Genomic DNA, 56,486 nt, shown 5'->3' on the forward strand with positions numbered 1-56,486 from the left:
GGCTACGCAGAAGGCCGTGATGCTGAGATTGAGTTCGACGGCACCGGGGATGGGGTTTGGTAATGGAGTGGTCAAGTTCTTAAGCAGTAATCTATTTGCGCGTTTAGCGGGATATCCTGCAATTATTTTTAGCCTAATCTCAGATGGCTCAAAGGCATTTCGCCAGTACAATAACGGTAATTTTACTACCGCTGTTTATACAGCTAGTGGCGGACTCACCATGGCCGCTGGTTCTGTGGTCGCACTTGAGGGAGGGCTCGCAGTAGCGGGAGCTACGTCAGTCGTGCCCTTTGCCGGGTGGGCCGCAGCTGGACTAGTGCTTTTAGGAATAGCGATTATCGGCGGAGGTTTATACCTCCACGCTCAGGCACATGCGCACCTGCACTCCCCTATTGAGTTGTGGGCAGCGCGGAGCATTTTCGGCAATCGTAAAAACGATGGAGAGGCGCGCTCCGAGATCACTCTAGATCATGAAAAAAAACTTCCTCCATTTCTCTCGTTGCAAGACGAACTTAAAGCCTGGCACGATGAGCATTACGGGCCAAGCTTGATATCCGCAGAAGAGGCGCAATCCTTTGGTATAACCGGGATAGGCAGTGGCTGGCAGGAAAATAATTATTGGGCACCAGCAAATTGGACCGCCATCACCCATAACGAAGTCACCACCACACCACCCACCGTGGAACTCACAGTATTCCTACCGGGTTTCATCGTAGGCACAAGCGAATGGTCAGGCAGCTTGAGCAGCCTTCGTGAAGACGGAGAAATGGTTGTTTTCCCACTTGCCGCTGCTTGTTACGTTGTAGGCGCCGGCTTAATTCTGAATTTCAAGAACACGATAGACAATCAAAATCATACCTCACTGCATTTAGCCTACAGCCCAAACCAAGGCTTAAATGAAAAAAATGAGATTAATTCAATTTTTCGTCTCGAGCACTAATCATGGCAGTTATATGGACATTTGACACAAGATCAAAAACCGGTTACAAACCTGCAGTCACTGGACAACTACTAAACTCGCAGGAAAATATTTTATCTTTAAGAAATCCCTGGGTGAAAGATTCCGCATTTATGGGGAAGCTGTATACCGCACTGATCATCGGGGCTATGATTGGTATTTATCCGGGCTTCTTTACTATTGAGATATCAAATTTTCACGCCCAAGACATGGCCTTCATTGCTATAATGTTGCTCATGCCATTCATTTTTCTCCCCTTCCTGATTTACCGAATCCATTTCATAAAAAATCTTTCCGGCTTTTATTTCAACCGCGCAACCCAAAAAATATATTATCAGCGCTGCAAAAAACTCATAATCTTTGATTGGAATAAGGTACATGGCGGCGTATTTAAGCGCACAGAATTTGGTGGCTCATCCTTCAGCACCAGCTATGCACTCGCCTTCGCCCCACCTAGAGAGGATGGCAGCCTGCACCAGAAAGATTGCTTATGGGTCGACAGCAACGAACCCACAGAATCCGACATCAAACACGTCGCCGAAGTCTGGGAATACCTTCGTCAGTTCATGAACCAAGGCTCAGCCAAACTCCCTCCTCCCGGCGAACCCAACTGGTGGCACCGACCACTTCATGCCATCTGCCTGACCCCGGCAGAAGCCTGGCGCCATTACGCCCCCTGGCGAACCGGCGAGCCCGGAGAAATGCAGGGCAAAAAAAACTGGCAACTGCCGTTCTGGGCCGTGTTGTTCCCCTACAACATCGGCCTCGCCCTCTGCTGGTATGGCGTATGTCGACTCTTCAATGTCCGGGCAGCACCGCCGCCGCCAGAGGCCTTCGAGCAAGCCCCTATTCAACCCAAAAAAGGAAAGCGCAAATGAAGCCCATCGTACTCGTAGGCCATCGTCATACTTGCCCTATCCATGGCGAAGGCACAGTAGAAACGGGCNAGTGCTGTTTCCCTACAACATCGGCCTCGCCCTCTGCTGGTATGGCGTATGTCGACTCTTCAATGTCCGGGCAGCACCGCCGCCGCCAGAGGCCTTCGAGCAAGCCCCTATTCAACCCAAAAAAGGAAAGCGCAAATGAAGCCCATCGTACTCGTAGGCCATCGTCATACTTGCCCTATCCATGGCGAAGGCACAGTAGAAACGGGCGCAAGCGCAGCATTCGTGGATGGCNNNTATTCAACCCAAAAAAGGAAAGCGCAAATGAAGCCCATCGTACTCGTAGGCCATCGTCATACTTGCCCTATCCATGGCGAAGGCACAGTAGAAACGGGCGCAAGCGCAGCATTCGTGGATGGCAGGGCAATAGCACGCGTCGGCGACCGGATCAGTTGTGGCGCTGTCATCGAAGCCGGTGCTGGCGGCACGATCATCGAGGGCCAACCGGCGGCAAGGGAGGGAGACACCACCAGCCATGGCGGAACCTTGGTCGAGGGCGACTCGGGTTGGCTGATTGATTGACAGCAAAACCGGCAAACGACTTTGACACGAGAACGAAAAAAGACGCCGAAGCGTCTTTTTTCGAGGGCTCAAAGAATTTCGTAGAAATCTGTGAGCCAATATTTGGAGCGGGAAACGAGACTCGAACTCGCGACCCCGACCTTGGCAAGGTCGTGCTCTACCAACTGAGCTATTCCCGCGTCGTGATGGGCGCCATTCTAAAGCATTGCGCAATGGCGTCAACCCCTTGATTCAAAAAACTTTTATTTCTGCTCCGAGCCTTCGCGCAGGTGCGGCCAGGCAGCCAGCAGGTAGTGCACCATTGACACCAGCGTCAGCCCCGCCGCCACCAGCAGCAGGCCATAGCCCAGCACCACCCAGAACGTCAGCACCGGCGGGTTGGCCAGTAGGATCACCAGCGCCAGCATCTGCGCCGCAGTCTTCCACTTGCCCAGGTTGGACACCGCCACGTGCGCACGCGCGCCGAGTTCGGCCATCCACTCGCGCAGCGCCGAAACCACGATCTCACGGCCAATGATCACCGCTGCGGGCAACGTGAGCCAGAAGTTGGCGTGCACTTGCACCAGCAACACCAAGGCCACGGCAACCATCAGCTTGTCCGCTACGGGATCGAGGAAGGCGCCGAACGGCGTGCTCTGCTGCAACCGACGGGCCAGGTAGCCGTCCAGCCAATCCGTGGCGGCGGCGATGGCGAACACCGTGCTGGCGGCCATGTAGCTCCAGTGATAGGGCACATAGAACAGCAGGATGAAGATCGGGATGAGCAGGACGCGTAGAACGGTGAGCAGGTTTGGAATATTCATCGGTACGACTGGCTGCGAGTTGAACAGGCATTCTACTCGCTATGCAGGCTCGCATAAATCGACTCGGCAAGCTTTTTACTGATGCCCGGCGCTTTGGCGATTTCGTCGATACTGGCGCGGTTGAGCTCTTGCAACCCGCCGAAGTGTTTCAGCAAGTCACGCCGACGCTTGGGTCCTATCCCAGCTACATCCTCCAGACTTGACGTACGGCGGGCCTTGCCACGCCGAGCGCGGTGGCCGGTGATAGCAAAGCGGTGAGCCTCGTCGCGGATCTGCTGGATCAGGTGCAGCGCGGGGTTGTCGCCCTTGAGAGTGAATTCATGGGCAACATCGTTCAGGTACAGCGTCTCGAAACCGGCCTTGCGCGTTACGCCCTTGGCCACGCCCAGCAATGTAAGGTCCGCGAAACCCAGCGCCTGCATGACCTCACGGGCCATGTTCAACTGGCCCTTGCCGCCGTCCACCAACAGCACATCTGGCAGCTTGCCCTCACCGTCCTTGATGCGTCCGTAACGGCGCTGCAAGGCCTGGTGCATGGCAGCGTAGTCGTCGCCAGCGGTAACACCTTCGATGTTGAAGCGCCGGTAGTCGGACTTGAGCGGCCCTTCCGGACCGAACACCACGCAGGAGGCCACGGTGGCCTCGCCGCTTGAGTGGCTGATGTCGTAGCACTCCAGGCGCTGGGGTACTTCATCCAGCTCCAGTACCTGGGCCAGGGCCTCGAAACGCGCGGCCATGTGCTGGCGGTTGGCAAGGCGCGCGTTGAGCGCCTGCTCGGCGTTGGTCACGGCCAGTTGCTGCCAGCGCGCACGGGTGCCGCGTACCCTGTGGCTGATGGCAAGTTCCCAGCCGCGCAGGGCGTGCACCGCCTCGATGATGGCCTCGAAGTCTTCATGTACCACGTTGACGATCAGTTCGCCCGGCAGCTCGCGCTCGCCATTGCCCAGGTAATACTGGGACAGGAATGCCGCCATAACCTCGGCCACCTCTTCCTCGATACCCACCTGCGGAAAGAAGTTCTTGCTCCCCAGCACCCGACCGCCGCGTACGCTGATCAGGTGCACACAGGCGCCACCGGGGTTGACGAACGCTGCCACCACATCGACATCGCCCGAGCCGCCTTCCATGTACTGCTGGTCCTGCACCCGACGCAGCAGGGCGACCTGATCACGCAGCTCCGCGGCCTTCTCGAAATTCAAGGCCATGGCAGCTGTTTCCATCTCAGCGTTGAGTTCGTTGCCCAGCTGCTGGCTACGGCCTTCGAGGAACATCACCGAATGGCGCACATCCTCGGCATACTCGCCGGACTCCACCAAGCCCACGCACGGCGCCTTGCAGCGCTTGATCTGGTATTGCAGGCACGGGCGGGTGCGGTTGGCGTAGTAGCTGTCCTCGCACTGGCGTACCGAAAAGGCTTTTTGCAGCAGGCTCAAGCTCTCGCGAATGGCGCCCGCACTCGGGTAAGGGCCAAAGTAACGACCCTTGGCCTTCTTGGGGCCACGATGGATGCCAAGGCGTGGGTAGTCTCCGTCAGAAAGAAACACGTACGGGTAGGACTTATCGTCACGCAGCAGGATGTTGTAGGGCGGACGCCACTCCTTGATCAGCGTCTGCTCAAGCAGTAGCGCTTCGGTCTCGTTGGCGGTGATCGTGGTTTCGACCTGGGCAATGCGCCCCACCAGCGCAGCGGTCTTGGGCGCAAGGCCAGTCTTGCGAAAGTAGCTGGCCAGGCGCTTTTTGAGGTTCTTGGCCTTGCCCACGTAAAGCAGGCGAGCGTCGGCATCGAACATCCGGTACACGCCCGGGCGGCCGCTGCAGGTGGCCAGGAACGCGCTGGCATCGAAAGTGTGTGACATGGGGGTTTGCTTAAAGACTTGCGTCGACCATACCGTGGCGGACAGCCAGCAAGGTCAGTTCGACGTCGCTGGTGACCGAGAGTTTTTCGAAAATCCGATAACGGTAAGTATTGACGGTCTTGGGCGACAGACACAACTTGTCAGAGATGATCTGCACTTTCTGACAGCCGACGATCATCAGCGCGATCTGGATTTCCCGTTCCGACAAGGCATCGAATGGCGAGCCCTGCGGCTGGAACGGCTTGAGCGCCAACTGCTGGGCGATCTGCGGGCTGATGTAACGTTGCCCGGCGAAGGCCAGACGGATGGCCTGGACCATCTCGTCAAGCCCTGCGCCCTTGGTCAGGTAACCGGCAGCACCGGCTTGCAGCAAGCGCGTGGGGAACGGATCTTCCTCGCACACTGTCACTGCCACCACCTTGATATCCGGGTGGCTGCGCAACAATTTGCGGGTTGCTTCCAGACCACCAATCCCTGGCATCTTCACGTCCATCAAGACCACATCTGGCTTCAGCTCGCGGGCAAGCTTGAGGGCCGACTCGCCCGAGTCCGCCTCCCCCACTACCTGCAGGCCATCAATGTCGGCCAGCATGCGCGTGATGCCTGTACGCACCAGATCGTGATCGTCGACCACCAGGACCCTTATCAAGCAGACACCTCGTCAGTGGGGGCGATTGGATCCCGCCACCTTAACAAAAAATTTCACCGGCAACCTAGTGGCCAGCGCGGTTAATTCCGCCGCTCAAGCACCGGCCCTCATAGACCAGCCGGCGAAATCCGACGGGGGTAGACCTCACTGAAATGCCGCCGCACGCTCGAAGCGCCGAATACGCGGGGGTTGATCGGCATCCGCCTCGCCGGCCAGGCGGCTGAGCAAGTGCCAGACGGCAGCCTGATCGGCATCCGGCAACCGGCGGAATGCACCGAGCAGGTGATCCTCTTCGGCGCTCAGGCTGTCCAGTGGCGCGGGCGTGTGAAAACCGGTCAGCACGTACAAGGCATCGACACCGCGGGCCGCGACAGCCGCCAGGTAATCCATACGCGGCGTACGTTCGCCACTTTCGTACTTGCCTTGGGCATTGGGCTCGACACCACCGATGTCGCCGAACACGCGCTGGGTCAAGCCAAGGCGCTCACGCTCTTCCCGCAAACGTGGACCAAATCCGCTCATCTACTCGCCTCCTCTGCTTGGATGAATCCCGGGTGCATCCAGCACCCGAGTGAATGACTGATCAGTCGTCTGCACTATGCCAATTGGATCCAATCCTTGCAAGCCGTCATTGCGCCATGCTGCCGGCGCCGATCAAAGGACATTGCGCTGCATCCTTACGAAACACTCATCCTCGCCCTGTGCGACAAAACCATGTCGCAGGTACAACTGCCGCGCGGGGTTGGTGCGAAACACCATCAAACGCACGCCCGGCAAGCGGCGCTGGACTGCCCAAGCGGCGAGCGTCTCGAGCACCCAGCCGCCGACACCCCGCCCGCGGTGCTCCGGCAGCAGGTGCAACTCGCGAATGAACAGTGCCTGGCGGTCTTGGCTCAGGCTGCAAAAGCCCAGCTTGACGCCATCCTCGGCCACCAGCCACTGCTCACGCCAGCGCCAGGCCTCGTCGAACGCCTCCTCGATCCACAGCAAATCGAACGCATGGTAGTAAGGCAACATCGCGCGCCGCGTGAGGTCGCGGGCGAAGCGCAGGTCATCATCGCTGGCAGGGATAAGTTCAAGGGGCATGGCACACCGACAGGTATCGTGGCGATCATTCACTGCCTTCTAGACTAGAAGTCCTTTGACCGAGGTCACGCCGTGGAAACGAATTGTTTCTAGGATGGGAAACCTCCCCCATCGCGTCGACGCCTTCGGAGCCCGCATGACAACCCCCTCGATGGTCAGCCCGGATAGCCTGACCCCATTCGACGCTCTCCCACAGCTGTCACAACGCCCCAGCCGCGCCACCCTTGTTCTGTTCTTCAGCCTGCTGCTGGCCGGCCTGACCTACACTTTCTACAGCCTGCAACAAGACGTCAGCGCCAGCGGCACCCTGGTCACCACGGTAACGCCGTTTCTACTACTGGGCCTGGCACTGCTGATCGCCTTGGGCTTCGAGTTCGTCAACGGCTTCCACGACACTGCCAACGCGGTGGCCACGGTGATCTACACCCATTCGCTGCCGGCCTCGGTGGCGGTGGTGTGGTCGGGGCTGTGCAACTTTCTTGGCGTGCTGCTCTCCAGTGGCGCGGTGGCCTTCGGCATCATTGCCTTGCTGCCAGTGGAGCTGATCCTGCAGGCCGGCTCCAGTGCAGGCTTCGCCATGATCTTCTCGCTGCTGCTGGCGGCGATCATCTGGAACCTGGGGACCTGGTGGCTGGGTCTGCCGGCGTCGTCCTCGCACACCTTGATCGGCTCGATTATTGGCGTGGGCGTGGCCAACGCGCTGATGCATGGGCGCGACGGCACCAGCGGGGTCGACTGGGGCCAGGCCAGCAAGGTCGGCTACGCCCTGCTGTTCTCGCCGCTGATCGGTTTCGTTTGCGCGGCCCTGCTGTTGCTGGCGCTGCGCGCACTGGTCAAGCGCCGCGAGCTGTACCGGGCGCCCGAAGGCCAGACTCCGCCGCCGTGGTGGATTCGCGGCCTGCTCATCCTGACCTGTACCGGCGTGTCGTTCGCCCACGGTTCCAACGACGGACAAAAAGGCATGGGCCTGATCATGCTGATCCTGGTCGGCACCCTGCCGATGGCCTATGCCCTGAACAAGACCATGCCCAACGAGCAGGCGCTGCAATTCTCGGCAGTCGCCGAAGTCACCCGCCAGGCCCTGGTGCGCAGCGCGCCGCAACCTGCGCCGGCCGACCCACGCCAGACCCTGACCGACTTCATCAGCGAACCCAAGGCCAGCCCGGCGTTGATACCGGCACTGGCGGCGCTGACCGGCATGGTCGGCGAGGAGGTCAAGGGCTATGGCTCGCTCAAGCGCGTGCCGGCCGAAGCCATGGCCAACGTGCGCAACGACATGTACCTGACCAGCGAAGTAATCCGCCTGCTCGACAAGCACCAGTTGGCAAGCTTCGACGCCGATACCGCCCGCCATGTGCAACTGTTCAAACGCCAGCTCGACGATGCCACCCGCTACATTCCGCTGTGGGTCAAGGTAGCGGTGGCCATTGCCTTGGGCCTGGGCACCATGGTCGGTTGGAAACGCATCGTGGTGACCGTCGGTGAGAAGATAGGCAAGACCCACCTGAGCTATGCCCAAGGCGCCTCGGCAGAGGTGGTGGCGATGTGCACGATTGGTGCGGCGGACATGTTCGGGCTGCCGGTATCGACCACCCACGTGCTCAGTTCGGGAGTGGCCGGGGCCATGGTCGCCAATGGCTCGGGGCTGCAACGCCGCACCCTGATCAATCTGCTGATGGCCTGGGTGCTGACGTTGCCTGCGGCGATGCTGCTGGCGGGGTGCCTGTACTGGCTGCTCAACCAGGTTTTCTGACCGGCACTAGTGGCCTGTTCAAGCGGGGATCTGCAAACCCCGCTGCACCGCCGGACGGGCCAGGAAGTTCGCCAATACCCGCTGCACTTCGACGAACTCATCGAAACCCACCAGATCCCCAGCGTCATAGCGCTCCACAAGGTTGCGCACCCAGGGGAAGATGGCGATATCGGCGATGCTGTAGTCATCGACCATCCATTGCCGGCCCTTCAGGTGGCGCTCCAACACGCCCAGCAAGCGCTTGGACTCGTTGACGTAGCGATCACGCGGGCGTTTGTCCTCGTAGGCCTTGCCGGCGAAGAAGTGGAAGAACCCGACCTGGCCGAACATCGGCCCGATGCCGCCCATCTGGAACATCAGCCACTGCAAGGTCTGGTAGCGCTGGGCCGGGTCGCTGCTGAGCAATTGGCCGGTCTTTTCCGCCAAGTACTGCAGGATCGCGCCCGATTCGAACAAGGGCAACGGCTGACCGCCCGGTCCGGCCGGGTCGAGAATCGCCGGGATCTTGTTGTTGATACTCAGCGAGATGAATTCGGGGCTGAGCTGGTCATTGCTGTCGAAGCTGACCTTGTGCGCCTCGTACGGCAGGCCGATCTCTTCGAGCATGATCGACACCTTGACTCCGTTGGGGGTCGGCAACGAATACAGTTGCAGGCGCTCTGGGTGCTGCGCCGGCCATTTGCCAGTAATCGGGAAAGCAGACAGATCAGTCATGTGCATGCCTTGGCAGTGGAAAGGGTTGCGGGATCAGGAGCAAGCGAGCTACGCACCATCACCCAGTCGCGGTGCCGTTCGTCACCGCAGGTAAAGACCGCCTCGCCGACCTTGGCAAAGCCGTTGCGCTGGTAAAAGCGAATGGCGCGGGCGTTCGCTTCATTGACGGTCAGTCGCACCGGCCCGTGGGCCTGGGCCAAGGTCGCCTCCAGCAACTGCTGCGCCGCACCCTGCCCATGGGCGCAGGGCAACACGTAGCAACGCGAGACCTCAACCAAACGGTCGGCGGCGGCGACCCCCAGCACACCAGGGGCCAGGTCGAGCATGCTGTAGCCAAGCACCTGGCCGCCCTGTTCGAGCACAAGCAAGCGCTTGTGCGGATGCCGCAGGTGCGCCTGGAAATGCTCGGGCTGCAAGTGATGAACAATGTAGTGATGCTGCGCCGCCGCCGCGCTGCCAGGTGGGCTGGCCATGGCAAAAGTGGCCTCACCGACCTGGCTGAGGGCTGCGCAGTCATCGAAGCGGGCCGGGCGGATCTGGTAAGGCATGGCAACGTCCTGTCGGGCATCCGGGGGTGTGCCCCGACAATGCCAGCCCCGTCCGATGCCTGCAAGGCTGCACTGCCTGCACGCAAAAAGCCCATGAGCAAGTCATGGGCTTTGGGTCTTGGGCCTGGGGCTCAGGCCGCTTGCACGACCGGCACCTTGCCACGCCGGGTCAATGCTACCAGCAGGATGAACAGGGTCACCCCCGCAGTCATCAGCGTCTCGTAGCGATAGGCATCGCTGAACAACATGTAGCCCAGGACCATGACGATGGTGCCAATCACCAGCCAGGTCAGCCATGGGAACAGCCACATCTTGAGTTCCGGCGTACGCCCTTCACGCTCGGCACGCGCCCGCATGCGCAACTGCGACACGGCGATCACCAGGTAGACCAGCAGGGCGATGGCGCCCGTAGTCGAGAGCAGGAAGCCGAATACCTTGCCAGGTAGAACGTAGTTGACCAGGCAACCGGCAAAACCTGCGAAAGTGGAGAGGATCACCGCCACGGTCGGCACGCCGGCACCGGAGATACGCTTGGTCATGCTCAGTGCCTGGCCACGTGCGCCCAGCGAATAGAGCATCCGCGAGGCCGTATAGAGCCCGGAGTTCATGCAGCTGGTCACGGCCACCAGCACCACGATGTCCACCAGCAACTTGGCGCCCGGCACGTTGAGCACCTCCAGCACTCGCTGGAACGAACCCACAGCCTTCAGTTGCGGGTCATTCCAAGCGACCAGCGAGACAACCAGGAAGATCGACGCCAAGTAGAAGATCGCGATGCGGTACACCACCAAGTTGGTGGCTCGGCGGATCTTCTCCTTGGGGTTGGCAGTTTCATCAGCGGCGATGGTGACGATCTCGGCACCGAAGAACGAGAAGATGGTGATCAACACGCCGCCCAGCACCGTGCCGAAACCGTTAGGCATGAACCCACCGCTCTCCCACAACCGGCTCACACCGGACACCTCGGCCAACGGCCAGAAGCCGAACACCGCCAGGCTGCAAACCACGATGAAAGCGATGATCGCGACCACCTTCACCAGCGCGAACCAATACTCGAAAGCACCGAAGTTCTTCACGCTCACCAGGTTGGTGCCCGACAGCACGACCATGATCAGGAAGGCGAACAGCCATGAAGGTACAGCAGGGAAGTAAGCATGCAGGATGTCGGCGCCAGCGATGGCCTCGACCGGGATGATCAACACCCAGAACCACCAGTACAGCCAACCGATGGTAAAGCCCGCCCAGGGGCCGATGGCCTCGCTGGCGTAGGTGGAGAACGAGCCGCTGTTGGGGTTGGCGATGGCCATTTCGCCGAGCATGCGCATCACCAGCAGCACCAGCAGGCCGGTCATGGCGTAGGAAATCAGAATCGCCGGGCCGGCGGTGGCGATGGCGTTGGAAGAGCCGATGAACAACCCTGCTCCGATGATGCCGGCGATGGAAATCATCGAGACCTGGCGGGAGGTCAGCCCGTGTTGCAGGGAACGCTGTTTCTTGTTGTGTGGCGATGCCATGGGGAACCCTCTAATGGGTCGGCCGTTTGCAGCAACGGCTGAAAAAGTTGAAGCAGAATGTTGTCAGTCAGAGTCGCTCTTTGTTGTTCTTGTAATACCCGGTTGCGCGGTTGCCCTCCTCTTCGCATGCCCGGTTGAAATCGTTGACGCAGGTCAGTATTAATCTATGAGGCCGGGTCGACAAAACGACCTTTTCGACACACATCATTCCAATAAAGAATGAACTCGTTCCTTTTTTTGCAGGGTTCACCGCCACCATGTCCAAACGCCTGATGCCCTCGACCACCGCCCTGCAATGCTTTGAGGCTGCCGCCCGCCACCTGAGCTTCACCCGTGCAGCGCAAGAGCTGCACCTGACCCAGAGCGCGGTGAGCAAACAGGTGGCGCAGCTCGAAGACATGCTCGCCCACCCGCTGTTCCAGCGCATTCGCAGGCGTTTGCACCTGACGCCGGCCGGCGCGCTGTACCTCACCGAAGTGAACAAGATCCTCACCCAGATCGACATTTCCAGCCGTTACATCCTCAGCTACGGCGACGAGACCGAAGTGCTGCGTATCGCCACCCAGCCGACCTTCGGCGCGCGCTGGCTGGTGCCCAAGCTAAAAGGCTTTGGCGAGCGTCATCCGCGCATCCACCTGGATATCCGTAACGAACTGGAGCCGTTCGACCTGGTGCAGGCCAAAGCCGACATCGCGTTCTTCTTCGGCCAGGGCACCTGGCCTGGGGCCACCTGCATCGAGCTGTTCAGCGAGGAAGTCGTCCCAGTGTGCGCCCCTGAACTGCTGGCCAATCGGCCCTTGCGCAGCGCGCAGATGCTCGGCGAGCACCGCCTACTGCAGTGCGCCTCGCGCCCGGAGGCCTGGCACGAGTGGTTCCTGGGGCTGGGGCTGCATAGCCAGAACAGCTACCACGGGCCACGCTTCGACACGTTCTACCTGTGTATCCGCGCTGCCATCGCCGGTTGCGGCATCGCCCTGATCCCGCGCTACCTGGTGGCCGAAGAGCTGAGCGAGGGCAAGCTAGTGGTGGCCTGGGACCATCCGGTACCGAGCAATGGCCGGCACTTCATGGCCTATGCCGAACATGCCGCCGAAGTCCCCAAGGTCAGGGCCTTCGTACGCTGGATCAGCGAACGGGTGGCTGAGGAAGATTGAGCGGCGTCAGTACGAGCAGGGCTTGCCTGCGCCCTTACATCACGAATCCTGGGAATGATCGTGATCCAATAATTCGTTTGCGGAACATACCCACTGCACGCTTGGATATGAGCCATATTCGAACAACAGGCCGCGTGTAGATGAATCAGGAAAGTATCAGCCAATCCATAGCCATCGTTCACCCGATTACACTTTCCCACGGCCGCAATGCCGAAGTATGGGACACCGATGGCAAACGCTACATCGACTTCGTCGGCGGTATCGGTGTGCTCAATCTGGGCCACTGCAACCCCGCCGTGGTCGAGGCGATCCAGCAACAGGCCGGCCGCCTGACCCACTATGCCTTCAACGCCGCCCCACATGGCCCGTACCTGGCACTGATGGAGCGACTGGCCGCGTTCGTGCCAGTCAACTACCCGCTGGCGGGCATGCTGACCAACAGCGGTGCGGAAGCGGCAGAAAATGCACTGAAGGTCGCACGTGGCGCCACCGGCAAACGCGCCATCATCGCCTTTGACGGCGGTTTCCACGGTCGTACCCTGGCCACCCTAAACCTCAATGGCAAGGTCGCGCCTTACAAGCAGCGCGTCGGTGAATTGCCAGGCCCGGTGTACCACTTGCCCTTCCCCAGCCCTGACACCGGCGTTACCTGCGAACAGGCTCTGAAGGCCATGGACCGGCTGTTCAGCGTCGAACTGGCGGTAGAGGACGTGGCAGCGTTCATCTTCGAGCCGGTGCAAGGCGAAGGCGGCTTCCTGGCCATGGACCCTGCGTTCGCCGAGGCGCTGCGGCGCTTTTGCGACCTGCACGGGATCCTGATCATCATCGACGAAATCCAGTCAGGTTTCGGCCGTACCGGCCAACGCTTCGGCTTCCCGCGACTGGGCATCGAGCCGGACTTGCTGTTGTTGGCCAAGAGCATCGCCGGGGGCATGCCGCTGGGTGCGCTGATGGGCCGCCGAGAGCTGCTGGCGGCCCTGCCCAAAGGTGGCCTGGGCGGCACCTATTCGGGCAACCCGATCGCCTGTGCGGCGGCACTGGCCAGCCTTGCACAGATGACCGACACCCACCTCGCCACCTGGGGCGAGCGCCAGGAACAGGCGATAGTCGCACGCCATGCACGCTGGAAAGTCTCGGGGGCCTGCAAGTACCTGGGACGCCTGACCGGCACCGGCGCGATGCGCGGCATCGAGCTGGTCAATCCAGACGGCAGCCCGGCACCGGCGCAACTGGCCAAAGTGCTAGAGGCCGCGCGGACCCGCGGCTTGCTGCTGATGCCCAGCGGCAAGGCGCGGCACATCATTCGCCTGCTGGCCCCGCTGACCATCGAGGCCGAGGTGCTAGAGGAAGGCCTGGATATCCTCGAGCGCTGCCTGGCGGAACTGGACTGAGGGGCTTACAGCCCCAGCTCTGCCGGGGTGAGCATGTCGCATTCGAAGGCGATCCAGCCGCCTTCGAGTTCGGCATGACCGTTGACGATCGGGCCGTAGTAGGTCAAGCCATTGTCCAGGGTGACGCAGATGTGCGTGGCCGACTTCTCGGGCGCTGCGAGGGTGCCCACGAAATGCACCTTTTTCAGGGTTTCGGTCACCGCCTCCAGGCCAACACGCATGTTCGGGTTTTCCGAGGCCTCGGTGTCACCCCCACGATCTTCGCAGCTGACGGTCACGGTGGCGATGTAGGGGTACTTGTTACTCAAGCGGGTTTACCTCAAGGCATGGGGGCGAAAATTGCCGCTAGGGTACGGCAGAGCGTGGTCGTTGTCTCTAGTGTCCTGCTCGCGAAGCAGGCGCACTCCGGCAAAGGCTTCGAAGACGCCGCGCGGCCAGACCAGCATGGCCTCCACCGCCTCGATCTGTTAGGGTGCCCGCCGATGCACGCCCCACCACGCGAGGACAACGAGTGAGCGCCGAACAACCCCTGATCGCCGACCTGTTCGAGGTCGACAAACGCCTGACCCTCAAGCCTGTCGTGGACTTCAACAGCTATCTGCGCAACGCCTTCGGCGAAGGCCCGTGCCGCTGCCATCGCTGTGTCGAGAACGCCGGCGACGAAAGCACCTACAGCTATCGCCACACCTTCGAACTCGAAGGCCGCACCCTCAACCGCCGCTTCGCCAACAGCGCCGGGAGCGACGTACTGCTGGTGCTGAAGAAAGCCTGGCTGTCGTACACCAAGCACGAGCTGATCACCGTCGGCAGCCTGGACATGACCACCCTCAAGGCCTTTACCGACGCCAGTCTGCACGAGCGCCTGCTGGCCCTGCTGCCCGCCAGCGGCCTGGCCCACGAGACCGACGGCCAGTGGCAATTGCAGGTCCTGGCCGACTGACGGCACGCTGTACGACGCAGCACCACGGCAGGTTTCTCCCGCTCTGCTACCTTGGGAGAACCTTCACCTGCAGGTGACTCGCCATGGCCCGCACCACCCCCATCGAGCTGTACCGCAATATCGGCATCGTCGCCCACGTAGATGCCGGCAAGACCACCACCACCGAGCGGATCCTGTTCTACACCGGGGTCAACCACAAGATGGGCGAAGTGCATGACGGCGCGGCGACCATGGACTGGATGGCCCAGGAGCAAGAGCGCGGCATCACCATCACCTCGGCGGCCACCACAGCGTTCTGGCAAGGTTCGACCAAGCAATTCGCCCACAAGTACCGCTTCAACATCATCGACACCCCAGGCCACGTCGACTTCACCATCGAGGTGGAGCGTTCGCTACGCGTGCTCGACGGCGCGGTGGTGGTGTTCAGTGGCGCCGATGGAGTCGAGCCGCAATCCGAAACGGTGTGGCGCCAGGCCAACAAGTACCACGTGCCACGCCTGGCCTACATCAACAAGATGGACCGCCAGGGCGCGGATTTCCTGCGTGTGGTCAAGCAGATCGACCAGCGCCTGGGCCACCACCCGGTACCTATCCAACTGGCCATCGGCAGCGAGGAACACTTCATCGGCCAGATCGACCTGGTCAAGATGAAGGCCATTTATTGGAACGACGCAGACCAAGGCACCAGTTACCGCGAAGAGGACATCCCTGCCGAGTTGCAGGCCCTGGCCGACGAGTGGCGCGCCCACATGATCGAAGCCGCTGCCGAGGCCAACGACGAACTCACCCTGAAGTTTCTCGACGGCGAAGAGCTGACCGTCGAAGAAATCAAGGCAGCCCTGCGCCAACGCACCATCGCCAACGAGATCGTGCCCACCATCCTCGGCTCGTCGTTCAAGAACAAAGGCGTACCGCTGATGCTCGACGCAGTGATCGACTACCTGCCCGCGCCCTCGGAAATCCCAGCGATCAAGGGCACCGACCCAGACCACGAAGACAAGCACCTGGAGCGCCACGCCGACGACCACGAGCCGTTCTCGGCGCTGGCCTTCAAGATCGCCACCGACCCATTCGTCGGCACCCTCACCTTCGCCCGGGTGTATTCCGGCGTGCTCAGCTCGGGCAATGCCGTGCTCAACTCGGTCAAGGGCAAGAAAGAGCGCATCGGCCGTATGGTGCAGATGCACGCCAACCAGCGCGCCGAGATCAAGGACGTATGTGCCGGCGACATCGCCGCGCTGATTGGCATGAAGGACGTCACCACCGGCGATACCCTGTGCGACATCGATAAGCCGATCATCCTCGAACGCATGGACTTCCCCGACCCGGTGATCTCGGTGGCAGTCGAGCCCAAGACAAAGGCCGACCAGGAAAAGATGGGCATTGCCCTGGGTAAGCTGGCCCAGGAAGACCCGTCGTTTCGCGTGCGCACCGACGAGGAAACCGGCCAGACCATCATCTCCGGCATGGGCGAGCTGCACCTGGACATCATCGTCGACCGCATGCGCCGCGAGTTCAACGTCGAGGCCAATATCGGCAAGCCACAGGTGGCCTACCGCGAGAAGATCCGCAATACCTGCGAAATCGAAGGGCGTTTCGTGCGCCAGTCCGGTGGGCGCGGCCAGTACGGCCACTGCTGGATCCGCTTCGCACCGGGCGACGACGGCAAGGAGGGCCTGGAGTTCGTCAACGAGATCGTCGGCGGCGTAGTGCCGCGCGAGTACATCCCGGCGATCCAGAAAGGCATCGAGGAGCAGATGAAGAACGGCGTGCTGGCCGGCTATCCGCTGATCAACCTGAAAGCTGCGGTGTACGACGGCTCATACCACGACGTCGACTCCAACGAAATGGCCTACAAGATCGCCGCCTCCATGGCCACCAAGCAACTCTCGCAAAAAGGCGGCGCGGTGCTGCTGGAGCCGGTGATGAAGGTCGAGGTAGTCACCCCGGAGGAGTATCAGGGCGATATCCTCGGCGACCTGAGTCGACGCCGCGGCATGATCCAGGATGGCGACGAGACCCCGGCCGGCAAGGTAATCCGCGCCGAGGTGCCGCTGGGTGAAATGTTCGGCTACGCCACCTCGATGCGTTCGATGACCCAAGGCCGAGCCAGCTTCTCGATGGAGTTCACCCGGTACGCCGAGGCACCGGCAAGTATTGCCGATGGCATTGTGAAGAAGAATCGCGGGGAATAGCCTTTCTACTGTACCGGCCCTTTCGCGGCTAAAGCTCCCACGGGTTATGCGATCGCTGTGGGAGCGGGTTTACCCGCGAAAGGGCCAGCACTGGCAGCACACCTCTTCAGTGCTGCTCGCCAGCGCGCTTCAACAGCTTCTTGCAGCGCTCCGACAGGTGCACCACGCGTAGGTGCTTGCCGGCCCTGGCATAGCGCTCGCGCAGGGTCTTGAGCGCCGCAACCGCCGAATAATCGACAAAGCTCAGGTGCTGGCAATCCAGCGTCACTTTGTCCGGGTCGCGTGCCGGGTCGAATTGATTGAGAAACGGCGTGGTCGAGGCGAAGAACAACGTGCCATGCACCTGGTAATGCTTGCTGCCCTCGGCATCGAGATGAGCATCGGCATACAGCTCGCGGGCGTGCTGCCAGGCGAAGTTGACCGCAGCGATGACGATGCCAAACAGCACCGCCGTAGCCAAGTCGGTGAACACTGTGACCACGGTCACCGCGATGATCGCCAGCACATCGCTGACTGGCACCTTGTTCAACACCCTTAACGAAGCCCAGGCGAAGGTCTGCTGGGCGACCACGAACATCACCCCGACCAACGCCGCCAACGGAATGCGTTCGATCAACGGTGAGAGGAACAGCACGAACAGCAGGATCATCACCCCCGCCACCACCCCAGACAGCCGGCCACGGCCATTCGAACTGAGGTTGATCACGGTCTGTCCGATCATCGCGCAGCCGCCCATGCCACCGCACAATCCCGACACCATGTTGGCCGCCCCCAACGCCACGCACTCACGATCCGGGAATCCCCGACTTTCGGTGATCTCGTCGGTGAGGTTGAGGGTCAGCAGGGTTTCCAGCAAACCAACCATGGCCATCAGCAGCGCATAGGGGGCGATGATCTTCAGGGTTTCGAGGCTCCAAGGCACCTCGGGCAACGCCAGGCCAGGCAAGCCACCGGCGATATGCGCCATATCACCCAGGGTGCGAGTCGGCAGGCCCAGCAGGTACACCAACAGACCGACACCGAGGATCGCCACCAGGGCCGGGGGCACGGCGCGGGTCAGTTTCGGCAGGCCATAGACCACCAGCATGGTCAGCGCCACTAACCCGATCATCAGGTACAGCGGCGTACCACTGAGCCAGTGCTCGCCTGTCTTGAAATGCTCCAACTGCGCCAAGGCGATGACGATCGCCAAGCCGTTGACGAAGCCGAGCATCACGGGGTACGGCACTAACCGCACCAGCTTGCCGAGGCGCAGCACGCCAAACAGAATCATCACCACCCCGCCCAGCAAAACCGTGGCCAGCAGGTACTGCGCCCCGTGCTGCACCACCAGAGCGACGATCACCACGGCCATCGAGCCGGCGGCGCCGGAGATCATGCCTGGCCGGCCACCGAACAGTGCGGTCAGGGTGCAGATGATGAAGGCGCCATACAGGCCCATCAGCGGATTGAGATGCGCCACCAGAGCGAACGCGATGCACTCTGGCACCAAGGCAAAAGAGGTGGTCAGGCCGGCGAGTAGATCGGCGCGTAAACGAGCGGGTTTCATGAAGGTCCTATACCGGTTGCACAGACAGGCCCGCTCCCACAGGAACCGGGCAGTCTTCGCAGGTGTGGCTGAAATCGAGGGCGCGATGTTACGGAATTTGTCTGACAGCAGCCATCACGCTGTTATCCCTACCCGGCAAGATGCTCGTAAATTTGCCATCATGCGTATTCCACTCGCGGAGATCATGGACATGCCGCTACGCCCCCTCCTCACCTCGCTGCTGCTGGCCGCCAGCCTGACCGCCCAGGCCGCCACCGAGGTCATCCCCCTGCAACACCGTGCCAGCAGCGAACTGCTACCCACCGCCCAATCGTTCATCGGCCAGGACGGCAGCGTCAGCGCCTTCGAGAACAAGCTGATCGTCAACGCAGCGCAACCGCGCATCGACGATCTGCGCGCCCTGTTGCAGCAGCTCGACACGGCCCCCAAACGGCTACTGATCAGCGTCGATAACAACGACAGCAACTTCCAGGACAACCGCGGTAACGCACGAGTGATCCACTACGGCACCTCCAACCGCGAAGGAGGCCTGCAACAAGTGCAGGCCAGCGAAGGGCAGCCGGCGTTGATCCAGGTAGGGCAGAGTATTCCCATCACCAGCACCTCAACCGATGCTTACGGGCGCCTTCAGAGCAACACCGAATACCGTAACGTCACCCAAGGCTTCTACGTAACGCCGCGCCTGAGCGGTGATACGGTTCGGCTGCAAATAAGCACCAATCATGATCGAATGAGCCAGCAACGTCAGGATGTAGTGAACGTGCAAAGCACCGACACGACCATCACCGGCCGCCTCGGCGAGTGGATCACCCTGGCCGGCTTCAATCAACAGAGCCAAGCCGAACGTAGCGCGTCAAGCCTGAGTTACAGCACACAACGGGGTGAAAACATGACATTGCGTGTCAAAGTCGACCTTCTCGACTGAAACCAGACAAATCAAGGCCTCGACCAAAGGCCTTTAAACTGACCAGTGAGTCGTATTAGACCAAAGATGTAGTAAGCACAAAAAGTCACTACAAAACATTTGACAGGGCCTTTTTTGCAAAGGCATAGTGGCCTCGCTCCCGCTAATCAGAGGCCCTGGCAAGGGTCTTCGGAGCGCCCTCCCAACACCCGCGGAGGCGCTTCGTGTCCATACGGCCCACAAGGCGGTCCGACGCGATTGCGACTGCAACGAAGAAGTTGTCCCGAGGGACGGAAGCGCATCACCGCAGCACAGGTCATCGCGTCGCAGCAGCAAGGCATCCACGAGCCGAACTGCCATGCCTCGCCGCGCCCTGACTGCCCCTTCCCCTTCGAGCCTTCCGCGTTAGCCGCCGCCATCTCCAGCCAGCCGTCAGGCCCTCTGAGCTGCGTATCCGAGCATCAGCACAATTATTCTCAAGATCGATGCGACGAGGTTTATTTCCATGGCACTGACACGCGAACAGCAAATTGCAGCCCTCGAGAAAGACTGGGCCGAAAACCCGCGCTGGAAAGGCGTGACCCGTACCTACACCGCCGCCGATGTCGTTCGCCTGCGTGGCTCGCTGCAGCCCGAGCACACCTTCGCTCGCCAAGGCGCAGAAAAACTGTGGAAGCTGGTCACCCAGGGCGCCCACCCGTCCTTCCGCCCAGAGAAAGATTTCGTCAACTGCATGGGCGCCCTGACCGGCGGCCAAGCCGTGCAGCAGGTCAAAGCCGGCATCCAGGCCATCTACCTGTCCGGCTGGCAAGTGGCCGCCGACAACAACTCGGCCGAGTCCATGTACCCCGACCAGTCGCTGTACCCGGTCGACTCCGTGCCGACCGTGGTCAAGCGCATCAACAACGCCTTCCGCCGCGCCGACCAGATCCAGTGGAAAGCCGGCAAGAACCCTGGCGACGATGGCTACATCGACTACTTCGCACCGATCGTGGCCGATGCAGAAGCCGGTTTCGGCGGCGTGCTGAACGCCTACGAACTGATGAAGAACATGATCGAAGCGGGCGCCGCAGGCGTGCATTTCGAAGACCAGCTGGCGTCGGTGAAAAAATGTGGCCACATGGGCGGCAAGGTCCTGGTACCGACCCAGGAAGCCGTGCAGAAACTCGTCGCAGCCCGCCTGGCCGCTGACGTCGCCGGTGTGCCAACCATCATCCTGGCGCGCACCGACGCCAACGCCGCCGACCTGCTGACCAGCGACTGCGACCCTTACGATCAACCGTTCGTGATCGGCGAGCGCACCCGCGAAGGCTTCTACAAAGTCCGCGCCGGCCTTGACCAGGCCATTGCACGTGGCCTTGCCTACGCGCCGTATGCCGACCTGATCTGGTGCGAAACCGCCAAGCCAGACCTGGACGAGGCGCGCCGCTTTGCTGAGGCGATCAAGAAGGAGTACCCGGACCAGATCCTGTCGTACAACTGCTCGCCATCGTTCAACTGGAAGAAGAACCTGGACGACGCCACCATCGCTAAGTTCCAGCGCGAGCTGTCGGCCATGGGCTACAAGCACCAGTTCATCACCCTGGCCGGTATCCACAACATGTGGCATGGCATGTTCAACCTGGCGCACGACTACGCCCGCAACGACATGACCGCCTACGTCAAGCTGCAAGAGCAGGAGTTTGCCGACGCCAGCAAAGGCTACACCTTCGTCGCGCACCAGCAGGAAGTCGGCACCGGCTACTTCGACGACATGACCACCGTGATCCAGGGTGGCGCTTCGTCGGTGACCGCACTGACGGGCTCGACCGAGGAAGAGCAATTCCACTGATTGCGGACGGCTCAGAAAAGGCCCGGGGCGTGTAGGCGCTCCGGGCCTTTTTATGCGTCAGCGGTAGCCCCCCCCGCATTGCCTTGACGCGCCTTCCACGAGGAGCACAGCGCAGGCAACATTTCATTTCAGGTCTATCATTGTGGCAGCCCAGCCAGCAAGGATTGCCCATGCCTCGTCCAGGCCACTCCAGCATGATCGCCCTCGACCGCTCTCGCCCGACGCAACGCTCACTGCCCACCAGGCATCGGCTCGACCAGCGACCGATCGCGACCTTCGAACCTGCACAAAATCGGCAAAGTGTTGACTCAGCGCGGTGCACGTACACCTCGAAGCTGCTAGAACGAGCGTTTTTCGCCTACGCAAGTGGGCAGTGCGCCACATGAACTTCGCAACTGCGGCGAAAAGGCAAAACAAGCAGGTCAGCGTTAAATGATATTAATTATCATTACACGAATAGACCGTCGTTACAGTGGATAAGAAACATAATTAACAAAAGCGCGCGCAATGCCCTAAAATCAAGGGTTTCAGCCAGTTACGAACGGTTTTTGTTCTTAAAACTACGAATAAATTTGCAACGGAAATTTTACTTGTAGTGGCTTTACCCATAAAATCAGCGAGATTGATTCAGCTGCGACATTTGGTCACTGCATCTGCGACACCGCGTCGCCGCTCTACTTATTTCAGACTGCAGAGCTGGGTCTCTGTATAAGGATTTCAAGCATGTCCGATTCGGTAGGTCTCATCGCCCACAATTGGGGCTTTGCCATCTTCCTCCTGGGTGTCGTCGGCCTGTGCGCCTTCATGCTCGGCCTGTCCAGCCTGCTCGGTAGCAAGGCATGGGGTCGCGCCAAGAACGAACCCTTCGAATCCGGCATGCTGCCCGTCGGCAGCGCGCGCCTGCGCCTGTCCGCCAAATTCTATCTGGTCGCGATGCTGTTCGTGATCTTCGATATCGAAGCCCTATTCTTGTATGCATGGTCTGTGTCCGTCCGCGAAAGCGGCTGGACCGGATTCGTCGAAGCTCTCGTTTTCATAGCAATTCTGTTGGCAGGTCTTGTCTACCTTTGGCGCGTCGGGGCGCTCGATTGGGCTCCCGAAGGTCGCCGCAAGCGGCAAGCGAAGCTGAAACAATGAGGCTTTGGCATGCAATACAATCTCACCAGAATCGATCCGGATGCGCCCAACGAGCAGTACCCGGTCGGTGAACGGGAAACCGTCACCGATCAACTGCTAGAGGACCAGGTCCACAAGAACATCTACATGGGGAAACTCGAAGATGTGCTGCGTGGCGCGGTCAACTGGGGTCGCAAGAACTCCCTCTGGCCGTACAACTTCGGCCTGTCCTGCTGCTACGTGGAAATGACCACGGCCTTCACGGCGCCCCACGACATCGCCCGCTTCGGCGCCGAAGTCATCCGGGCCTCGCCGCGCCAGGCCGACTTCATGGTCATCGCCGGGACCTGCTTCGTCAAAATGGCACCGATCATTCAGCGCCTGTACGAGCAGATGCTCGAACCCAAATGGGTCATCTCCATGGGTTCGTGCGCCAACTCCGGCGGCATGTACGACATTTACTCGGTCGTTCAGGGGGTCGACAAGTTCCTCCCCGTGGACGTTTACGTGCCTGGCTGCCCGCCGCGCCCCGAAGCGTTCCTGCAAGGCTTGATGCTGCTGCAGGAGTCGATCGGCCAAGAACGACGCCCGCTTTCCTGGGTGGTTGGTGATCAAGGCATCTACCGTGCCGAAATGCCAGCCCAGAAAGACCTGCGTCGCGAACAGCGCATTGCGGTAACCAACCTGCGCAGCCCCGACGAAGTCTGATCCAGCGACCTGCCGCCCGCTCCCCCAGGAGCCGGCGGCCTGGCTTCATTCTTAACGCTGACCCAAAGCGACCGAGACCATGACAGCGGACAACGCTATTTTCATTCCGCCCTACAAGGCTGACGACCAGGATGTGGTCGTCGAACTGCACAACCGTTTTGGCGCCGACGCATTCGTCGCCCAGGAAACCCGCACCGGCATGCCGGTTCTGTGGGTCAAACGTGCCCAACTCAAGGAAGTGCTGAGCTTCCTGCGTGGTGTCGCCAAACCGTACAGCATGCTGTACGACCTGCATGGCGTCGACGAGCGCTTGCGTACCCAACGCCGCGGCCTGCCCGCTGCCGACTTCAGCGTGTTCTACCACCTGCTGTCGATCGAGCGTAACAGCGACGTGATGATCAAGGTCTCGCTCAGCGAGGGCGACCTGAATCTGCCGAGCGTGACCGGCATCTGGCCCAACGCCAACTGGTACGAACGCGAAGTCTGGGACATGTTCGGCATCGATTTCGCCGGCCACCCGCACCTAAGCCGCATCATGATGCCGCCGACCTGGGAAGGTCACCCTCTGCGCAAGGACTACCCAGCCCGCGCCACCGAGTTCGACCCTTACAGCCTCACGCTGGCCAAGCAGCAGCTCGAAGAGGAATCGGCGCGCTTCAACCCCGAAGCCTGGGGCATGAAACGTCAGGGCGCCAACGAGGACTACATGTTCCTCAACCTCGGCCCCAACCACCCCTCCGCCCACGGTGCGTTCCGCATCGTGCTGCAACTGGACGGTGAAGAGATCGTCGACTGCGTCCCGGACATTGGCTACCACCACCGTGGCGCCGAGAAGATGGCCGAGCGTCAGTCCTGGCACAGCTTCATTCCCTACACCGACCGTATCGACTACCTCGGTGGGGTGATGAACAACCTGCCTTACGTACTGGCGGTCGAGAAGCTCGCCGGTATCAAGGTGCCACAGAAGGTCGACACCATCCGCGTGATGCTGGCCGAGTTCTTCCGAATCACCAGCCACCTGCTGTTCCTGGGTACCTATATCCAGGACGTCGGCGCGATGACCCCGGTGTTCTTTACCTTCACCGACCGCCAGCGCGCCTACACCGTTATCGAGGCGATCACCGGTTTCCGCCTGCACCCGGCCTGGTACCGCATCGGTGGTGTAGCCCACGACCTGCCGCGCGGCTGGGACAAGCTGGTCAAGGACTTCGTCGAATGGCTGCCCAAGCGCCTGGACGAGTACGAAAAGGCCGCCCTGCAGAACAGCATCCTCAAAGGCCGTACCATCGGCGTTGCCGCCTACAACACCAAGGAAGCCCTGGCCTGGGGTACCACCGGTGCAGGCCTGCGTGCCACCGGCTGCGACTTCGACCTGCGCAAGGCGCGCCCTTACTCCGGCTACGAGAACTTCGAGTTCGAAGTACCGCTGGCCCACAATGGCGATGCCTATGATCGCTGCATGGTCCGTGTCGAAGAGATGCGCCAGAGTATCCGCATCATCGACCAGTGCCTGCGCAACATGCCGGAAGGCCCGTACAAGGCGGATCACCCGCTGACCACGCCGCCGCCGAAAGAGCGCACCCTGCAGCACATCGAAACCCTGATCACTCACTTCCTGCAAGTCTCGTGGGGCCCGGTCATGCCGGCCAACGAGTCGTTCCAGATGATCGAGGCGACCAAGGGCATCAACAGTTACTACCTGACGAGCGACGGCGGCACCATGAGCTACCGCACCCGGATCCGTACGCCCAGCTACCCGCACCTGCAGCAGATCCCTTCGGTGATCAAAGGCAGCATGGTCGCGGACCTGATCGCGTACCTGGGCAGTATCGACTTCGTTATGGCTGACGTGGACCGCTAAGCATGAACAGCACGCTTATCCAAACCGACCGTTTCGCCCTCAGCGAAACCGAGCGCTCGGCCATCGAGCACGAGATGCACCACTACGAGGACCCGCGCGCGGCGTCCATCGAAGCCTTGAAGATCGTGCAGAAAGAGCGCGGTTGGGTGCCGGACGGCGCCATCTACGCCATCGGCGAGGTACTCGGCATCCCTGCCAGCGACGTCGAGGGTGTGGCCACTTTCTACAGCCAGATCTTCCGCCAGCCGGTCGGCCGCCACATCATCCGCGTATGCGACAGCATGGTCTGCTACATCGGCGGCCACGAGTCGGTGGTCAGCCAGATCCAGAGCGAGCTGGGCATCGGCCTGGGTCAGACCACCGCCGACGGACGCTTCACCCTGCTGCCAGTGTGCTGCCTGGGCAACTGCGACAAGGCCCCGGCGCTGATGATCGACGACGACACCTTTGGCGACGTGCAACCTGCCGGCGTCGCCAAGCTGCTGGAGGGTTACGTATGACCATCACTTCCTTCGGCCCGGCCAACCGCATCGCGCGTAGTGCCGAAACCCACCCGCTGACCTGGCGCCTGCGTGACGACGGCGAGCCAGTCTGGCTGGCCGAGTACGAATCCAAGAACGGCTACGCCGCGGCGCGCAAGGCGCTGGCCGAGATGTCCGCCGACGACATCGTGCAGAGTGTCAAGGACTCCGGCCTCAAGGGTCGCGGCGGTGCAGGCTTCCCCACTGGCGTGAAGTGGGGCCTGATGCCCAAAGACGAATCCATGAATATCCGCTACCTGCTGTGCAACGCGGACGAAATGGAGCCCAACACCTGGAAAGACCGTATGCTGATGGAGCAACAGCCCCATCTGCTGGTCGAAGGTATGCTGATCAGCGCCCGTGCGCTGAAGGCCTATCGCGGCTACATCTTCCTGCGTGGCGAATACACCACTGCGGCGAAGAACCTCAATCGCGCCATCGATGAAGCCAAGGCTGCCGGCCTCTTGGGCAAAAACATCCTGGGCAGCGGTTTCGATTTCGAGCTGTTCGTGCACACCGGCGCCGGGCGCTACATCTGCGGTGAAGAAACCGCGCTGATCAACTCGCTCGAAGGCCGTCGCGCCAACCCACGCTCCAAGCCGCCCTTCCCTGCCGCCGTCGGCGTGTGGGGCAAACCGACCTGCGTGAACAACGTCGAGACCCTGTGCAACGTGCCGGCGATCGTCGCCAACGGCAACGACTGGTACAAGTCGCTGGCCCGCGAAGGCAGTGAAGACCACGGCACCAAGCTGATGGGCTTCTCCGGCAAGGTGAAGAACCCAGGTCTGTGGGAGCTGCCGTTCGGCGTCACCGCCCGCGAACTATTCGAAGATTATGCCGGTGGCATGCGCGACGGCTTCAAGCTCAAGTGCTGGCAGCCAGGCGGCGCGGGTACCGGCTTCCTGCTGCCCGAACACCTCGATGCACAGATGTACGCCGGTGGCATCGCCAAGGTCGGCACCCGGATGGGTACGGGCCTGGCGATGGCGGTGGACGACAGCATCAACATGGTCTCGCTGCTGCGCAACATGGAAGAGTTCTTCGCCCGCGAATCCTGCGGCTGGTGCACCCCCTGCCGTGACGGCCTGCCGTGGAGCGTGAAGATGCTGCGCGCGCTGGAAAAAGGCCAAGGCCGCGCCGAAGACATCGAGACCCTGCTGGGTCTGGTCAACTTCCTCGGCCCAGGCCGCACCTTCTGTGCTCACGCACCGGGTGCCGTCGAGCCGTTGGGCAGTGCCATCAAGTACTTCCGCTCGGAGTTCGAGGCCGGGGTCGCGCCAGCAGCCGCGGGTGACGCCCTGCGTACGAACCTCGCCAAACCGATCGTGGTCGGCGCATAACAAGATGATGAGGCAGGTGGTCCGTGCCACTTGCCAGCTTGCCGACAGGCCCGAGTGATCGCGGCGTGTCGCAAGCCCACCGATTTCCATTAGCCACGCCTGCTCACGCGGGCCAACGAAGAACTTTGAACCATGGCCACTATCCACGTAGACGGCAAAGCGCTCGAAGTCAACGGTGCAGACAACCTGTTACAGGCCTGTCTGTCGCTCGGCCTCGACATCCCCTATTTCTGCTGGCACCCGGCGCTCGGTAGCGTCGGCGCCTGCCGGCAATGTGCGGTCAAGCAGTACACCGACGAGAACGACACCCGTGGTCGTATCGTCATGTCCTGCATGACCCCTGCCTCCGACGGCACCTGGATCTCCATCGACGATGAAGAGTCCAAGGCGTTTCGCGCCAGCGTCGTCGAGTGGCTGATGACCAACCACCCGCACGACTGCCCCGTGTGCGAGGAAGGCGGTCACTGCCATCTGCAGGACATGACGGTAATGACGGGCCACAACGAGCGCCGCTACCGTTTCACCAAGCGTACCCACCAGAACCAGGACCTCGGCCCGTTCATCGCCCATGAGATGAACCGCTGCATCGCCTGCTACCGCTGCGTGCGCTACTACAAGGACTACGCTGGCGGCACCGACCTGGGTGTGTATGGCGCGCATGACAACGTGTACTTCGGTCGCGTCGAAGACGGCGTTCTGGAAAGCGAGTTCTCCGGCAACCTCACCGAGGTCTGCCCGACCGGTGTGTTCACCGACAAGACCCACTCCGAGCGCTACAACCGCAAGTGGGACATGCAGTTCGCCCCGAGCATCTGCCATGGCTGCTCCAGCGGCTGCAACATCAGCCCCGGTGAGCGCTACGGTGAACTGCGCCGTATCGAGAACCGCTTCAACGGCTCGGTCAACCAGTACTTCCTGTGCGACCGTGGCCGCTTCGGCTATGGCTACGTCAACCGCAAGGACCGTCCACGCCAGCCGTTCCTCGCCGACGGCACCAAACTGAGCCTGGACGCCGCCCTGGACAAGGCCGCCGACCTGCTGCGTGGCCGCACCATCGTCGGCATCGGCTCGCCACGCGCCAGCCTCGAGAGCAACTACGGCCTGCGCGAGCTGGTCGGCGCCGAGTACTTCTACTCGGGTATCGAAGCCAGTGAACTGGCCCGCGTACGCCTGGTACTGGACGTGCTGAACAACAGCCCGCTACCGGTCCCGACGCTGCGTGACATCGAAGACCACGATGCCGTGTTCGTGCTCGGTGAAGACCTCACGCAAACCGCCGCCCGAGTAGCCCTGGCCGTGCGCCAGGCGACCAAGGGCAAGGCCGAGGCCATGGCCGACGCCATGCGCGTGCAGCCGTGGCTGGATGCTGCGGTGAAGAACATCGGCCAGCACGCGTTGTACCCGCTGTTCATCGCCTCGCTGGCTGAAACCAAGCTGGACGACGTCGCCGAGGAGTGCGTGCACGCCGCCCCGGCCGACCTGGCCCGCATTGGCTTCGCCGTGGCCCACGCCATCGACCCGAGCGCGCCTGCCGTCGAAGGCCTGGACGCCGACGCCAAGGCACTGGCCCAGCGCATCGCCGATGCCCTGGTCGCCGCCAACCGCCCGCTGGTGGTCGCCGGTACGTCGCTGGCAGAGCCTGCGCTGATCGAAGCCGCCGCCAACATCGCCAAGGCCCTGAAGCTGCGCGAGAAGAACGGTTCGCTGAGCTTGGTCGTGCCCGAGGCCAACAGCCTTGGCATGGCGATGATGGGCGGCGAGTCCGTTGACGCCGCGCTGGACGCGGTCATCAGCGGCAAGGCCGATGCCATCGTGGTGCTGGAAAACGATCTGTACACCCGTGTACCGGCCGCCAAGATCGATGCAGCCCTGGCGGCGGCCAAGGTAGTGATCGTCGCTGACCACACCAAGACAGCGACGGTGGACCGCGCCCACCTGGTACTGCCAGCGGCCTCGTTCGCCGAAGGCGACGGCACCCTGGTCAGCCAGGAAGGCCGCGCCCAGCGTTTCTTCCAGGTGTTCGACCCGCAATACCTGGACAGCAGCATCCAGATTCACGAAGGCTGGCGCTGGATGCACGCCCTGCGTGCGACCCTGCTCAACAAGCCGGTGGACTGGACCCAACTCGACCACGTCACCAGCGCCTGCGCCGAAGCTGCCCCGCAACTGGCGGGTATCGTCAACGCAGCGCCAAGCGCCGCGTTCCGCATCAAGGGCATGAAGCTGGCCCGCGAGCCGCTGCGCTACTCCGGGCGTACCGCCATGCGCGCCAACATCAGCGTCCACGAGCCGCGCACCCCGCAGGACAAGGACACCGCGTTCGCCTTCTCGATGGAAGGCTACTCGGGCTCGGCCGAACCGCGCCAGCAAGTGCCGTTCGCCTGGTCGCCGGGCTGGAACTCCCCGCAAGCCTGGAACAAGTTCCAGGACGAGGTCGGTGGTCACCTGCGTGCAGGCGACCCGGGCGTGCGCCTGATCGAATCGCAAGGTGATCGCCTGAACTGGTTCAATACCATTCCGGGCGCGTTCAACCCGGCCCGTGGGACCTGGACTGCCGTGCCGTTCTTCCACCTGTTCGGCAGTGAAGAGAACTCCTCGCGCGCCGCCCCGGTGCAATCGCGTATCCCGGCTGCCTACGTGGGCCTGGCCAAGTCCGAGGCCGAGCGCCTGGGCGTCAACGACGGCGCGCTGCTGAGCCTGAGCGTCGGCGGCGTTTCGCTGCGCCTGCCGCTGCGTATCCATGAAGAACTGGGCGCTGGCCTGGTTGCGCTGCCCAAAGGCCTGGCCGGCATTCCGCCCGCCATCTTCGGTGCACCCGTCGAAGGCCTGCAGGAGGCAGCACAATGAGCTGGTTCACCCCCGAAGTGATCGATGTGATTCTCACCGTCGTGCGGGCCATCGTGGTCCTGCTGGCTGTGGTGGTCTGCGGCGCGCTGCTCAGTTTCGTCGAGCGCCGCCTGCTGGGCTGGTGGCAGGACCGCTATGGTCCGAACCGTGTCGGCCCGTTCGGCATGTTCCAGATTGCCGCCGACATGCTGAAGATGTTCTTCAAGGAAGACTGGAACCCACCCTTCGTCGATCGCATGATCTTCACCCTGGCGCCCGTCGTGGCCATGAGTGCACTGCTGATCGCCTTCGTGGTGATTCCGATCACCCCGCTGTGGGGCGTCGCCGACCTGAACATCGGCCTGCTGTTCTTCTTCGCCATGGCCGGTCTGTCGGTCTACGCCGTGCTCTTCGCCGGCTGGTCGTCGAACAACAAGTACGCCCTGCTGGGCAGCCTGCGAGCCTCGGCACAGACCGTATCGTACGAAGTGTTCCTGGGCCTGGCGCTGATGGGTGTGGTGGTGCAGGTAGGCTCGTTCAACATGCGCGACATCGTTGAATACCAGGCCAACAACCTGTGGTTCATCATTCCGCAGTTCTTCGGCTTCTGCACCTTCTTCATCGCTGGCGTCGCCGTGACCCACCGTCACCCGTTCGACCAGCCGGAAGCGGAACAGGAACTGGCCGACGGCTACCACATCGAATATGCCGGCATGAAATGGGGCATGTTCTTCGTCGGTGAGTACATCGGCATCATCCTGATCTCGGCGCTGCTGGTAACCCTGTTCTTCGGTGGCTGGCACGGCCCGTTCGGCATCCTGCCGCAGGTGCCGTTCCTGTGGTTCGCCCTGAAGACTGCGTTCTTCATCATGCTGTTCATCCTGCTGCGCGCCTCGATCCCGCGCCCACGCTATGACCAGGTGATGGACTTCAGCTGGAAGTTCTGCCTGCCGCTGACCCTGATCAATTTGCTGGTGACCGCTGCGATCGTGCTCTACAACACGCCAGCCGTCGCGGCCCAGTGAGGATTTGACCCATGTTCAAATATATCGGCGACATCGTTAAGGGCACCGGCACTCAGCTGCGCAGCCTGGCCATGGTGTTCTCCCACGGGTTCCGCAAGCGCGACACCCTGCAATACCCCGAAGAACCGGTTTACCTGCCGCCGCGCTACCGCGGCCGCATCGTCCTCACCCGCGACCCCGACGGCGAAGAACGCTGCGTGGCGTGCAACCTCTGCGCGGTGGCCTGTCCGGTAGGCTGCATCTCGCTGCAGAAGGCCGAGACCGAGGACGGTCGTTGGTACCCTGAGTTCTTCCGCATCAACTTCTCGCGCTGCATTTTCTGCGGCCTGTGCGAAGAGGCGTGCCCGACCACCGCGATCCAGCTGACCCCGGATTTCGAAATGGCCGAGTTCAAGCGTCAGGACCTGGTGTACGAGAAAGAAGATCTGCTGATCTCCGGCCCCGGCAAGAACCCTGACTACAACTTCTACCGTGTTGCGGGTATGGCCATCGCTGGCAAGCCGAAAGGCGCTGCGCAGAACGAAGCCGAGCCGATCAACGTGAAGAGCTTGCTCCCATAAGGACAGAAAGATGGAATTCGCTTTCTACTTCGCATCCGGGATAGCCGTTGTCTCCACGCTTCGCGTGGTGACCGGCACCAACCCCGTGCACGCCCTGCTCTACCTGATCATTTCGCTGATCTCCGTAGCGATGATCTTCTTCTCCCTCGGTGCGCCGTTCGCTGGCGCCCTGGAAGTGATCGCCTACGCCGGCGCCATCATGGTGCTGTTCGTCTTCGTGGTGATGATGCTCAACCTCGGGCCGGCCTCGGTCGCCCAGGAACGCGGCTGGCTCAAGCCGGGAATCTGGGCGGGGCCTGTGATCCTTGCCGCCCTGCTGCTGCTTGAGCTGCTCTACGTGCTGTTCGCCAACCCCACCGGGGCGGCCATCAGCGGCACCACCGTGGACGCCAAGGCCGTGGGCATCAGCCTGTTCGGTCCTTACCTGCTGGTGGTCGAACTGGCCTCGATGCTGCTGCTCGCCGCAGCCGTCACCGCCTTCCACCTGGGCCGCAACGAGGCGAAGGAGTAAATCATGGGTGCTATCCCTCTCGAGCATGGTCTGGCGGTCGCCGGTATCCTGTTCTGCTTAGGTCTGGTTGGCCTGATGGTCCGCCGCAACATCCTCTTCGTGCTCATGAGCCTGGAAGTCATGATGAACGCCGCTGCCCTGGCGTTCATCGTCGCCGGTGCGCGTTGGGTCCAGCCCGACGGCCAGGTGATGTTCATTCTGGTGATCAGCCTGGCAGCCGCCGAGGCCAGCATTGGCTTGGCGATCCTGCTGCAGCTGTATCGCCGCTTCCACACTCTCGACATCGATGCTGCCAGTGAGATGCGCGGATGAACCTACTCTTTCTGACTTTCGTCTTCCCCCTGATCGGCTTCCTGCTGCTGTCGTTCTCGCGCGGGCGGTTCTCGGAGAACCTGTCCGCGCTGATCGGCGTCGGTTCGGTGGGCCTCTCGGCCGCCACCGCCGCCTACGTCATCTGGCAGTTCAACGTCGCCCCGCCTGAAGGCGGCGCGTACAGCCAACTGCTGTGGCAGTGGATGTCGGTGGATGGCTTCGCGCCGAACTTCACCCTGTACCTGGATGGCCTGTCGGTCACCATGCTCGGCGTAGTCACCGGCGTCGGTTTCCTGATCCACCTGTTCGCCTCCTGGTACATGCGTGGCGAGACCGGCTACTCGCGGTTCTTCTCGTACACCAACCTGTTCATCGCCAGCATGCTGTTCCTGATCCTGGGCGATAACCTGCTGTTCATCTACTTCGGTTGGGAAGGCGTGGGCCTGTGCTCGTACCTGCTGATCGGCTTCTACTACAGCAACCGCAACAACGGTAACGCGGCGCTCAAGGCGTTCATCGTCACCCGCATCGGCGACGTGTTCATGGCCATCGGCCTGTTCATCCTGTTCGCCCAGCTGGGTACGCTGAACGTTCAAGAGCTGCTGGTACTGGCCCCGCAGAAGTTCCAGGCGGGCGACACCTGGATGGTCCTGGCGACCCTGATGCTGCTCGGTGGCGCGGTCGGTAAATCGGCCCAGCTGCCGCTGCAGACCTGGCTGGCCGACGCGATGGCCGGCCCGACGCCAGTCTCGGCCCTGATCCACGCCGCCACCATGGTGACCGCCGGCGTCTACCTGATCGCGCGTACCAACGGCCTGTTCCTGCTGGCACCGGACATCCTGCACCTGGTTGGTGTAGTGGGCGGTGTCACCCTGGTCTTGGCTGGCTTCGCCGCGCTGGTGCAGACCGACATCAAGCGTATCCTCGCCTACTCGACCATGAGCCAGATCGGCTACATGTTCCTCGCATTGGGCGTTGGCGCGTGGGACGCGGCGATCTTCCACCTGATGACCCACGCTTTCTTCAAGGCCCTGCTGTTCCTTGCCTCCGGTGCGGTGATCGTTGCCTGCCACCACGAGCAGAACATCTTCAAGATGGGCGGTCTGTGGAAGAAGCTGCCACTGGCCTACGCCAGCTTCGTGGTCGGTGGTGCAGCGCTTGCCGCCCTGCCGATCCTGACCGTGGGCTTCTACTCCAAGGACGAGATCCTCTGGGAAGCCTTCGCCAGCGGCAACACCGGCCTGCTGTACGCAGGCCTGGTGGGCGCGTTCATGACCTCGCTGTACACCTTCCGCCTGATCTTCATCGCCTTCCACGGTGAAGCCAAGACCGAAGCCCACGCCGGCCACGGCATCAGCCACTGGCTGCCGCTGGGCGTGCTGATCGTGCTGTCGACGTTCATCGGCGCCTGGATCCATCCGCCACTGGCCGGTGTGCTGCCAGAAAGCGCCGGTCACGCCGGTGGCGAAGCCAAGCACTCGCTGGAAATCGCCTCGGGCGCCATCGCCGTCGCCGGTATCCTGCTGTCGGCCCTGCTGTTCCTGGGCAAGCGCAGCTTCGTCAGCAGCATCGCCAACAGCGGCCTGGGCCGCGTCCTGTCGGCCTGGTGGTTCGCCGCCTGGGGCTTCGACTGGATCTACGACAAGCTCTTCGTCAAACCGTACCTGCTGATCAGCCACGTCCTGCGCAAGGACCCGGTTGACCGCGGCATCGGCCTCATCCCGCGCATGGCGCGTGGCGGTCACGTTGCCATGAGCAAGACCGAGACTGGCCAGCTGCGTTGGTACACCGCCTCCATCGCCGTCGGTGCCGTGCTGGTACTCGGCGCAGTACTGGTGGCTGCGGTATGACCCTGAATCTTGCGACTTTGCCAAAGGAAACCAACCCGTCATGATTTTGCCTTGGCTGATCCTGATCCCCTTCATCGGCGGCTTCCTGTGCTGGCTGGGTGAGCGCTTCGGCGCCACCCTGCCGCGCTGGATCGCGCTGCTGACCATGTCCCTGCTGCTCGGAATCGGCCTGTGGCTGTGGGGCACTGGCGACTACACCCTCGCCCCAGCACCGGGCGCCGAACCTGCCTGGGCCGTGGAATACAAGGTCCAGTGGATCCAGCGCTTCGGCATCAGCATCCACCTGGCCCTCGACGGCCTGTCGCTGCTGATGATCCTGCTGACTGGCCTGCTCGGCGTGCTGTCGGTGCTATGCTCCTGGAAAGAGATCCAGCGCCACGTCGGCTTCTTCCACCTCAACCTGATGTGGATCCTGGGCGGCGTGGTCGGTGTGTTCCTGGCGCTGGACCTGTTCCTGTTCTTCTTCTTCTGGGAAATGATGCTGGTGCCGATGTACTTCCTCATCGCGCTCTGGGGCCATAGCTCGGCGGACGGCAAGAAGACCCGGATCTACGCGGCGACCAAGTTCTTCATCTTCACCCAGGCCAGCGGCCTGATCATGCTGGTGGCGATCCTGGGCCTGGTGCTGGTGAACTACAACGCCACCGGCGTGCTCACCTTCAACTACAGCGACCTGCTCAAGGCTGAACTGCCTGCCGGTATCGAGTACGTGTTGATGCTGGGCTTCTTCATCGCCTTCGCAGTGAAGCTGCCGGTTGTGCCGTTCCACTCCTGGCTGCCTGACGCCCACGCCCAGGCACCGACCGCAGGCTCCGTGGACCTGGCGGGCATCCTGCTGAAGACCGCGGCCTACGGCCTGCTGCGCTTCGCCCTGCCGCTGTTCCCGAACGCCTCGGCAGAGTTCGCGCCCATCGCCATGACCCTGGGCCTGATCGGTATCTTCTACGGCGCCTTCCTGGCCTTCGCGCAGACCGACATCAAGCGCCTGATCGCTTTCTCCAGCGTCTCGCACATGGGCTTCGTGCTGATCGGTATCTACTCCGGCAGCCAGCAAGCGCTGCAGGGTGCGGTGATCCAGATGCTGGCCCACGGCCTGTCGGCCGCGGCGCTGTTCATCCTCTCCGGCCAGCTCTACGAGCGCCTGCACACCCGTGACATGCGCGAGATGGGCGGCCTGTGGCACCGCATCGCCTACCTTCCGGCCATCAGCCTGTTCTTCGCCGCAGCCTCCCTGGGCCTGCCGGGCACCGGCAACTTCGTCGGCGAGTTCCTGATCCTGATCGGCAGCTTCGTGCACGTCCCTTGGATCACCGTAATCGCGACCACCGGCCTTGTGTTCGGCTCGGTCTACTCGCTGATCATGATCCACCGCGCCTACTTCGGCCCGGCCAAGGCCGATACCGTACTGGCCGGCATGGACGGCCGCGAGCTGATCATGGTGCTGGGCCTGGCGGTGTTGCTGATCTTGCTGGGCGTGTACCCGCAGCCGTTCCTCGACACCTCTGCCGCCACCATGAGCGGTGTGCAGCAGTGGCTCGGTTCCGCTTTCACTCAACTCGCTTCGGCCCGGTAAGAGCGCTATGGAATTCACCACTCAACACTTCATCGCATTGGCGCCGATGCTGATCACCACCATCACCACGGTGGTGGTGATGCTGGCGATCGCCTGGAAGCGCAACCACTCGCAGACCTTCCTGCTGTCCACCGTGGGCCTGAACCTGGCCTTGCTGTCGATCCTGCCGGCACTGAAAGTCGCGCCGCTGGCGGTCACCTCGCTGGTGACCATCGACAAGTTCGCCTGCCTGTACATGGCGATCATCCTGATTGCCACGCTGGCCTGCGTGACGCTAGCCCACGCCTACCTCGGCGAAGGCTCCAAGGGCTTCCCAGGCAACCGTGAAGAACTCTACCTGCTGCTGCTGATGTCGGCTCTCGGTGGCCTGGTGCTGGTCAGCGCCAACCACCTGGCGGGTCTGTTCATCGGCCTGGAGCTGCTCTCAGTGCCGGTCTACGGCCTGGTGGCATACGCGTTCTTCAACAAGCGTTCGCTGGAAGCCGGCATCAAGTACATGGTCCTGTCGGCCGCCGGTTCCGCTTTCCTGCTGTTCGGCATGGCGCTGCTGTACGCCGACGCCGGTGCCCTGACCTTCGACCAATTGGGCAAGGTCCTGGCTGCCACCAGCATGCCAAGCCTGCTGGCGCAGCTGGGCCTGGGCATGATGCTGGTCGGCCTGGCCTTCAAGCTGTCGCTGGTGCCGTTCCACCTGTGGACGCCGGACGTTTACGAAGGTGCTCCGGCCCCCGTCGCGGCGTTCCTGGCCACTGCCAGCAAGGTCGCCGTGTTCGCCGTCGTGGTCCGTCTGTTCATGCTCTCCCCTGCTGCCAGCAGCGGCGTGCTGAGCACCGTGCTGTCGGTCATCGCGGTGGCATCGATCATCGTCGGCAACCTGCTGGCCCTGACCCAAAGCAACCTCAAGCGTCTGCTGGGTTATTCGTCCATCGCCCACTTCGGCTACCTGGTCATCGCCCTGGTCGCAAGCAAGGGCCTGGCCCTGGAAGCCATGGGCGTGTATCTGGTCACCTACGTGATCACCAGCCTCGGCGCCTTCGGCGTGATCACCCTGATGTCCTCGCCGTACGGTGGCCGAGACGCCGATGCCTTGTACGAGTACCGCGGCCTGTTCTGGCGCCGTCCGTACCTGACGGCGGTACTGACCGTGATGATGCTGTCGCTTGCCGGTATCCCGCTGACCGCAGGCTTCATCGGCAAGTTCTACATCATCGCCACCGGCGTCGAGTCGCACCTGTGGTGGCTGGTAGGCGCACTGGTGCTGGGTAGCGCCATTGGCGTGTACTACTACCTGCGCGTCATGGTCACCCTCTACCTGGTCGAGCCGAACCTGCGTCGCCACGACGCCCCGCTGAAGTGGGAACAGCGTACCGGCGGCGTCATGCTGCTGGCCATCGCCATCCTCGCCTTCGTGCTGGGCGTATACCCGCAGCCGCTGCTGGAGATGGTGCAGCAAGCCGGCCTGCAACTGATCGGCTGATCCGCCCTACGCGTCAAAAAACACCCCGCTCATGCGGGGTGTTTTTTTATCTGCGCCCTGGGCGGTTCACTCGCCAGCGCCACCCTGTCCTACCCCGGTCATTGCGGCTTTGCGCAGTTCTCCGTTGGCTGACGGCAGGTAGACTTCGGGGTTGGGCATCCCGCTGGGGGACAGTTCGTGGGTCATCTCGAACTCAGCGCGCACGGACCAGCCACAGGCCTCCGTCGTGCATTGCAAGTAGGCAATTCGCAGAAAAATATGCCGCCCTTCACTGGTGCGTATGCGCATCCTGCTCTGGCAGTGAGGGCAAACGAGCTTGTAGGTACTCACGGCATGTACCTACCAGCCATGCCAAGGCAGCCTGTCTGTGGGAAAAATCGCTTTGGTGTGTCAGTTATAACTGCACAACTGGGTATATTCTTCAGTTTGGTATTTCTCATTGCAGGAATGCTCCTTGAAACGCGGGGCTGTATTCGTAACGAGTAGTTTAAGCCCATGAATTATCGTTAAACCAGTCATGGATATTTGTTATGAGTACACACTCACTGCCAGCGGTATTGGCTCGCCTGAAGCTGATGACCGGCACCCAGAGCGATGCGGAGCTTTCACGGGCGTTGTCGATCAGCCCGCAGACGCTCAGCAGCTGGAAGGTGCGTGAAAGCATTCCCTATGCGTTTTGCGTAGCCTTGGCCCAGCAGCAGGGTTGTTCGCTGGACTGGCTGTTGCTCGGCCACACCGCCGCCAATACCGCGCCAGACAACGACGGGCACTGGGAGCAGGAGATCCTCGAGCAACTACGGGTATTGCCTGCGGATGACCGTCGAGCCGTTGCCCTGTTCATTCGCGACAAACAACGCATTCAGCATTTGCAGTGGCAACTGGCGAGGCTCACCGGGGATCTGGCGACAGCTGGCACGCCTTAGCCTTTGCGGCGCCAACGCTGGATCAACTCGCGGGGGTCCAGCGAATCGAGTCCGACCATGATCTTCAGGCTGATCGGAATGACCACCACCGACGCCACGAAGGCTGCCATGCCCCTGGATAGTATCGGGGCAACTGACAGTACCAGCGGCTCGAACAGGTGGCCCACGCCGACGGTGATGAAGACCAGCAAGAGTTTCTTGGCCAGTGTCAGGCGCCGGGACTTGTCGGTGATCAGCCGATCACGTGCCGCGCTGACCAACAAGGCCCCCAGCAACGCCGCGAACAGCACGTAGCCATCGGCACCCAGCAGATTCGCGGTGGCAGCAGATAGGTCATCCAAGAAGACGTGCTCAGGCATATCCCAATCCTCTGCTCGCCATACCGCAGGCACTGCGCACAATGGCAACCTCGACGAACCTTACGTAGCAGACCCGTAACGCGCGGCCAGCCGCGTGCCCGCTCACGTCTTCTAGCCGGTTATAGCCACGTGCCTTGAGCGCCGCACGCCAGACGGAGAACTCGCGGGCCGCGTCGATCACGGCGCACCGTGCAGCAATGTCCAGCGCGATTTCACTGACGTTGCAATGCAGGACCAAGTGCGCATGCAGCCCGGCCAGATCCACCCTGGGCCAGAAGGGATCATGGCTGTCGGCAAAAGCCTGGATACTCATGATGCCTCCTTACTGCTCGCTCAGGATGCCGTAGCGGATGGCCTTGATCACGGCGGCCACACGGGTGGAGACGTCGAACTTGCGCAGCAGGTTCGAGACATGGAAGTTGACCGTCGATTCCTTGCATTCAAGGATCTGGCCGATCTCCCACGAGCTTTTGCCATAAGCACACCACAACAACACCTGCCGCTCGCGCGGGGTCAGGTGGATCGGGGCTGCATCCAGTAGTGGCTGCAGGGCGTTGCAGGCGTTGTCAGTCATCTTTGCACTCCAAGAGCGATTGAGAGCGGCATCACTGCCGAGGGCGATCACCTTACGAGGCGCTCGCTGCCTGGCTCTACTCGCACGGTTTGTAAAGAACCTTCTTACAAAACCGTCTGCCGAAAGCTGCACGACATTTCCCAAGATTCTTCGTGCTTCACGCGACATTTCGCTCGTCTCAACGCCGTTGCCCATTCGCCTTTCGCCTGGAGCCGTACAATGCGTCGTGTTTTGCCCCTCTCGTCCTGCCTTGGCCTGCTGGTTGCGTTCAGCACCGTTGAGCCTGCCCTGGCCGCATCCGCCGTCGAGCTTGGCGAGGTGTTGATCAACGACGAAGAGCTGGACGAACAGGCCGCTGCCGCTCAGCGCCTGCGTGAGATCCCCGGCGCCAGCAACCTGGTGGACATGCACAAGGTCGGCCAGGGTCGGGTGGCCACCAACCAGGACGTGCTCGCCTACCAGCCTGGCGTCTTCGCCCAATCGGCGGGCAATGACGGCATCAAGCTGTCGATCCGCGGTTCCGGGATAAACCGTGCCCCTGGCGCCCACGGCTCGGGCGTCTACACGATGTTCGACGGGCTGCCGCTGACAGGCCCAGGCGGTACGCCCTACGAGCTGTTCGAGCCGCTGTGGCTGAGCCGTGCCGAAGTGCTGCGCGGGGCCAACGGCTTCGACAAAGGCGCTCTCGCGCTGGGCGGCGCGCTCAACTACGTCACCCATACCGGCTACGATGCGGCACCGCTGCAACTGCGCTACGAAGTCGGCAGCCGCGGCTACCAGCGCCGCCACATCAGCTCTGGCCAGGTACTGGGCAACCTCGACTACTACGTGGCCCTGACCGACTCGCAATACGATGGCTACCAGGCGCACAGCAGCGGCAGCGCCAAAGGCATTGCCGCCAACGTCGGCTACCGCTTCAACACCAACTTGCAGACGCGCTTCTACCTGCGTTACCGAGAGACCGAGAATGACCTGGCCGGGCGCCTGACCAAACAGCAGATCAAGCACGATCCGCGCGCCGCCAACCCCGGCTACCTGTCGCGCAACGACAGCCGTCCGCAGCCGGGCAGTACCTGGGTGGGTAACAAGACCACCTTCTTCCTCGCCGACGACGCGCGCCTGGAAGCCGGGCTGGTCTACCACGACTTTCCGATGGACCTGCGCGAAGGTGCGATGCGCCTGAAGGTGGCCTACGCCGACGTCAGCGGCACGCTGAACTACATCCGCCGTGACAGCCTGTTTGGCCACGAGAGCAAGACCACGCTCGGCTGGCGCACCACCAAACACCTGCCCAATAGCGGCGCCTCGCAGTTCGCGCGCGTCAACGATGTGGTCGGTGAGCGCTCCCGCGACTTCACCTACCAAGGCTCGGACACGGTGCTGCATGCGGGCAACGACCTGGAACTGATCCCCGACCTGTGGCTGACCACCGGCCTTGCGGCGATCTACACCCGACGCGAGAGCGCGGTCACTTACAGTGAACTCACTTACCCGGCCAGCGGCGGCAAAGTCAGCCAGCACGACTGGGACTTTGCCCCGCGTATCGGACTGCGTTACGACCTGCGTGCGGACCTACAGGTATACGGCAACCTCAGCCGTTCGGTCGAGCCGCCGCACCCATGGGCGCTGATCTGGGGATCGACAGTGCCCTACCAACCCATAGAGCTGCGCAACCAGACCGCCACCACCCTGGAGCTCGGTACACGTGGCGACTCGGTGATCGGACATTGGGATCTGGCCTGGTACTACGCTCAGGTGCGGCATGAACTATTGGCGGTGGAGATCGTGGCCGGACAACCTGCCAAAGAATCCAACGCCAGCCCCACCGTGCATCAAGGCGTTGAAGCCAGCCTGGACAGCGTCCTTTGGGAGCAACCGGGCACAGGTAAGGTGAGCCTGCGCCAGGCCTACACCTTCAGCGACTTCCATTACCGCAACGACGACCAGTTCGGCGACAACCGCCTACCCGGCATCCCCATGCACTACTACCAGGCCGAGCTGCGCTACGACTGGCCAAGCGGGTTCTACGCCGGGGTCAACACGCAGATGGCCTCCAAGGTGCAGGTGGACTACGCCAACAGCTACCATGCCGATGCCTATGCCTTGCTCGGCGCACGCCTGGGTTGGGATTCGCCCAAGCAGGACTGGCAGACCTGGCTGGACATGCGCAACCTGACCAACAAGCGTTATGCCGCCATCGTGACGCCGGGATACGACGACCGCGGGCTGGATGTCGCCCGTTCAGTGCCCGGCGAAGGGTTTGGCGTGTACGCAGGTATTTCCTACAGTTTCCGCTAACGACCAGATCGCGGGGCAAGCCTACTGCATGGCCAGGCTTGCCCCCTCGCTATGTATGCCGCTCAGGACGGCAACTGCACCTGTCGCTTGTTCGCCACGAAGATGCCCCAACTGGACATGAACAGCGCCGCGATCAAAGGCCCGATCACGAAACCGTTGAGCCCGAACACCGCCAGCCCACCCAGGGTGGACAACAAGATCAGGTAGTCGGGCATGCGCGTGTCCTTGCCCACCAGGATCGGTCGCAACACATTGTCCACCAGGCCGATCACCAGCACCCCGAACGCTGTCAGCACGATGCCTTGCCAGATCGCGCCGGTCAGCAGGAAGTACACGGCCACCGGCGCCCAGACGATCCCCGCGCCCACCGCTGGCAACAGCGACAGAAACGCCATCAGCACCGCCCACACCAGCGCACTGGGGATACCCAAGACCCAGAAGATCAACCCACCGAGCGCACCTTGGGTGATCGCCACCAACAGGTTGCCCTTGACCGTGGCCCGTACCACACGCTTGAACTTCAACTGCAACCGACGCTTCTGCTGCTCAGGCAGCGGCACCGCCTGACGCACACGACGCGCCAGCTCCGCACCTTCGCGCAGGAAGAAGTACAACAGGTACAGCATGATGCCGAAGCTCACCATGAAGTCGAAGGTGCCCTGGCCGAAGCTGAACGCCTGCCCGGCGAGGAACTGGCTGCCCTGGGTGGCCCAATGGGTGATCTTGTCGCGCAGGCTGTCGAGGTTGCCCATGCCCATGCTGTCCAGCCCATGCCGGGCAAAGGCCGGGAGCATGTCTTTGCCACGCTCGACGTAACCGGCAATATCCAGCTGACCGCTTTCGATGCGCTGGTAAAGCGCCGCGCCTTCCTGGACCAACAAGGCGCTGATGACGATCACCGGCAGGATCGCGATCAGCAGGCAAGTGGTCAGGGTCGCGGCGGTCGCCAGGTTGCGTCGACGCTCGAAGCGCAGCACCAACCGGCGCTGCAACGGGGCGAACAGGATGGCGAGGATCACCGCCCAGAAAATCGCGCCGTAATACGGCAGCAAAATCCAGATGAACGCGATGGTCACCAGTGCCAGCAGCACGGTCAGGGCTTTGTTCTGTAACGCAGTGTCGTTCATGGGCATTCCTCTAGGGCTCAAAAGCTTAGTGCGCAGGGCAAGCGCAAAAGTGCCGTTGACCCAGGTCAATACCGCGATGCCCCGATGGCTTTAGCATCCGCGCCCTTTGCCCCGGTGCACAGCATGACCTCCCCCGCCCCCGAACTGCTCGCTCCCGCAGGCTCGCTCAAGACCCTGCGCTACGCCTTCGCCTATGGCGCCGATGCCGTCTACGCCGGCCAGCCACGCTATAGCCTGCGAGTGCGCAACAACGACTTCGATCACGCCACCCTCGCCCAAGGTATCCAGGAGGCCCATGCCCTGGGCAAGCGCTTCTACGTGGTGGTCAACATCGCCCCGCACAATGCCAAGCTCAAGACCTTCCTCAAGGACCTGGCGCCGGTGATCGAGATGGGCCCGGATGCGCTGATCATGTCCGACCCCGGGTTGATCATGCTGGTGCGCCAGCACTTCCCAGACATGCCGGTGCACCTCTCGGTGCAGGCCAACACGGTGAACTGGGCCAGTGTGCAATTCTGGCAGGGCCTGGGGCTGACCCGGGTGATCCTGTCCCGGGAGCTGTCGCTCGAAGAAATCGAGCAGATTCGCCTGCAAGTCCCAGACATGGAGTTGGAGGTGTTCGTCCATGGAGCGCTTTGCATGGCGTACTCGGGGCGTTGTCTGCTGTCGGGCTACCTCAACAAGCGCGATGCCAACCAAGGCAGTTGCACCAACGCCTGCCGCTGGAAATACGACGCCATCGCGGCCAGCGAGGCGATCACCGGTGACATCGTGCGCGAGGTCGAACCGACCCTGGGCCTGGGCGCCCCCACCGACCAGGTGTTCCTGCTCCAGGAGAGCAACCGCCCGGGGGAAGAGATGCCAGCCTTCGAGGACGAGCATGGCACCTACATCATGAACGCCAAGGACCTGCGCGCCATCCAGCACGTCGAGCGCTTGAGCCGCATGGGCGTGCACTCGCTGAAGATCGAAGGCCGCACCAAATCGCACTTCTACTGCGCCCGTGCGGTGCAGTCCTACCGCAAGGCTATCGATGACGCGGCAGCCGGCAAGCCGTTCGACCGTGGGCTGATGGATAATTTGGAATCCCTCGCGCAACGCGGCTACACCGAAGGCTTTCTGCGTCGTCATGTACATGACGAGTACCAGAACTACCAGCGCGGCAACTCGCTGTCCGAGCGCCAACAGTTCGTCGGCGAGCTGACCGGCGCGCGCGTGGACGGTCTGGCCGAAGTCACGGTGAAAAATCGCTTCGCCGTAGGCGATCATCTGGAACTGATGACCCCACGCGGCAACTACCACTTCGACCTGCAACGCCTGTGCGACCGTCAGCAACAGCCAATCGAGGTCGCGCCGGGCGATGGGCATACGGTGTACTTGCCAATCCCCGAGCAGGTGCCACTGGAATTTGGCCTGTTGATGCGCGACTTGGACCGCGACGAGGCGGCGACCTGACAGATTTGTAATCGCTGCCGGCAGGCCCCTTGCGCTATCCTGCCGGTTCGTCGCGACTACCCGGAAACCCCCTATGCTGCGCCAACACCTGCTTCCCTTGGCCCTGCTGGCCGTCACCGGACTTGCCCAGGCTGGCGAGACCATCGACGTCTACCGCGACCCTAACTGCGGTTGCTGCAAGGCGTGGATCAAGCACCTGAGCGACAACGGCTTCACGGTCAACGACCATGTCGAGCCGAACATGAGCGCCGTGAAACAGCGCCTGGGCGTCGAGCCGCGCCTGGCGTCGTGCCACACCGGCGTGATCGGCGGCAAGTTCGTCGAAGGCCATGTCCCGGCGCAACAGGTCCGCCTGCTGGCCAAGCGTGACGACCTCAAGGGGCTGGCCGTACCCGGCATGCCGATGGGTTCGCCGGGCATGGAAATGGGTGACCACAAGGATGCCTACCAGGTCATCGGTGTGACCCTGGACGGTCAGGACAGCGTGGTCGCTGAATACTGATGCTCAGCCTGTGGGCGCTGTTTCTCAGCGCCTTCGGCGCCGCCACCCTGTTGCCACTGCAATCGGAAGCGGTGCTGGTCGGCCTGCTGCTGCGCGAACCGCATGCCTGGCTCTGCCTGCTGCTGGTGGCCACGCTCGGCAACGTGCTCGGCTCGGTGGTCAACTGGCTGCTGGGCCGGGCCATCGAGCACCTGCGCGACAAACGCTGGTTCCCGTTCGGCGCCAGCCAACTGGAGCGTGCCCAGCAGCGCTACCAGCGCTGGGGCCCATGGTCGCTGCTGCTGAGCTGGATGCCGGTGATCGGCGATCCACTGACCTTGATTGCCGGGATCCTGCGCGAGCCGTTCTGGCGCTTCCTGCTACTGGTGACCCTGGCCAAGGGCGGACGCTACCTGGTGGTGGTCATGATGACTCTGGGCTGGTTTCACACCAGGTAACACCTTTCAAGATTCGTGCGGTCCACTGACTGCTAAAGTCGCCCTTTCCTACATGGCCCTACTCGGAGTGCCCCTATGCTGCGCGCCACCGCCCTGGCCCTCGCCTGCCTCAGCGCAGGCACTGCCGTCGCCGCCGAATCGCCCACCTATGGCAAGCAGCTCGAGGGCTTTGCCTACCCGCATCCACTCCAGCACTTCGACTTCCAGTCCCAGGGCCAAGCTTTGCAGATGGGCTACATGGATGTGCCTGCCCAAGGCAAGGCCAATGGTCGCAGCGTGGTGCTGATGCACGGCAAGAACTTCTGCGCCGCCACCTGGGAAACCACCATCGATGCCTTGAGCCAGGCCGGCTACCGGGTGATCGCAGTCGACCAGATCGGCTTCTGCACCTCCAGCAAGCCCGCGCACTACCAGTACAGCTTCCAGCAACTGGCCGATAACACCCACGCGCTACTGGCCAAGCTTGGCGTGAACAAGACCAGCGTGCTCGGCCACTCCACCGGCGGCATGCTCGCCACCCGCTACGCCCTGATGTATCCGCAGCAGGTCGAGCGCCTGGCGCTGGTCAATCCCATCGGCCTGGAAGACTGGAAAGCCCTCGGTGTGCCCTACCGCACGGTGGATCAGTGGTATGCGCGCGAACTCAAGCTCAATGCCGAGGGCGTACGCAACTACGAGCGCAACACCTACTATGCCGGGCGCTGGAAGCCTGAGTACGAGCGCTGGGTGCAGATGCTGGTGGGGCTGAACAAAGGCCCTGGGCACGAAGCCGTGGCATGGAACTCGGCGCTGATCTACGACATGATCTTCACCCAGCCGGTGGTCCACGAATTCAAGCACCTGAGCATGCCGACCCTGCTACTGGTGGGCGATCAGGACAGTACCGCGATCGGCAGCGACATCGCAGCGCCCGAGGTCAAGGCCACGCTTGGCAAGTACAAGGTGTTGGGGCCGCAAGTGGCGAAGATGATCCCGCAGGGCGAGCTGGTGACATTCGAAGGATTGGGGCATGCCCCGCAAATCGAAGCGCCTGCACAATTCCACCAAGCATTGGTCGGCTGGTTGGGCCGCTAAGCGAACTTCGGGAAGCCGGCCCGCATCCTGTAGAAACCAGGCGCGGCCCGGCGCTGCGCCTACAGGCCAGGCATTAGTAGACAGGCTACTGCCACACCGACGCCTCGCTCCACCCCAGCTCGGCGAAATCGTCCGCGCGCAACCCGGCCTCCTCTTCACAGAAGAACTCATCCAACTGCGGCGGGCGCACCGTAGTGTCGCTGAGCATCGCATGTACCTGTCCGCGATGATGGATCTGATGCTCGAACAGGTGCGCGAGCAAGCGCAGGCGTTGTTCACGCTGCATACGGTCCGGCCGTACGATACTCACATAGCGCCTCAACTGGTCATCGCGCAGTTGCCGACAGTAGGCGATCAGCCGCTGATCGGCCTGCGCCTGTTGGGCCTGCAGATCGGTGCAGGTGGCGAAAGGCTGCTCGGGCTGGAAGAAGCGTTCACCATCCAGATCAGGCATGGCGCCGCGCTGCTCGCACTCCAACGCATCGAGGTAGAACCAATCGACCGTCAACAGGTGATTGAGGGTGGCTTTGATCGAAGGGAAGAAGCTGCAACGGGGGGCGACGAACTCGTCCTGGGTCAGTTGCAGGCAAGCCTTGTATAGGCGGTGATTGGCCCACGCGTTATTGCAGGCCTGGGTCAGCAGATAATGTGAAAGCGGCTCCATGGTCGGCTCCTGCTTCAGGCGAAACGTTGCAACTGCATCTCCCGCAACCGGCTCAGGGTCCGTTGATACGGGAACGCCAGATACCCTTGAGTGTAGAGCGCTTCCAGGGGGACCTCGGCCTCCAGGTACAGCGCCACCCGACGGTCGTAGCATTCATCGACCAAGGCGATGAAGCGGCGCACGCTGTCATCGCGGGGGGCCAGGCTTGGCAGCTCACGGTCCCCCGCCAGCACTCGTGCCGCACCATCTTCCGTGCCACGGGCGATGCGCCCGGCCTGCGGCACGCCACCGAGCAGCGGAATGCCCCCCACCAGAATCGCCGGAAAACGGTCGCACAGGGCCATGAAGTCCATCGCGGCCAGGGGTTGCTCGCACAGGTCGGCAAAACCGCACCACAGCGCCTTGGGACTATGCCGTACTACCTGAATCTGGCGTGCGCCGACCTGCAAGGGTGCTGTACTACCGCAATCGTGCGGGCTCAATTGCGCGAATGCCGTGGCCAATGCTTCGGGCTGTGCCACCCAGTAACGCTGCTGCCGGACGCCCGGATGCAAACGGTGGTCCTGTTCGCCGGCTACCGCGTACAGCGCCATGTGCCGTTGGATGGCCGCAATCGCCGGCAGAAAGCGCTCGCGGTTGAATCCATCGCGATACAGCTGGTCGGGCGTCTGGTTGGACGTGGCGACGATCACCACGCCGTGATCGAACAGCACCTGGAACAAACGGCCAAGAATGATCGCATCGCCGATATCGCTGACGAACAACTCATCGAAGCACAGCACCCGGATCTCACCCGCCAGCTCCCGGGCCAGGGCCTTGAGTGGGTCGGCGGTGCCGCCGAGCTGGAACAGGCGTTGGTGAACCCAGGCCATGAAGTGATGAAAGTGCTGGCGTCGGGCGGGGACCGACAAACAACGGTGGAACAGGTCCATCAGCCAAGTCTTGCCGCGCCCCACCGGGCCCCAGAGGTAGATCCCCTGGGAACGGTCACCACGTTGCAGGGCATCGAAACATCCCTGCAGCGCTTCAATGGCGACCGCCTGGGCGGGATCGGCGATGAAACCCCGTTCATCGAGGGCGTGTTGGTAGAGCGCATAAGGTGTCATGGGGCGCATGGTACGCCAGTTTCGCCCCGACTGGACCCGGCGTGATCAGCCCTGCTTGAGCCCCACCTTGAGCAGCGCGCCATCCTTGGCATCGGTCAGCACATACAGATACCCATCGGGCCCCACCCGTACATCGCGGATCCGCGCGTTCAAGTCGCCAAGCAGACGCTCCTCATGCACCACCTTGTCGCCATCGAGTTGCAAGCGGATCAATTGCTGGGTGGCCAACGCACCGATGAACAGGTTGTGGTCCCAGGCCTTGAACGTTGGGCTGTCGTAGAACGCCATGCCGCTGATGCCCGGCGACTTCTCCCATACATGATGCGGATCGACCATGCCATCGACATGCTTGCCTTTGGCTTCGGGGATCGGCAGCAGCGAGTAGTTGATGCCATGGGTCGCGATCGGCCAGCCGTAGTTCTTGCCGGGCTCGGGGATATTGATCTCGTCACCGCCGCGTGGGCCGTGCTCGTGGGTCCACAGCTTGCCGGTCCAGGGGTTGAGGGCCGCGCCCTGCTGGTTGCGGTGGCCGAACGACCAGATCTCCGGGCGCACGTTGTCGCGGCCGACGAAGGGGTTGTCCTTCGGCACCTCGCCATCGGGCAGAATACGCACGATCTTGCCTTGCAACTTGTCCAGGTCCTGCGCAGTGGGACGCTGGTTGTTCTCGCCCAGGGCGATGAACAGGTAGCCATCCCGGTCGAACACCAGGCGCGAGCCGAAGTGATTACCCTCGGACAGCTTGGGCTGCTGGCGGAAGATCACCGTGAAGTTTTCCAGCCGCGCGTTGTCCTGGGACAACTGGCCACGCCCGACTGCGGTCCCGGCCTTGCCATCGCTGCCCACCTCGGCGAACGACAGGTATACCGTACGGTCCTTGGCGAACTCGGGCGAGAGCACCACATCGAGCAGGCCGCCCTGCCCCTCGGCCCAGACCTTCGGCACCCCCGATACGGGCGGGCCGACCCGACCCTCGACGTTGACGATGCGCAGGTTGCCGGGACGCTCGGTGACCAGCATGTCCTTGCCGCCGGGCAGGAACGCCAGCGCCCAAGGGTTATTCAAACCATCGGCGACGGTGCTGACGCTCAACTGGCCCTCTTCACTGGGGAACTGCTGCTCGTTCGCGGCGTGGGCCAGCAGCGGAAACAGACTGGCGGCGGCCAGGGTGGTCAACCAGATGCGTGGGGTCATACTCGAATCCTTCGAAGGGGCTCACGGCGTGCGTATCGAGTCACGCGGCGGCCGGGTGGGTTCTAGGTCAGGGCGCTGCTGCTGACGACGTAAATTCTCACCATTTCCGATGCCACGGTTGTCCAGGGTAGGCGGGCGCGGATTGGGCTGGGTGGATGGGCCACGTACTGGCGGCGTAGCAGGCACGCTGCCTTGGCGGCTGTTGGGGTTGGCGCGCTGGATCGGGCTGTTATAGGGGTTGCTGTCGCTAGCGGCGAGCAGGGGTGGCGCCCAGGGCGCGGCGTGCAGGGACATGCTCAACAACAGGCCGAGCGTCAAGGTTGGCACTGTAAGGTTCATGCTTCACCTCCTGTACGAAAAAGCGCGCCTGGGCGTTGGATAGCCTACGGCGCGCAGGGTTCGATGCGAAAGCGTGAATGCTTACCTGATGTTTCAGTCGGACGTAGCGATGGCCTTGTCCATCTTGTGCCGCGCCGCATACAGGCACAGCATCTCCATCGCCAGGGTCGCCCCAGCCAACGCGGTGATATCGGCATGGTCATAGGCCGGTGCCACCTCCACCAAGTCCATGCCCACTAGGTTGATACCGCGCAGGCCACCGAGGATTTCCAGCGCCTGCAGCGTACTCAGGCCACCGCACACCGGCGTTCCCGTGCCAGGTGCGTAGGCCGGATCGAGACAGTCGATATCGAAAGTCAGGTACACCGGCCGCTCGCCTACCCGCTGACGGATCGCCGCGACGATCGCCTCGCAGCCCTGGCGATGCACCTGGCGCGCGTCGAGGATGGCGAAGCCCTGGCTGTCATCGTTGGTGGTACGCAGGCCGATCTGCACTGAATGCGCCGGGTCCACCCACCCTTCCCGTGCGGCATGCCAGAACATCGTGCCATGGTCGATGCGCTTGCCCTCCTCGTCCGGCCAGGTGTCGCTGTGGGCGTCGAAATGGATCAGCGCCAACGGGCCATACCGGCGCGCATGGGCTTTGAGCAGCGGGTAGCTAATGAAGTGATCGCCGCCCAGGGTAAGCATCGCACAACCGGCGTCGAGAATGCGCTCGGCGTGAGCCTGGATGCTGCCCGGTACCGACTCGGGAGTGCCGTTGTCGAAGGCGCAATCTCCATAGTCGATCACCGCCAGGTGGTCGAAGGGGTCGAACGCCCACGGCCAGTGGCGGGCCCAGGCCTGCTGCACGGAGGCAGCCCGGATGGCTCGCGGGCCGAAGCGTGCGCCGGGGCGGTTGCTGGTAGCGGTGTCAAACGGCACCCCGCTGACCACCACATCGACCCCGCGTAGATCGCGGCTGTAGCGACGCCGGGAAAAGCTGGTGATCCCGGCATAGGTGCTCTCGGCAGCCGTGCCGTAAAGGCTGTCGCGGGTAATGGCTTGGTCGTTGTCCTGGGCGAGTTCCACGGTGCGTCTCCTGTCGTCGTTATTGTCGTGTACGGAAAGCGGTCCACAGGCGGTTGCGCTGGCGCAGGTCAGCCAGGTCCATGCTGCGGTCGGCGAACAGCCGTTCGCGCACCTGGGCCGGCGGGTAGATGTCCGGGTCGTTGCGCACCGCCTCGTCCACCAGCGGCGTAGCAGCCTGGTTGGCGTTGGCGAAGAACAGCGTATTGGTGAGCGCCGCCACCGAATCTGGGCGCAACATGAAGGCGATGAACGCTTTGGCGGCCTCCGGATGCGGGGCATCCTTGGGGATCACCAGGTTGTCCTGCCACACCAGGGTGCCTTCACGGGGGATGCGGTAGATCAGCTCGAACGGCTTGCCAGCGCGGCGGGCCTGCTCGGCGGCCATGGCGGCGTCGCCGTTGTAGGTCAGTGCCAGGCATACGCTGCCGTTGGCCAGGTCGTTGATCTGCCGGCCATTAGCCACATAGCTGATCGAAGGCTGCAACTGCTGTAGCAGGGCGTGAGCAGCGTCAAGGTCGGCTTTGACCTGGCTGTACGGGTCCTTGCCCAGGTAATGCAGCGCCACGCCGATCACTTCCTGTGGCGAGTCGGGCATGGCAATCCCGCAATCCTTCAGGCGGCTGGCGTATTCGGGTTTGAACAGCAAGTCGAGGCTGTCCAACGGTGCGTCACCCAGGCGCTTGCGCACCGCCTCGACGTTGATCCCAAGGCCCAGGGTGCCCCAGGTGTAAGGCACCGCGTAGCGATTGCCAGGGTCGGCCTCGGCCAGCTTGGCCAGCAGGTCCTTGTCAAGGTTGGCAAAGCCGGGCAACGCGTGCGCATCGATCGGCTGCAAGGCACCGGCCTTCAGCGCCCGGGCCAGCACCGTGGCCGAAGGCACCACCACGTCATAGCCGCTGCCACCGGTCAGCAGCTTGGTTTCCAGCACTTCGCTGGTGTCGAAGGTGTCGTAGCGCACCTTATAGCCGGTTTCCTGCTCGAAACGCTGGAGGGTTTGCGGGGCGACGTAATCGGCCCAGCTGTAGAGGTTGACGACCTTTTCCTCGGCCTGCAGCGGCAGGGCGATAAGGGCACAAAGCAGGCACAACGTTCGACGCATGGCGGGCACCTCGGCATGTGGGTGGATGCCGCCAGCATGCCCGCCGGGTTACATTGTAAAAATGGCAACTATACAAAGCTGACATTCACCAGAGGCAATGTGATGCTCGGACAACTCCACGACCTCGACCTGCACCTGCTGCGGCTGTTCGTCACTGTAGTCGAGGCCGGTGGCTTCAGTGCCGCCCAAGGTGTGCTAGGGCTTAGCCAGCCGAGCATCAGCCAGCAGATGGCCAAGCTTGAAACCCGCCTGGGATATCGACTGTGCAGCCGTGGCAAGGGCGGGTTTCGCCTGACCGACAAGGGCGAGTTGCTGTTGCAGGCAACCCGCAGCCTGCTACTGCAGATCGAGCAGTTCCGTCAGCAGGCCAATGGCGTGACGGGTCGGCTGCTGGGCCGATTGCGCCTCGGTCTTGCGGAAAACCAGGACCGCGCGGTCACCCTGCGCATCGCCCAGGCCATCACGCGCTTTCGCCAGCGCGACGAGTCTGTGCAACTGGAGATGACCTGCGCCCCACCCGCCGAGCTTGAACGGTTGCTACTGGAGCAGCGGCTGGATTGCGCCATCAGCTACTTCTCCGGTAACCAGGCAGCCTTCGACTATCAGCCGCTGTTCGTGGAGCAACAACGCCTGTACTGCGGCCAGGGGCATCCGCTGTTCAGCGTGGCGCAGCCGACCCAGGAGCAACTGCTGGAAGCGGACCAGGTGCGCCATCCCTACCGCGTGTTCAAACAGGGCGAGCCGTTCCAGAGCCTGCACAGCAGCGCAGTGGCCGAGCAGATCGATAGCGCGCTGACCTTCACCCTGTCAGGAAGGCATATCAGCTACCTGCCCTGTCACTGCGCCGCTCCCTGGGAGGCGCAGGGACTGCTGCGGGCACTGGCACCGGCGCTAGACTTCGTGGTGCCGTTCACCCTGGCCCGGCATCGCGGGCAAGCGCCGGGCGAGGCTCTGGTCGCGTTCGTGCAGGACCTGTCGTCGAGCTTCGCAGACGCGGGCCCAGTGCCCGCGCTGCGCGGGACTCAGTAGACCAGGTTCCAGGTCAGCGTGTAGGTGCGCCCCCGGCCCTGATAGTCGTACAGGTACTCAGGGCCGTAGGTCGGCGAATAGAATAACGTCGCGCGCTGCCCCCACACGGTACTGTACTGCTTGTCGAACAGGTTCTGGATCCCGGCGCTGAAGGTGCCGAACGAGGTCTGCTGGCTGCCCAGCAGATCGAAGGTGGTGTAGCCGTCGATCTGATGCTGGGCATCATCCTTGAGGGTAAAGGCGTGGTTGGCCTGCAAACGCGCGCTGCGCCCATCGCCTTTCCAGCCGACGAAACCCGTGGCCTTGGACAGCGAGGCGTAGCGCGCGTCGCGCTTGATCCAACCACCGTCGGCCGCTTCTTCCTCGGAACGCACCAGATGCAGCGTGCTGCCGGCCTCCCAGCCGTTCTGGAAGTAGCGGGTCAGCGCACCCTCGAAGCCAAAGTCGCGGCGCTTTTGGTCTTCGACATTGATGGTCAGAGTCGTAGAGTCGACGTTGATGACCTTGTCCGACCAGATGTAGTACAGCGCCGCCTGGGCGCTCCAGTCCAGATCGGAGAACCGCCAGCCCATTTCCACCTGGCGGCTCTTGATGCCGGCCAGGGGGTTGTCAGCCACCGACAGGCCGGCCTTGCCGTAATACTTGGCCGGGTCTGGCAGCTCGAAGCCTTCGCCGTAGTTGGTCCACAGCTGGTGGCCGTTTTTGAAGTCGTAGATCGCCCCCAGGTTGTACAGGTTGACCTGATAGTCGTTGCTACCGCCAGGCACACCCTTGAAGTCGCTGACCTCGACATCCATCTGCTGGCGCCGGGCGCCGCCGGATAGCGTCAGGTTATCGCTCAGGTGCCAGTCCAGCTGGGTGTAGAGCGACACGCCATCGACCCGGTAGCTGGGATAGCGCGGCGCCTGGCTGGCCTTGTCCAGATCCAGGCCGCCGCTCTGGGACGACGTCAGTGCATCGAAGGTGGTCTGGTCGGCGCTGAAACGCTCACGGTCCAGGTCCACGCCATAGGTCAGCTTGACGGTGTCCCACTGCTTGGCGAACAACGCCTTCAGCCCGGACACCTCGAAGTTCTGCTGGGACGCTGCGAAATACACGCCTCGCGAGCCGCGCGGGGTCCCGCTGTTGTAGTAAGGGAACGGGTAGAAGTTGTCGTTCTCCTTGCGGTAGGAGGCCTGCAGGTAGAAATCCTGGCCCAGCACATCGCTGTGGTGATAGTTGGCATTGAGCAGCAGGCGTCGGGTGCGCGGCTGCAGGTCGGCGGAATAGCCACCGCGCAACTCGGCGTCTTCCAGGTCGGACGGCGCGTTGTAGTTGAGGTTGGGGAAGTAGATACCCGTGCTGCCGTGGTTGCCGGAGTCATAGTACTGTGCCAGCAGATCGAGACTCTGTTCATCGTTCAGGGTCAATCCCAGGGTGCCGAGCACATCGATGCTGCGGTTGTACTGAAGGTCAGTCTGGGTGTTGTCGATGAAAATCTGCTCACCGGCGCCGTCGTAGAAGGCTTCGTTTTGCTCACCCGACACGCCGAGGCGGGCGTTCACACGCTCGTTGCCGCCGCTGATCGACTGGGCGATGCGGGTCGACAAGTCGTCGCTGTTGTTGAAGCCGCTGCTGGCGCCCAGCTGGGTTTCAAAGCGCAGCGGGCCGGGCTCGCCCTTCTTGGTCACGATGTTGATGATCCCGCCAGTGGCGCCGCCGCCATAGATGGCGCTGGCACCGGACAACACTTCGATGCGCTCCACGTTGAACGGCGCAATGCTGTCGAACTGGCGGGACAAACCCCGCGAGCTGTTCTGACTGACGCCATCGATCATCACCAACACTTCACGCCCGCGCATGTTCTGGCCGTAGTTGGTGCGTCCTTCAGGCGCCAGATCCAGGCCCGGCACCAATTTGCCGATTGCCTCCTTGAGGCTGACGCCGCTGTCGATCTGCTCGCGCAACTGCTGCTGGTCGACCACCCAGACGGTGCCAGGGATCTCACTGATGGCGGCGCTGGTGCGCGAGGCCACGCTCACCTCGATGGGCTTGAGGTTGACGCTCTGCGCTGCGTCCTTGCGCAAGGTGACCGTGCGTGGGGCGTTGAAGCGGTAACTGACCCCGCTACCGGCAAGCAGCTGTTGCAAGGCCTGCTCGACGGCGTAGTTGCCCTTGAGCGCGGGGCTTTGCAGGCCGGCGACGTCTTCGGTGGTATACAGCAGGTGCAGCCCCGCCTGGTCGGCGAAGGCGGTCAACGCCTGGTCCAGGGGCTGGGACGCCAGGTCGAGCTGCACCTGGCGGGCTTCGGCGCTTGCCAGCAATGGGGCACTGGCCGCCTCGGCCAGCAGCGGGCCAGCCAGTGTCGCCAAGGCGGTGCAGGACAACAGGACCTGTTTGAAACGGTACGGCAGCGTGGATGTGGCCTTCACGAATGGGCTTCCAGACAGTCGTGGACGAAGAGGGTGAACTGATCAGTGCCCCTACGACGATCTGGCGATGACGAACTTGCAGTGCTGAATGAAAAAAATTTAGATTTTCTTTTACGTGATCAGTAGACCACGGCCAAGAATGGCAAATAGGTGACGTTCAGGTGGTAACGTTGCTCGAGGGTACGCAACAGCGCCTGGGGATCGTCAAGGTCGAACACGCCACTGACTTCAAGCGCTGCCAACTGATGGTCGGGGATGACGATCCGTCCGCGCTGGTAACGTTCGAGTTCTGCCAGTACCTGGCCGAGCGGCTTGCCATTGAAAATCAGCTTGCCGCGCTGCCAGGCCGTACGGGTACGTGCATCCGGCGCCGGTTGCAGCGTCTGCCCGTCAACTTCGGCCCGGCCCTGGGCCAGCACCACCTGGTTGCCGCCAGCCTCGCGACGCACACTGAATACCGCGCCCTCGGCGGTGACCGGTGCAGCGCCCGCCTCGACCACGAATGGCCGAGGATCGTCGGCCATCTCGAACAAGGCCTCCCCTGCCCGTAGCAGCACCTTGCGCTCGGCACCGGTGAACGCCACCGACAGGGCACTGGCGCTGTTGAGGGTGACACGCGAGCCATCGGCCAGGGTGATGCGCTGCCGTTCGCCGACGCCAGTGTGGTAGTCCGACCGCCAGAACGGCGCCTGCTGCCAGCCACCATAGCCGGCCATCAGCAGCATCAGCGAAGCCGCGATACCGGCCAGTCGCGCCCAGCGCCGCCTTAGCGGTGGTGGCGTCGAGGCAGCGCTTGCAGTGTGACCGATGTCCTGCCACAAGGCTTCGGCTTCGCGCGCGGCCTCGGCGTGCTGCGGGCTCAATTGACACCAGCGCCTGTAGCGCGCCTGGTCGGCCACGCTGGCATTGCCCGAATGCAACGTCACCTGCCAATCGAGGGCATCGTCGGACAGATCGCAGAGAGGTTCTGGTGCGGGCATGGCGGCTACGTCAGTCATGGTTGTGCTTGAGCCAGTCACGGCAATGCCGCAAAGCCTGGCCGATGTATTTTGCCACCATGCTTTCGGAAACGCCCAACCGTTGTGCGATCTGCGCTTGGGTGAGACCCTCGACGCGGTTCAGCAACAGCGCCTGCCGGGCGTTGCTGGAGAGTTGCAACAAGGCATCGTCAAGTATCTGCAAGCGCTCACGGGCCAGTAGCGTAGCCTCAGGTGCGGGGGCTGGACAGGCCACCTCGACGCTACTGTCGCTGGGCTGATGGCTGGCGGCCAGGCGCTGTTCACGGCGCAACGCATCGATGGCCAAGTTACCGGCCACGCGAAAAATAAAACTGCGCGCATGCAGTACTTCGACCGATTGTTGATCGACCTTCAGCAGTTTCAGGTAGGTTTCCTGGGCGACATCAGCCGCTCGCTGCCGGTCGCTCATGCGCCGGGTCAGGAACTGCAGCAGGTCGTCGTAGTGCTCCTGGAAACTTGCCAGCAGCCCGGAAACAGGAGACGTCAACATCGAAAAGTAAGAGCCGCTAGGAAGAGTTATCGGGCGTTAATGAGAAACAGTATCTTTCATAACGCATTAGACTTTCAACGCCGCCGTGCATTTGCCACACTGCTGGCTCACCCGCGACCCCATCCGGTGCCCTGATGCTGACCCGCTGCTGCCTGATCCTGTTGCTGACGCTCGGCCTGAACGCATGCGCGCTGTGGCCCAACCGCGATCCGCTGAATATCAGCGTGATCGGTATAGAACCGCTGCCCGGCCAAGAACTCGAATTGCGCATGGCGGTGAAGTTGCGGGTGCAGAACCCGAACGAAACACCCGTGGATTTCAACG

General features: G+C 62.4%; 53 protein-coding genes, 1 tRNA gene and 2 pseudogenes (1 of these 56 running past the window's edge). 31 read left to right on the forward strand and 25 right to left on the reverse strand.

Annotation, left to right across the window (positions count from 1 at the left end):
• The 3 genes and pseudogenes from FEM01_RS21870 to FEM01_RS21880 form a co-directional block, all read left to right on the forward strand.
• Positions 1-940: pseudogene (locus FEM01_RS21870) on the forward strand (T6SS effector BTH_I2691 family protein); the annotation flags it as partial.
• A gap of 2 nt (positions 941-942) precedes the next feature.
• Positions 943-1,836 (forward strand): DUF6708 domain-containing protein, encoded by an 894-nt coding sequence (locus FEM01_RS21875; protein ID WP_138221544.1) that lies wholly within the window; start codon positions 943-945, stop codon positions 1,834-1,836.
• 330 nt (positions 1,837-2,166) lie between these two features.
• Complete coding sequence (locus FEM01_RS21880) at positions 2,167-2,424, forward strand: PAAR domain-containing protein (RefSeq protein WP_138221594.1); 258 nt, start codon at positions 2,167-2,169, stop codon at positions 2,422-2,424.
• A gap of 103 nt (positions 2,425-2,527) precedes the next feature.
• Here the strand turns inward: FEM01_RS21880 and FEM01_RS21885 are convergent.
• The 6 genes from FEM01_RS21885 to FEM01_RS21910 form a co-directional block, all read right to left on the reverse strand.
• A tRNA-Gly gene (locus tag FEM01_RS21885) sits at positions 2,528-2,603 on the reverse strand.
• A gap of 63 nt (positions 2,604-2,666) precedes the next feature.
• Positions 2,667-3,227, reverse strand: coding sequence for a CDP-diacylglycerol--glycerol-3-phosphate 3-phosphatidyltransferase (gene pgsA, locus FEM01_RS21890; protein WP_011534581.1), 561 nt, complete (start codon positions 3,225-3,227; stop codon positions 2,667-2,669).
• A 32-nt stretch (positions 3,228-3,259) separates the two neighbouring features.
• Positions 3,260-5,083 (reverse strand): excinuclease ABC subunit UvrC, encoded by a 1,824-nt coding sequence (gene uvrC / locus FEM01_RS21895; RefSeq protein WP_138221545.1) that lies wholly within the window; start codon positions 5,081-5,083, stop codon positions 3,260-3,262.
• Between the two features lie 10 nt (positions 5,084-5,093).
• Positions 5,094-5,732, reverse strand: a complete 639-nt coding sequence (gene gacA, locus FEM01_RS21900) for a response regulator transcription factor GacA (protein WP_138221546.1) — start codon at positions 5,730-5,732, stop codon at positions 5,094-5,096.
• Positions 5,733-5,876: 144 nt separating this feature from the next.
• A complete protein-coding gene (locus FEM01_RS21905; RefSeq protein WP_138221547.1) occupies positions 5,877-6,254 on the reverse strand; it encodes a helix-turn-helix domain-containing protein in 378 nt (125 codons plus the stop codon).
• A 132-nt stretch (positions 6,255-6,386) separates the two neighbouring features.
• The gene (locus tag FEM01_RS21910) at positions 6,387-6,818 is read right to left on the reverse strand and encodes a GNAT family N-acetyltransferase (protein ID WP_138221548.1); all 432 of its coding nucleotides are present in this window, start codon (positions 6,816-6,818) and stop codon (positions 6,387-6,389) included.
• Between the two features lie 136 nt (positions 6,819-6,954).
• Between FEM01_RS21910 and FEM01_RS21915 the strand changes: the two genes are divergently transcribed.
• Complete coding sequence (locus tag FEM01_RS21915; protein WP_138221549.1) at positions 6,955-8,571, forward strand: inorganic phosphate transporter; 1,617 nt, start codon at positions 6,955-6,957, stop codon at positions 8,569-8,571.
• 18 nt (positions 8,572-8,589) lie between these two features.
• Here FEM01_RS21915 and FEM01_RS21920 read toward each other — a convergent pair whose 3' ends face one another.
• The 3 genes from FEM01_RS21920 to FEM01_RS21930 form a co-directional block, all read right to left on the reverse strand.
• Positions 8,590-9,285: a glutathione S-transferase N-terminal domain-containing protein gene (locus FEM01_RS21920; protein ID WP_138221550.1), complete on the reverse strand. Its 696-nt coding sequence runs from the start codon at positions 9,283-9,285 to the stop codon at positions 8,590-8,592.
• Positions 9,282-9,833, reverse strand: a complete 552-nt coding sequence (locus FEM01_RS21925) for a GNAT family N-acetyltransferase (protein ID WP_138221551.1) — start codon at positions 9,831-9,833, stop codon at positions 9,282-9,284. The genes FEM01_RS21920 and FEM01_RS21925 overlap by 4 nt, the downstream gene beginning before the upstream one ends.
• 131 nt (positions 9,834-9,964) lie before the next feature.
• Positions 9,965-11,347, reverse strand: a complete 1,383-nt coding sequence (locus FEM01_RS21930) for an amino acid permease (protein WP_138221552.1) — start codon at positions 11,345-11,347, stop codon at positions 9,965-9,967.
• Positions 11,348-11,604: 257 nt separating this feature from the next.
• Between FEM01_RS21930 and gcvA the strand changes: the two genes are divergently transcribed.
• On the forward strand, positions 11,605-12,501 hold the full coding sequence (gene gcvA / locus FEM01_RS21935) for a transcriptional regulator GcvA (protein ID WP_138221553.1): 897 nt from the start codon (positions 11,605-11,607) through the stop codon (positions 12,499-12,501).
• Between the two features lie 140 nt (positions 12,502-12,641).
• Positions 12,642-13,892 carry a 2-aminoadipate transaminase gene (locus tag FEM01_RS21940; RefSeq protein WP_138221554.1) on the forward strand — a complete coding sequence of 417 codons (1,251 nt, stop codon included), beginning with the start codon at positions 12,642-12,644 and terminating at the stop codon, positions 13,890-13,892.
• A gap of 5 nt (positions 13,893-13,897) precedes the next feature.
• On the opposite strand, the gene FEM01_RS21945 is transcribed toward FEM01_RS21940, so the two are convergent.
• Positions 13,898-14,200 (reverse strand): hypothetical protein, encoded by a 303-nt coding sequence (locus FEM01_RS21945; RefSeq protein WP_138221555.1) that lies wholly within the window; start codon positions 14,198-14,200, stop codon positions 13,898-13,900.
• Between the two features lie 203 nt (positions 14,201-14,403).
• Between FEM01_RS21945 and FEM01_RS21950 the strand changes: the two genes are divergently transcribed.
• Positions 14,404-14,832 (forward strand): hypothetical protein, encoded by a 429-nt coding sequence (locus FEM01_RS21950; RefSeq protein WP_138221556.1) that lies wholly within the window; start codon positions 14,404-14,406, stop codon positions 14,830-14,832.
• Positions 14,833-14,915: 83 nt separating this feature from the next.
• Positions 14,916-17,027: an elongation factor G gene (gene fusA / locus FEM01_RS21955; protein ID WP_138221557.1), complete on the forward strand. Its 2,112-nt coding sequence runs from the start codon at positions 14,916-14,918 to the stop codon at positions 17,025-17,027.
• Positions 17,028-17,133: 106 nt separating this feature from the next.
• Here the strand turns inward: fusA and FEM01_RS21960 are convergent, their stop codons facing one another.
• Positions 17,134-18,576 carry a SulP family inorganic anion transporter gene (locus FEM01_RS21960; protein WP_138221558.1) on the reverse strand — a complete coding sequence of 481 codons (1,443 nt, stop codon included), beginning with the start codon at positions 18,574-18,576 and terminating at the stop codon, positions 17,134-17,136.
• A gap of 190 nt (positions 18,577-18,766) precedes the next feature.
• On the opposite strand from FEM01_RS21960, the gene FEM01_RS21965 reads away from it, so the two are divergent.
• The 15 genes from FEM01_RS21965 to nuoN all read left to right on the forward strand — a co-directional run bounded on the left by FEM01_RS21965 (position 18,767) and on the right by nuoN (position 36,991).
• The gene (locus FEM01_RS21965) at positions 18,767-19,501 is read left to right on the forward strand and encodes a secretin N-terminal domain-containing protein (RefSeq protein ID WP_138221559.1); all 735 of its coding nucleotides are present in this window, start codon (positions 18,767-18,769) and stop codon (positions 19,499-19,501) included.
• Between the two features lie 484 nt (positions 19,502-19,985).
• Complete coding sequence (aceA, locus tag FEM01_RS21970; RefSeq protein WP_138221560.1) at positions 19,986-21,311, forward strand: isocitrate lyase; 1,326 nt, start codon at positions 19,986-19,988, stop codon at positions 21,309-21,311.
• Between the two features lie 723 nt (positions 21,312-22,034).
• Positions 22,035-22,448 carry an NADH-quinone oxidoreductase subunit A gene (locus tag FEM01_RS21975; protein WP_043209159.1) on the forward strand — a complete coding sequence of 138 codons (414 nt, stop codon included), beginning with the start codon at positions 22,035-22,037 and terminating at the stop codon, positions 22,446-22,448.
• A gap of 9 nt (positions 22,449-22,457) precedes the next feature.
• A complete protein-coding gene (locus tag FEM01_RS21980) occupies positions 22,458-23,135 on the forward strand; it encodes a NuoB/complex I 20 kDa subunit family protein (RefSeq protein ID WP_008096180.1) in 678 nt (225 codons plus the stop codon).
• Between the two features lie 79 nt (positions 23,136-23,214).
• On the forward strand, positions 23,215-24,996 hold the full coding sequence (nuoC, locus tag FEM01_RS21985) for an NADH-quinone oxidoreductase subunit C/D (protein ID WP_138221561.1): 1,782 nt from the start codon (positions 23,215-23,217) through the stop codon (positions 24,994-24,996).
• 2 nt (positions 24,997-24,998) lie between these two features.
• The gene (gene nuoE, locus FEM01_RS21990) at positions 24,999-25,496 is read left to right on the forward strand and encodes an NADH-quinone oxidoreductase subunit NuoE (RefSeq protein ID WP_070091876.1); all 498 of its coding nucleotides are present in this window, start codon (positions 24,999-25,001) and stop codon (positions 25,494-25,496) included.
• Entirely contained in the window at positions 25,493-26,857 is a 1,365-nt protein-coding gene (gene nuoF, locus FEM01_RS21995) for an NADH-quinone oxidoreductase subunit NuoF (RefSeq protein WP_138221562.1), read from the forward strand. The genes nuoE and nuoF overlap by 4 nt, the downstream gene beginning before the upstream one ends.
• Positions 26,858-26,989: 132 nt before the next feature.
• The gene (gene nuoG / locus FEM01_RS22000) at positions 26,990-29,704 is read left to right on the forward strand and encodes an NADH-quinone oxidoreductase subunit NuoG (RefSeq protein ID WP_138221563.1); all 2,715 of its coding nucleotides are present in this window, start codon (positions 26,990-26,992) and stop codon (positions 29,702-29,704) included.
• Positions 29,701-30,708, forward strand: a complete 1,008-nt coding sequence (nuoH, locus tag FEM01_RS22005; protein WP_138221564.1) for an NADH-quinone oxidoreductase subunit NuoH — start codon at positions 29,701-29,703, stop codon at positions 30,706-30,708. The genes nuoG and nuoH overlap by 4 nt, the downstream gene beginning before the upstream one ends.
• A gap of 11 nt (positions 30,709-30,719) precedes the next feature.
• On the forward strand, positions 30,720-31,268 hold the full coding sequence (nuoI, locus tag FEM01_RS22010) for an NADH-quinone oxidoreductase subunit NuoI (RefSeq protein ID WP_016488223.1): 549 nt from the start codon (positions 30,720-30,722) through the stop codon (positions 31,266-31,268).
• Between the two features lie 10 nt (positions 31,269-31,278).
• Positions 31,279-31,779, forward strand: coding sequence for an NADH-quinone oxidoreductase subunit J (gene nuoJ, locus FEM01_RS22015; RefSeq protein WP_138221565.1), 501 nt, complete (start codon positions 31,279-31,281; stop codon positions 31,777-31,779).
• Between the two features lie 3 nt (positions 31,780-31,782).
• Complete coding sequence (gene nuoK, locus FEM01_RS22020) at positions 31,783-32,091, forward strand: NADH-quinone oxidoreductase subunit NuoK (RefSeq protein ID WP_023631349.1); 309 nt, start codon at positions 31,783-31,785, stop codon at positions 32,089-32,091.
• Positions 32,088-33,941, forward strand: a complete 1,854-nt coding sequence (gene nuoL / locus FEM01_RS22025; protein WP_138221566.1) for an NADH-quinone oxidoreductase subunit L — start codon at positions 32,088-32,090, stop codon at positions 33,939-33,941. Before nuoK ends, nuoL begins: the two co-directional genes overlap by 4 nt.
• Positions 33,942-33,981: 40 nt before the next feature.
• Positions 33,982-35,514 (forward strand): NADH-quinone oxidoreductase subunit M, encoded by a 1,533-nt coding sequence (gene nuoM, locus FEM01_RS22030; protein ID WP_138221567.1) that lies wholly within the window; start codon positions 33,982-33,984, stop codon positions 35,512-35,514.
• A gap of 7 nt (positions 35,515-35,521) precedes the next feature.
• Positions 35,522-36,991 (forward strand): NADH-quinone oxidoreductase subunit NuoN, encoded by a 1,470-nt coding sequence (gene nuoN, locus FEM01_RS22035; protein WP_138221568.1) that lies wholly within the window; start codon positions 35,522-35,524, stop codon positions 36,989-36,991.
• Positions 36,992-37,057: 66 nt separating this feature from the next.
• On the opposite strand, the gene FEM01_RS22040 is transcribed toward nuoN, so the two are convergent.
• Entirely contained in the window at positions 37,058-37,321 is a 264-nt protein-coding gene (locus FEM01_RS22040; RefSeq protein ID WP_138221569.1) for an ogr/Delta-like zinc finger family protein, read from the reverse strand.
• Positions 37,322-37,521: 200 nt separating this feature from the next.
• Here FEM01_RS22040 and FEM01_RS22045 point away from each other — a divergent pair, with 200 nt between their 5' ends.
• On the forward strand, positions 37,522-37,914 hold the full coding sequence (locus tag FEM01_RS22045; protein WP_138221570.1) for a helix-turn-helix domain-containing protein: 393 nt from the start codon (positions 37,522-37,524) through the stop codon (positions 37,912-37,914).
• Here the strand turns inward: FEM01_RS22045 and FEM01_RS22050 are convergent.
• From FEM01_RS22050 to FEM01_RS22060, 3 genes are read right to left on the reverse strand one after another with little or no spacing between them, the layout of a single operon-like run.
• Positions 37,911-38,273: a hypothetical protein gene (locus tag FEM01_RS22050; RefSeq protein WP_138221571.1), complete on the reverse strand. Its 363-nt coding sequence runs from the start codon at positions 38,271-38,273 to the stop codon at positions 37,911-37,913. The two genes, FEM01_RS22045 and FEM01_RS22050, sit on opposite strands and share 4 nt — an antisense overlap.
• Positions 38,266-38,586, reverse strand: a complete 321-nt coding sequence (locus FEM01_RS22055; RefSeq protein ID WP_138221572.1) for a head completion/stabilization protein — start codon at positions 38,584-38,586, stop codon at positions 38,266-38,268. The genes FEM01_RS22050 and FEM01_RS22055 overlap by 8 nt, the downstream gene beginning before the upstream one ends.
• Positions 38,587-38,595: 9 nt before the next feature.
• A complete protein-coding gene (locus FEM01_RS22060) occupies positions 38,596-38,847 on the reverse strand; it encodes a response regulator transcription factor (RefSeq protein ID WP_138221573.1) in 252 nt (83 codons plus the stop codon).
• Positions 38,848-39,066: 219 nt separating this feature from the next.
• Here FEM01_RS22060 and FEM01_RS22065 point away from each other — a divergent pair, with 219 nt between their 5' ends.
• Positions 39,067-41,145: a TonB-dependent receptor family protein gene (locus FEM01_RS22065; protein ID WP_138221574.1), complete on the forward strand. Its 2,079-nt coding sequence runs from the start codon at positions 39,067-39,069 to the stop codon at positions 41,143-41,145.
• Positions 41,146-41,207: 62 nt separating this feature from the next.
• On the opposite strand, the gene FEM01_RS22070 is transcribed toward FEM01_RS22065, so the two are convergent.
• Positions 41,208-42,272, reverse strand: a complete 1,065-nt coding sequence (locus tag FEM01_RS22070) for an AI-2E family transporter (RefSeq protein WP_138221575.1) — start codon at positions 42,270-42,272, stop codon at positions 41,208-41,210.
• Positions 42,273-42,395: 123 nt separating this feature from the next.
• Here FEM01_RS22070 and yegQ point away from each other — a divergent pair, with 123 nt between their 5' ends.
• The 4 genes from yegQ to FEM01_RS22090 all read left to right on the forward strand — a co-directional run bounded on the left by yegQ (position 42,396) and on the right by FEM01_RS22090 (position 45,740).
• A complete protein-coding gene (gene yegQ, locus FEM01_RS22075; RefSeq protein WP_138221576.1) occupies positions 42,396-43,727 on the forward strand; it encodes a tRNA 5-hydroxyuridine modification protein YegQ in 1,332 nt (443 codons plus the stop codon).
• 73 nt (positions 43,728-43,800) lie between these two features.
• Positions 43,801-44,229, forward strand: coding sequence for a DUF411 domain-containing protein (locus FEM01_RS22080; RefSeq protein ID WP_138221577.1), 429 nt, complete (start codon positions 43,801-43,803; stop codon positions 44,227-44,229).
• On the forward strand, positions 44,229-44,666 hold the full coding sequence (locus FEM01_RS22085; protein ID WP_138221578.1) for a YqaA family protein: 438 nt from the start codon (positions 44,229-44,231) through the stop codon (positions 44,664-44,666). The genes FEM01_RS22080 and FEM01_RS22085 overlap by 1 nt, the downstream gene beginning before the upstream one ends.
• 75 nt (positions 44,667-44,741) lie before the next feature.
• Positions 44,742-45,740 (forward strand): alpha/beta fold hydrolase, encoded by a 999-nt coding sequence (locus FEM01_RS22090; RefSeq protein ID WP_138221579.1) that lies wholly within the window; start codon positions 44,742-44,744, stop codon positions 45,738-45,740.
• An 85-nt stretch (positions 45,741-45,825) separates the two neighbouring features.
• Here the strand turns inward: FEM01_RS22090 and FEM01_RS22095 are convergent, their stop codons facing one another.
• From FEM01_RS22095 to FEM01_RS22120, 6 genes are all read right to left on the reverse strand, one after another.
• Entirely contained in the window at positions 45,826-46,404 is a 579-nt protein-coding gene (locus FEM01_RS22095; RefSeq protein ID WP_138221580.1) for a DinB family protein, read from the reverse strand.
• A gap of 14 nt (positions 46,405-46,418) precedes the next feature.
• Positions 46,419-47,510 carry a cell division protein ZapE gene (gene zapE / locus FEM01_RS22100; protein ID WP_138221595.1) on the reverse strand — a complete coding sequence of 364 codons (1,092 nt, stop codon included), beginning with the start codon at positions 47,508-47,510 and terminating at the stop codon, positions 46,419-46,421.
• A gap of 45 nt (positions 47,511-47,555) precedes the next feature.
• On the reverse strand, positions 47,556-48,704 hold the full coding sequence (locus FEM01_RS22105) for a PQQ-dependent sugar dehydrogenase (RefSeq protein ID WP_138221581.1): 1,149 nt from the start codon (positions 48,702-48,704) through the stop codon (positions 47,556-47,558).
• Positions 48,705-48,725: 21 nt separating this feature from the next.
• On the reverse strand, positions 48,726-49,043 hold the full coding sequence (locus FEM01_RS22110) for a hypothetical protein (protein ID WP_138221582.1): 318 nt from the start codon (positions 49,041-49,043) through the stop codon (positions 48,726-48,728).
• Between the two features lie 93 nt (positions 49,044-49,136).
• Complete coding sequence (gene speB, locus FEM01_RS22115) at positions 49,137-50,114, reverse strand: agmatinase (protein ID WP_138221583.1); 978 nt, start codon at positions 50,112-50,114, stop codon at positions 49,137-49,139.
• A 19-nt stretch (positions 50,115-50,133) separates the two neighbouring features.
• Complete coding sequence (locus FEM01_RS22120) at positions 50,134-51,213, reverse strand: polyamine ABC transporter substrate-binding protein (protein WP_138221584.1); 1,080 nt, start codon at positions 51,211-51,213, stop codon at positions 50,134-50,136.
• A gap of 102 nt (positions 51,214-51,315) precedes the next feature.
• Between FEM01_RS22120 and FEM01_RS22125 the strand changes: the two genes are divergently transcribed.
• Positions 51,316-52,242, forward strand: a complete 927-nt coding sequence (locus FEM01_RS22125; RefSeq protein ID WP_138221585.1) for a LysR family transcriptional regulator — start codon at positions 51,316-51,318, stop codon at positions 52,240-52,242.
• Here the strand turns inward: FEM01_RS22125 and FEM01_RS22130 are convergent.
• From FEM01_RS22130 to FEM01_RS22140, 3 genes and pseudogenes are all read right to left on the reverse strand, one after another.
• Complete coding sequence (locus FEM01_RS22130) at positions 52,236-54,611, reverse strand: TonB-dependent receptor (protein WP_431188620.1); 2,376 nt, start codon at positions 54,609-54,611, stop codon at positions 52,236-52,238. The two genes, FEM01_RS22125 and FEM01_RS22130, sit on opposite strands and share 7 nt — an antisense overlap.
• 161 nt (positions 54,612-54,772) lie before the next feature.
• A complete protein-coding gene (locus FEM01_RS22135) occupies positions 54,773-55,651 on the reverse strand; it encodes a FecR family protein (protein WP_240791782.1) in 879 nt (292 codons plus the stop codon).
• Positions 55,652-55,655: 4 nt separating this feature from the next.
• A pseudogene (locus FEM01_RS22140) lies at positions 55,656-56,162 on the reverse strand (RNA polymerase sigma factor); the annotation flags it as partial.
• Positions 56,163-56,296: 134 nt separating this feature from the next.
• Here FEM01_RS22140 and FEM01_RS22145 point away from each other — a divergent pair.
• Positions 56,297-56,486 carry the beginning of an LEA type 2 family protein gene (locus FEM01_RS22145; protein ID WP_138221588.1) on the forward strand. It continues 281 nt past the right edge of the window, so the window shows 190 of its 471 coding nt (coding positions 1-190); it begins with the start codon at positions 56,297-56,299; its stop codon lies beyond the right edge, outside the window.

The organism is Pseudomonas mosselii (assembly GCF_005796105.1).
Classification (GTDB): Bacteria; Pseudomonadota; Gammaproteobacteria; order Pseudomonadales; family Pseudomonadaceae; genus Aquipseudomonas; species Aquipseudomonas mosselii_C.

Bases quoted from the DNA above. Each gene is read 5' to 3' on its own strand.
- FEM01_RS21875 (WP_138221544.1), top strand. From the start codon at position 943: ATGGCAGTTATATGGACATTTGACACAAGATCAAAAACCGGTTACAAA.
- FEM01_RS21880 (WP_138221594.1), top strand. From the start codon at position 2,167: ATGAAGCCCATCGTACTCGTAGGCCATCGTCATACTTGCCCTATCCAT.
- pgsA (WP_011534581.1), bottom strand. From the start codon at position 3,227: ATGAATATTCCAAACCTGCTCACCGTTCTACGCGTCCTGCTCATCCCG.
- uvrC (WP_138221545.1), bottom strand. From the start codon at position 5,083: ATGTCACACACTTTCGATGCCAGCGCGTTCCTGGCCACCTGCAGCGGC.
- FEM01_RS21905 (WP_138221547.1), bottom strand. From the start codon at position 6,254: ATGAGCGGATTTGGTCCACGTTTGCGGGAAGAGCGTGAGCGCCTTGGC.
- FEM01_RS21910 (WP_138221548.1), bottom strand. From the start codon at position 6,818: ATGCCCCTTGAACTTATCCCTGCCAGCGATGATGACCTGCGCTTCGCC.
- FEM01_RS21915 (WP_138221549.1), top strand. From the start codon at position 6,955: ATGACAACCCCCTCGATGGTCAGCCCGGATAGCCTGACCCCATTCGAC.
- FEM01_RS21920 (WP_138221550.1), bottom strand. From the start codon at position 9,285: ATGACTGATCTGTCTGCTTTCCCGATTACTGGCAAATGGCCGGCGCAG.
- FEM01_RS21925 (WP_138221551.1), bottom strand. From the start codon at position 9,833: ATGCCTTACCAGATCCGCCCGGCCCGCTTCGATGACTGCGCAGCCCTC.
- FEM01_RS21930 (WP_138221552.1), bottom strand. From the start codon at position 11,347: ATGGCATCGCCACACAACAAGAAACAGCGTTCCCTGCAACACGGGCTG.
- gcvA (WP_138221553.1), top strand. From the start codon at position 11,605: ATGTCCAAACGCCTGATGCCCTCGACCACCGCCCTGCAATGCTTTGAG.
- FEM01_RS21940 (WP_138221554.1), top strand. From the start codon at position 12,642: ATGAATCAGGAAAGTATCAGCCAATCCATAGCCATCGTTCACCCGATT.
- fusA (WP_138221557.1), top strand. From the start codon at position 14,916: ATGGCCCGCACCACCCCCATCGAGCTGTACCGCAATATCGGCATCGTC.
- FEM01_RS21960 (WP_138221558.1), bottom strand. From the start codon at position 18,576: ATGAAACCCGCTCGTTTACGCGCCGATCTACTCGCCGGCCTGACCACC.
- FEM01_RS21965 (WP_138221559.1), top strand. From the start codon at position 18,767: ATGCCGCTACGCCCCCTCCTCACCTCGCTGCTGCTGGCCGCCAGCCTG.
- aceA (WP_138221560.1), top strand. From the start codon at position 19,986: ATGGCACTGACACGCGAACAGCAAATTGCAGCCCTCGAGAAAGACTGG.
- FEM01_RS21975 (WP_043209159.1), top strand. From the start codon at position 22,035: ATGTCCGATTCGGTAGGTCTCATCGCCCACAATTGGGGCTTTGCCATC.
- FEM01_RS21980 (WP_008096180.1), top strand. From the start codon at position 22,458: ATGCAATACAATCTCACCAGAATCGATCCGGATGCGCCCAACGAGCAG.
- nuoC (WP_138221561.1), top strand. From the start codon at position 23,215: ATGACAGCGGACAACGCTATTTTCATTCCGCCCTACAAGGCTGACGAC.
- nuoE (WP_070091876.1), top strand. From the start codon at position 24,999: ATGAACAGCACGCTTATCCAAACCGACCGTTTCGCCCTCAGCGAAACC.
- nuoF (WP_138221562.1), top strand. From the start codon at position 25,493: ATGACCATCACTTCCTTCGGCCCGGCCAACCGCATCGCGCGTAGTGCC.
- nuoG (WP_138221563.1), top strand. From the start codon at position 26,990: ATGGCCACTATCCACGTAGACGGCAAAGCGCTCGAAGTCAACGGTGCA.
- nuoH (WP_138221564.1), top strand. From the start codon at position 29,701: ATGAGCTGGTTCACCCCCGAAGTGATCGATGTGATTCTCACCGTCGTG.
- nuoI (WP_016488223.1), top strand. From the start codon at position 30,720: ATGTTCAAATATATCGGCGACATCGTTAAGGGCACCGGCACTCAGCTG.
- nuoJ (WP_138221565.1), top strand. From the start codon at position 31,279: ATGGAATTCGCTTTCTACTTCGCATCCGGGATAGCCGTTGTCTCCACG.
- nuoK (WP_023631349.1), top strand. From the start codon at position 31,783: ATGGGTGCTATCCCTCTCGAGCATGGTCTGGCGGTCGCCGGTATCCTG.
- nuoL (WP_138221566.1), top strand. From the start codon at position 32,088: ATGAACCTACTCTTTCTGACTTTCGTCTTCCCCCTGATCGGCTTCCTG.
- nuoM (WP_138221567.1), top strand. From the start codon at position 33,982: ATGATTTTGCCTTGGCTGATCCTGATCCCCTTCATCGGCGGCTTCCTG.
- nuoN (WP_138221568.1), top strand. From the start codon at position 35,522: ATGGAATTCACCACTCAACACTTCATCGCATTGGCGCCGATGCTGATC.
- FEM01_RS22045 (WP_138221570.1), top strand. From the start codon at position 37,522: ATGAGTACACACTCACTGCCAGCGGTATTGGCTCGCCTGAAGCTGATG.
- FEM01_RS22050 (WP_138221571.1), bottom strand. From the start codon at position 38,273: ATGCCTGAGCACGTCTTCTTGGATGACCTATCTGCTGCCACCGCGAAT.
- FEM01_RS22055 (WP_138221572.1), bottom strand. From the start codon at position 38,586: ATGAGTATCCAGGCTTTTGCCGACAGCCATGATCCCTTCTGGCCCAGG.
- FEM01_RS22060 (WP_138221573.1), bottom strand. From the start codon at position 38,847: ATGACTGACAACGCCTGCAACGCCCTGCAGCCACTACTGGATGCAGCC.
- FEM01_RS22065 (WP_138221574.1), top strand. From the start codon at position 39,067: ATGCGTCGTGTTTTGCCCCTCTCGTCCTGCCTTGGCCTGCTGGTTGCG.
- FEM01_RS22070 (WP_138221575.1), bottom strand. From the start codon at position 42,272: ATGAACGACACTGCGTTACAGAACAAAGCCCTGACCGTGCTGCTGGCA.
- yegQ (WP_138221576.1), top strand. From the start codon at position 42,396: ATGACCTCCCCCGCCCCCGAACTGCTCGCTCCCGCAGGCTCGCTCAAG.
- FEM01_RS22080 (WP_138221577.1), top strand. From the start codon at position 43,801: ATGCTGCGCCAACACCTGCTTCCCTTGGCCCTGCTGGCCGTCACCGGA.
- FEM01_RS22085 (WP_138221578.1), top strand. From the start codon at position 44,229: ATGCTCAGCCTGTGGGCGCTGTTTCTCAGCGCCTTCGGCGCCGCCACC.
- FEM01_RS22090 (WP_138221579.1), top strand. From the start codon at position 44,742: ATGCTGCGCGCCACCGCCCTGGCCCTCGCCTGCCTCAGCGCAGGCACT.
- FEM01_RS22095 (WP_138221580.1), bottom strand. From the start codon at position 46,404: ATGGAGCCGCTTTCACATTATCTGCTGACCCAGGCCTGCAATAACGCG.
- zapE (WP_138221595.1), bottom strand. From the start codon at position 47,510: ATGACACCTTATGCGCTCTACCAACACGCCCTCGATGAACGGGGTTTC.
- FEM01_RS22105 (WP_138221581.1), bottom strand. From the start codon at position 48,704: ATGACCCCACGCATCTGGTTGACCACCCTGGCCGCCGCCAGTCTGTTT.
- FEM01_RS22110 (WP_138221582.1), bottom strand. From the start codon at position 49,043: ATGAACCTTACAGTGCCAACCTTGACGCTCGGCCTGTTGTTGAGCATG.
- FEM01_RS22120 (WP_138221584.1), bottom strand. From the start codon at position 51,213: ATGCGTCGAACGTTGTGCCTGCTTTGTGCCCTTATCGCCCTGCCGCTG.
- FEM01_RS22125 (WP_138221585.1), top strand. From the start codon at position 51,316: ATGCTCGGACAACTCCACGACCTCGACCTGCACCTGCTGCGGCTGTTC.
- FEM01_RS22135 (WP_240791782.1), bottom strand. From the start codon at position 55,651: ATGACTGACGTAGCCGCCATGCCCGCACCAGAACCTCTCTGCGATCTG.